Below are 56,831 nucleotides of genomic sequence, written 5' to 3'. Positions count from 1 at the left end.
GCGCCTCCGCGGCGGTGCCGGCGACCGGCTTGTCCACGACCACCGGCAGACCGGCCTCCAGCGCGGCGGTGGCGAGCGGGACATGGGTCTTGTTGGGGGACGCGATCACGACCAGGTCGAGTTCACCGGCGCGGGACCACAGCTCCTCGGGCGTGGCGGCGAAGCGGACCCCGGGGTACTCGCCGCGGACCTGCTCCCGCCGCTCGTCGCTCGACGTCACGACCGTGTCGAGGGCGAGGCCGTCGGTCGCCGCGATCAGCGGGGCGTGGAAGACGGAGCCCGCCAGGCCGTAGCCGACGAGTCCGACGCGAAGAGGGGCGGAGGCGCTACCAGTCACGCCCCCTACTTAAACAACGCTGTTGCCAAACTGCAAGCGGGGGGCACAATGGAAGCGTGAGGGTGAACTGGGCCAGGGCGATCGGAGCCTCCGCGGAGAGCGCGGGCGCCGCCGGGGCCGTCGGCTGGTCCGGCGGCCCCCCGGGCATCAATCTGCCGCTGCTGCGCAACCACAACGCGGCGCTCGTGCTCGATCTGCTGCGTACGGCGGGCGAGGACGGCATCAGCCGGGTGGAGCTCGCCGAGCGCACCGGGCTCACCCCGCAGGCCGTCAGCAAGATCACGGCCCGGCTCCGGGAGGAGGGGCTGATCACGGAGGCGGGGCGGCGAGCTTCGACCGGGGGCAAGCCGCGTACCGATCTGCGCCTGGTGCCGTCGGCGGCGTACGCGGTCGGGGTGCAGCTGGACCGCGACGAGATGACGGCGGTCCTGCTGGACCTGTCCTGCACCCAGGTCGCCACCCGCGCCGTCTCCGCCGACCTCGGCGCAGGGCCGGACGTCGTGACCGGGCAGGTGGTGGAGCAGGTGCGGGCGCTTCTGGCCGACGCCCTCGCCAAGAGCCGGGCCGAAGCCGGGAACCTGCTGGGCGGAGCTGCGGTGTCGGCGGAGGACACCGCCACGGGACAGGACGCGCACCCCGGAGCGGAAACGCAGGCGGGAGCGGAAGCGTTCGGGGAAACGGGAGCGGACGCCGGAGAGACCGCGGACGCGGCAGGGGAAGTGGACTCCGGAGAGGAAGCGCGGCCGGAACAGAAAGCCGGGGCGCGGGTGCTCGGAGTCGGGGTCGCCATGCCCGGGCCGCTCGACCATCGCGCCGGCATGCCCCACCGCGTCACCGGCTATCCGGAGTGGGACGGGTACCCGTTGCGGGACAGGCTGGCCGAAGTGCTGCGACTCCCGGTCGTGCTCGACAAGGACACCAATGCCGCCGCCCTCGGCCTGATGCTGCGCGGGGAGGGCGGCTCCTTCGCGTATCTGCACCTCGGCACCGGGATCGGTGCGGGGCTCGTGCTCGACGGGACGCTGTACCGGGGTGCTCGGACGGAGGCCGGGGAGTTCGGGCACCAGGTCGTCCAGCTCGACGGGGCCCTGTGCGCCTGCGGCAAACGCGGGTGCATCGAGGCGATGTGCCTGGCCGCCCTCGCCCGCGGCGACGTCACAGAGGCCGCACGGGTGCTCGGCGTCGGTGTCGCCAACCTGGCCGAGCTGCTCGACATCGACCAGGTGCTGCTCGGCGGCCGGTTCATGGCCGCGGCAGAGGGCGAGTTCATGAGAGGGGTGCGGTCCGCGATCGTCTCGCGAAGCCCGGTGCTGGTGGCGCCCGCGGGCGGTGGCGCCTACCGGGTCGCAGAAGGCGCGGCCCAGCTGGTGCTCGCGCCGGTCTTCGGGCGGGCCGAGGTGTCGTACGTGTCCCATCCCGCCTGAGGCGGTGCCGCGAGGCCCGGGAGGGGCTGCGCCGTCTCGCCGCTGGACCGGTCCGCTGAGCCGGTCGGGCGTAATTGTGTGACTTGTCCGACCTTTCATGCGTGGCGTTCCCAGGGCCGCTGCCCCGGGCATGGCAGCCTCTGGCCCGACGACGATCCCTGCAGCGAAGGGTTCCCCATGCGACTGCGCCGCCCCCTCGCCGCCGGAGCCGCCATCGCAGCGATCGCGCCCGCCGTCGTCGTGGGCCGGGCGTCCGCCGCCCCGGCCGCCCCCGCGCCTGCTCCGGCGGCCCCCGCACCGGCCCCGGCCGTCACCGCTCCCGCTCCCGCCCCCGGGCCCGCCGCCTCCGCGTCGGCCGCCGCCCCCGCCCCGGCGCCGGTCACCCCGGCATCGGCCCTCGCCGCGGGGCAGCCGTTCTGCGGGGACGTGCGCGCCGTCGTCTTTCCCGTCGCCACCAGCATCGAGGGCGGCCCGGCCTCGTACCGGGCCGGATCCGGCCCCGGGGAGTTCGCGGTCAAGCTGACCAACACCACGGCGAAGCCCTGCTTGAACATCCACCCGGTCGTCGTCCTCGCCGGCCGCGACCACGTGCTCACGCCCACCCGCATCCGGATGGAGTTCTTCGACGCGGGCAGCGGGATCTGGCGGTCCGTCGCCTTCGAGCGGACCGAGCAGGGTGAGGCGGTCGGCGTGTTCGGAGGGACGGGGAACGCGAAGGCGACGAAGAGCCCTCGGCCCGCCGGCGAATTCGGGGGTTTCGTGCTCCCCGGGCGCGCCAGTCTCACCGTCCCCGTGCGTCTGGCCTTCCCCGTGCAGGACACGCTCGCCGACTCCGTCGTCGCCAACGCCGCCGTCGTCCAGCGCCGCGGCGCCGACGGCGACTGGGTGGGCGAGTCGGCCGACTACCGCTTCAGCCTGCTCGCCTCCGAGGAGCAGCTGTACGAGGCCCCGGTCGAGTCCGACGAGCTCGCCAAGACCGGCGCCCGGTACGACATCGGCGTCCTCGCGGCCATCAGCGCGCTCGTCGCCGCCGGGCTCGTGCTCCTCGCGGGTGCCCACCGGCTCCGTTCCGGGCGCCACTGACCCGGCCGTTCACGCAGGTCTGGGAACATCCCCCGGTGGACCACCTGAACTACCCGAACGACCAGAATCCCGGTGCGCCCGTCCGCTCCGGCATCCCCGAGCACGGCCGCATCCCGAAGTACTACGCGGTGAAGGCTCAAGTGGCGGCCCTGATAGACGAACTGGGCGACGGCGGGCTGCTGCCCACCGAACGCGACCTCGCCGTGAGGTTCGAGGTGTCGCGCGAGACCGTGCGCCAGGCGCTGCGCGAGCTCCTCCTCGAAGGCCGGCTCCGCCGCCAGGGCAGGGGCACCGTCGTCGCCGGCCCCAAGCTGGAGCAGCCGCTGTCACTCGCCAGCTACACCGAGGGCGTGCGCCGCCAGGGCCGTACGCCCGGCCGTAACCTCATCTCTCTCGACCGTTTCCCCTGCCCGCCCCGGCTCGCAGAGGAGACCGGGCTGCGGCGGGGCGAGCCCGTCTGGCACATGGAGCGTGTGCTGCTCGCCGACGAGGAGCGGGTCGGCCTGGAGAGCACGTACGTGTCCGTCGCGCGCGTACCCCGGCTCGACGCCGACTTCGACCCCGACTCGTCCTTCTACGCCTACCTCCGGGACCGGCTCGGGATCGAGTTCGGGGACGCGGACGAGCGCATCGAGACAGTGCTGGCGACGCCCCGCGAGGCGCTCCTCATCGGCACTCCGCCCGCTCTGCCCATGCTGTTGATCCACCGGGTGTCGCGGGACACGGCGAAGCGGCCCCTGGAGCGTGTACGCACGCTCTACCGAGGTGACCGCTTCAGTTTCTCCGCCCACCTCGGTGGCTGATCGCCGCTGGTCACCTTCCTGGTCGCGCCCCCGGTCACCCCCTGGGTCGCCCGCTCGTCCGGCGCGCTCGGCGCCCCCTCTGTCGCCCCTGCCCCTCCCGGCAACCGGCCCGGATGGCACCGGCGAAAGATAACGAGAAGATAACGGGTCTAGGCCAAGCTTGATGGCCCGTTCACCGTCCCGTTGCCGACCGGCCCCCAACGGGCCACCAACCGCGAGGAGCGTTGCGGCCATGCGAGTCATCGTCGTAGGAGCCGGCGTGGTGGGAACCATGCACGCCTGGCACGCAATCGAACGCGGCCACGAGGTCGTACAGATCGAGCGGGAAGCAGAGGCCCGCGGGGCCAGCCTCCGCAACTTCGGCCAGATCTGGGTCAGCGGCCGTGCCGGAGGCGAGGAGTTGGAGACCGCGCTGCGGGCGCGCGAGCTGTGGGAGGGCATCGGCGCCCGCGTCCCCGAGCTCGGCTTCCGGGCCATCGGCTCGCTGACTCCGGTGCGGGGCGACCTCGAACTCGCCGTCGCCGAGGCGGCCGTGGCCCGGCCGGACGCCGCCGCCCGCGGCTACAAGCTGGTCACCGCCGAAGAGGCCCGCGTCATCAACCCGGCTCTGCGCGGCGAGTTCGTCGCGGCCCTGTACTGCGAGCGGGACGCCGCGGTGGAGCCCCGTACCGCGCAGCTCGCCCTGCGCAAGGCCCTGCTGGCGTCCGGCCGCTACACCTTCCTCCCCGGACGCGAGGTCCGCGAGGTCATCGACCGCGACGGCCGAGGGCGCAGCGCCGTGCGCGACGACCACGGCGATGTGCACAGTGGTGACGCCGTCGTCCTGTGCACCGGAGCCTGGCTCGGCGGACTCGTCCGCGAGCTCGCCCCCGATCTGCCCGTGCGCCGCGTCCGTCTCCAGATGGCGCAGACCGACCCGCTCGGCGAGCCGCTCACCACCTCCGTCGCCGACGCCGACTCCTTCCGCTACTACCCGGCGTACACGTCCGACGCTCTCGACGCCCTCAACGCGGGCCAGGCGCAGGAGCCGGCCGCCGCCGCGCACAAGATGCAGCTGCTGATGGTGCAGCGCAGCGACGGCGGACTGACCATCGGCGACACCCACGAGTACGAGCATCCCTTCGCGTTCGACACGCTCGAGGACCCGTACGAGCACCTCACGCGGGTCGTCGAGGGATTCCTCGGCCGTCCGCTGCCGAAGATCCGCCGCCGGTGGGCCGGGGTGTACGCGCAGTGCACCGACACCACGCGGGTCGTCCACCGCCAGCAGGTGCGCGACGGCGCCTGGCTGGTGACCGGGCCGGGCGGGCGCGGGATGACCTGCTCGCCCGCCATCGCAGAGACAACCGCCGACGAACTGGGCTGGTGAACCACATGAACACGCAGAACACCCCGCGCACGAACCTCGTCGTCCTCGACATGGCCGGCACCACCGTCGCCGACGGCGGCCTCGTCGAGCAGGCCTTCTCCGCCGCGGCCCAGCGCCTCGGCGTGGAGCCCGGCACCCCCGACCACGCCGCGAAGCTGGACTACGTACGCGCCACCATGGGCGAGTCCAAGATCTCCGTCTTCCGTCATCTCTTCGGTGACGAGGCGGGCGCCCAGGCGGCCAACAAGGCCTTCGAGGAGGCCTACGGCGAACTCGTCGAGGCCGGCCGCATCGCCGGGATCCCCGGCGCCCGCGACGCCATCGAGCGGCTCAAGGAGCAGGGCAGGACCGTCGTCCTCACGACCGGCTTCGCCCGCGTCACCCAGGACGCGATCCTCGGCGCGCTCGGCTGGCAGGACCTGGTCCCGCTCACCCTCTGCCCGGCCGACGCGGGGGGCCGAGGCCGCCCGTACCCGGACATGGTGCTCGCCGCGTTCCTGCGTACGGGAGCGGTGGACGACGTCCGGCAGATCGCCGTCGCCGGCGACACGTCGTACGACATGCTCAGCGGGGTGCGCTCCGGGGCGCGTGTGGTGGCGGGCGTCCTCACCGGCGCCCACGACAGGACGCAGCTGTCCGCCGCGGGCGCCACCCATGTCCTCGGCTCCGTGGCCGAACTGCCCGTCCTCCTCGAAGAGGAGGACATATGAGCCGCGGTGGTGTCCGCAGCGGCATCCGCTTCGACCGCGTCTGCGTCGCCTACGGAGGCAACACCGTTCTCGACTCGCTCGACCTGACCGTCGAGCCCGGCGAGGTCATGGCGCTCCTCGGTCCTTCCGGCTCGGGCAAGACGACCGCCCTGCGCGCGGTCGCCGGGTTCGTACGGCCGGTCTCCGGGCGGGTGTTCATCGGCGACCGGGACGTCACCGCTCTGCCTCCGCACCGGCGCGGCATCGGCATGGTCGTCCAGCAGTACGCCCTCTTCCCGCATCTGCGCGTCGAGGACAACGTGGCCTTCGGACTGAAGGCGCAGAAGGCACCGAAGAGCGAGATCCCGGGACGGGTCGCCGACGCGCTGGAGATGACCGGCATGGCGGCGTACGCCAGGCGCTATCCGCGGGAGCTCTCGGGCGGCCAGCAGCAGCGGGTCGCGATCGCCCGTGCGCTGGCGATCCGGCCGCACGTGCTGCTGCTCGACGAACCGCTGTCCGCGCTCGACGCCCAGCTGCGGTCCGGAATGCTCGCCGAACTCGCACGTCTGCACAGGGAACTGCCCGACGTCTCCATCCTGTACGTCACCCATGACCAGGTCGAGGCCCTCACGCTCGCCGACCGGATCGCCGTCATGGACAAGGCCAGGCTCCAGGACTGCGGCACGCCACAGGATCTGTACCGGCGCCCGCGTACGGAGTTCACGGCGTCCTTCGTCGGCAACGCGAACCTGCTGCCGGTGACCGTCGGCCCCGACACCGTGTCGTTCGCGGGCGCGGAGCTGAAGGTGCCCACCGGCGACGCCACACCGGGCGCGACGGCGACCCTGTGCGTCCGGCCGCACCTCGTGGGCCTCGGCGAAGGCCCCAACGCGCTGCGCGGCCGTATCGCGGAGGTCCAGTGGCGGGGTTCGACGCACCGGCTGTACGTGGACATCGACGGGCACCGGCTCAAGGCGGACCTGCGCGAGCTCAGGGAGACGCCGGCACTGGGGGACGAGGTGACGGTGCACTTCGCGCCGCAGGACGCGGTGCTGCTGGCCGCGGGGGTGACCGATGGCTAGTCCCGGCGGACGTCTCATGACAGCGGAACCGGCCACGGTGGCGGGGCCCTCGGACACCGCCCCGCGCGCCACCGGCCTGCCCGCGTGGGTCTGGTCCCTCCCGCCCGTCGCCGTGCTCGGCCTCGTGTTCCTCTACCCCCTCGCGCTCGTCGTCCAGGAATCCCTCGCCCCCGGCGCCTACGCCGACGTGTTCGCGTCCGAGGCGTTCCGTGAGGCGCTGACCACCACGGTGCTGCTGGCCGTGGGGTCGACCGCGGGGTGCCTCGTCCTCGGGTTCACGCTCGCGCTGATCATCGCGTTCGTGCCGTTCCCCGGCGGCAGGGCGGTCGCGAAGTTCATCGACGTCTTCCTCTCCTTCCCGTCCTTCCTGATCACGCTCGCGCTGCTGTTCGTCTACGGCAACGTCGGCATGGCCAACGGGCTGTGGACGGACGTCACGGGCGCCGCCGGCGGACCGTTCCACTTCCTGACGACACCCTGGGGCGTACTCCTCGCGGAGATCACCTACTTCACGCCCTTCGTGATGCGCCCGCTGCTCGCCGCGTTCTCGCAGCTCGACACCGCCCAGCTGGAGGTCGCCTCCTCACTGGGCGCGCGGCCCGCCCGCATCGTCCGCCAGGTGATCCTCCCGGAGGCGCTCCCCGCACTCGCGGCCGGCGGCAGCCTCGTGCTCGTGATGTGCCTCAACGAGTTCGGCATCGTGCTCTTCACCGGCGCCAAGGGCGTCACGACGCTCCCGATGCTCGTCTACAGCAAGGCGATACTCGAATCCGACTACGCGGCCGCCTGCGTCGTCGCCGTCGTCAACGTCGCGATCTCCGTGGGTCTTTACGGCCTCTACCGGGTGGTGAGCAAGCGTGCTGGTGCATAGCCGTACGGGCAAGTGGGCCACCTGGGCCCTGTTCTTCGCCCTCTTCCTGCCGCTCTTCGCGCTGCCGCTCCTCGTCATCGCCGTGGCGTCGCTCTCGACCAACTGGTCCGGCGCCTTCCCCTCGGGTCCGACGACCGGGCACTATGCCTCCGCAGTCCGCGGCGAGTCCCTCCAGGCGCTCACCACCAGCCTGGTGACGGCGGCCATTGCCAGTGCGCTCGCGCTCGCCGTCGGGACATGGGCCGCGCTCGCCGCGGCGTCGCTGAAGACGCGCGGTGGGGGTACCCGGGGGGCGGCCAGGCTGTGGGGGAGCGTCCTCGACACGCTGTTCATGCTGCCGGTCGCCGTACCGTCGGTGGTCGTCGGCCTCGCCGTGCTCGTCGCCTTCTCGCAGCCGCCGGTGCTCCTCAACGGCACGCCCTGGATCGTGATCCTCGCGCACACCGTTCTTGTCACGGCGTTTGCCTACCAGTCGGTTTCGGCGGCAATCCTGCGTCTCGACCCGATGTACGAGCAGGCGGCGGCCAGCCTCGGCGCCCGACCCTCGTACGTGCTGTGGCGAGTGAAGCTTCCGCTGCTGCTGCCGTCGCTGAACGCGGCAGCGGGGCTCTGCTTCGCCCTGTCCATGGGCGAGTTGAGCGCGACGATGATGCTCTACCCGCCGGACTGGATGCCGCTGCCGGTGCTGATCTTCACGGCGACCGACCGCGGCTCCCTCTTCACCGGTTCCGCCGTCGCCGTGGTCCTCATGGCCACGACGCTGCTCGTCCTGCTCGCCGTGTCCCGTCTGCGTACCCGAGCCTCGTACCGCTGAGACCCCGACCATCGGCCCCCTTCCGCCAAGTCCCCCACGGGCAGGCCCCGTTCTTCGCCCGGCCACCTGCCACCCCGCCAGAAAAGTCCCGTTCATTCCGCAAGGAGTTGTCCATCGTCATGCGTCGCAACCACCTCAAGCCGATCGCCGCCGTCACGGGCAGCATCGCCCTCGCCGCCACCCTCACCGCCTGCGGAGGCTCCTCCGCCGCCTCCGACGAGAAGGTCGTCACCGTCTACAGCGCCGACGGCCTCAAGGGCGAGAACGGCGACGGCTGGTACGACCAGGTCTTCAAGGACTTCGAGAAGGAAACCGGCATCAAGGTCAAGTACGTCGAGGGCGGCTCCGGCGAGATGGTGCAGCGCGCCGTCCGCGAGAAGAGCAACACCCAGGCCGACGTGCTCGTCACCCTCCCGCCGTTCATCCAGCAGGCCGACTCCAAGGGTCTGCTCCAGAAGTACGAGCCCGCCGGCTCCGACAAGGTCAACGGCGCCGACAAGTCCGGCGACGGCAAGTGGACCTCCGTCGTCAACAACTACTTCGGCTTCGTCTACAACAAGAAGGAGCTGAAGGACGCCCCGAAGACCTGGGAGGAGCTGCTCGACGGGAAGTTCAAGGACAAGCTCCAGTACTCGACCCCGGGTGTCGCGGGCGACGGAACCGCCGTCGTCATCAAGGCCATGCACGACTTCGGCGGCGAGGAGCCGGCGATGGCGTACCTGAAGAAGCTCCAGGCCAACAACGTGGGCCCGTCCTCCTCCACCTCCAAGCTCGCCCCCAAGGTCGACAAGGGCGAGATCCTCGTCGCCAACGGCGACGTCCAGATGAACTTCGCGCAGGCCCGGTCGATGCCGAACCTCGGCATCTGGTTCCCCGCGAAGGAGGGCGGCAGGTCCACCACGTTCGCGCTCCCGTACGCGGCCGGCCTGGTCGACGACGCCCCGCACACCGAGAACGGCAAGAAGCTCCTGGACTTCCTCCTGACCGAGAAGGCCCAGAAGCAGGTCAGCGAGATCGGCGGCGGCTTCTCCGCGCGCGCCGACGTCAAGGCCACCGACGCCAACGCCATCGAGCTGGCCAAGATCCTTGACGGTGTGCAGGTCTTCGAGCCGAACTGGAAGGACATCGACAAGAACCTCCAGAAGTACGTCGACTCGTGGAAGTCCGCCACCGGAAGCTGACCCGAACCCGACCCGAAGCCAAGAGTTCACCGCACGTCCCTGGCGGCCCGCGAATTGTCGCGGAAGGATAACGGGTACGGACCAACGCCCCCGCTACGGCGGGGGCGTTGGGCTGGGCGCGACTACCCCATAGGTCACCACTCCCCGACGGAGGACTCCAGATGCCGACTCCCGGCATTCCCCGCCGTACCGTGCTCGCCGCCGGCGCCGCGACCGCAGCGGTCGCCGCCGGCGCCGCCACCCTGGCGGCCGCTCCCGCCGCCCGTGCCGCGGCCCCGACGCTCCCGAACGGCACCAGCAAGGACAAGGTGCTCGTCGTCGGCATGGACGGCCTGCGCCACGACGGCATCGACGCGGCGAACGCCCCGCACCTGAAGTCGATGATGGCGAACGGCACCTACGGCACGTCCCTGCTCTACGCGAACCCGATGGCCCAGACCTCCTCTGGGCCCGGCTGGTCGACCATCTCCACCGGCGTCTGGCCCGACAAGCACGGCGTGCGGGACAACTCCTTCATCGGCAAGAACTACGGCAGGTACCCCGGCTTCCTCGCCCGTCTCGCCCAGGTGCGGCCCGAGCTGTCCACGTACGCGGCCGTCGACTGGAAGCCGCTGGACGCCCAGGGCACGGTGACCCCGGGCGCCGACGCCAAGCTGGTCCTCGACGGTGACGCCGGCGGCTACCCCGGACATGACGCCACCATCGCCGCCGACACCGAGTCGATCCTGCGGAACCAGAACCCGGACGTGCTCTTCGTCTACTTCGGCAACACCGATGTCGTCGCGCACAGCGTGGGCACCGGTCAGCAGTACCTCGACGCGATCGCCGTGCAGGACGGCTACCTCGGCCGCCTGCTCGCCGCCGTCAAGGCGCGCCCCTCGTACGCCACCGAGCGCTGGACCGTCATCGTCGCCACCGACCACGGCCATGTGAACGCGGGCGGCCACGGCGGCAGCTCCATCGAGGAGCGCAGGACCTTCGTCCTGGCCCAGGGCCCCGGCATCGCCGCGGGCGCCCGGCCCATCGACACCCGCCTCGTCGATGTCGCCGCCACCGTCTTCAAGCAGCTCGGCATCACCCCGGACCCCGCCTGGGGCCTGGACGGCAGGCCCATCCAGGAGCGCTCGGCCGACCCGTTCGACGCGCTGCAGACCTCACTGACCGCCCGGGTCGACGAGACCGGCATCCCGGCCTCCGTCCTCGGCTTCACCCACACCGCGCCCCCCGGCTGGTCGGTGATCAACAATGCGATGGGCACGGGCGGTGTCGCCGAGTGGCGCGGCTGGTCCTTCGCCACCGACGAGTTCTGGTCCCGGACCCAGCGCGACCAGTGGCGTGAGCTGAACGTCCGCTCACGGGGGGTCTTCGCGGTCGCCGACTCCGACGAGTGGGACGACAAGGCGAATTCGGGCGGCTACGACTCCACGCTGGTCAGTCCGGCGTACAACGTGAGCGGCAAGAGCTCGGTCAGGCTCGACTTCACCACCTTCTACCGTCAGGAGGGCAGCCAGAGCGCCCAGATCCTGGCCTCCTTCAACGGCGGCACCCCCACTGTCGTCAAGAGCTACACCTCGGACGTGGTCTCGCAGCCGCAGTCGGTGTCCGTCGCCGTCCCGGCCGGGGCGTCCAGCGTGAGCTTCCGCTTCCGGTACACCGGGGCCAACAACTGGTACTGGGTGCTCGACGGGGTCCAGGTCACGACTTCGTGACTAGGCTGGGTGATCCGGCCCGTGATTAGGCTGGGGGCGCCGGTACACCGTCGTGACGGCGCCCCATCAGCACACCGCACATCGCACTACGCGTACGGCAGGAGTCCGCTTCATGGCAGAGCGCAAGCCGATCGAGTCCTGGCTCACCGACATGGACGGAGTCCTCATTCATGAGGGCATCCCGATCCCTGGCGCCGACTCCTTCATCAAGAAGCTGCGCGAGACCGGGAAACCCTTCCTGGTCCTCACGAACAACTCCATCTACACCCCACGTGACCTGCACGCCCGACTCGCCCGCATGGGCCTGGACGTGCCCGTCGAGAACATCTGGACATCCGCGCTGGCCACCGCCCAGTTCCTGGACGACCAGCGTCCGGGCGGGACGGCCTATGCCATCGGTGAGGCGGGGCTGACCACGGCTCTGCACGACATCGGCTACATCCTCACCGACCAGGAGCCCGACTACGTCGTCCTGGGCGAGACCCGTACCTACAGCTTCGAGGCCCTCACCAAGGCCATCCGGCTGATCAAGGCCGGAGCCCGTTTCATCTGCACCAACCCGGACGTCACCGGTCCGAGCCCGGAGGGCCCGCTGCCCGCCACCGGCTCGGTCGCCGCGCTGATCACCAAGGCCACCGGCATCGACCCGTACTTCGCGGGCAAGCCGAACCCGCTGATGATGCGCACCGGTCTCAACACGATCGGGGCCCACTCGGAGACCAGCGCGATGATCGGCGACCGGATGGACACCGATGTGCTCGCCGGTCTCGAGGCGGGTATGCAGACGTTTCTGGTGCTCACGGGCGTGACGACCCCGCAGCACGTCGACCGGTTCCCGTTCCGTCCGTCCAAGATCGTCGACTCGATCGCCGACCTGGTCGACCGCATCTGACGGCCGGCCCTGACACGTCCGCGGTAACCCATCCGGGTCAGCCGGAGATGCGGAAACGGGCAAACCGCGTGAATCTTCTGTCACCAGGAGGTTCACAATGCGTTCTGTTCCCATCGCTCTCCGTGTGGTCGCCGCGGCCGCCGGTGTCCTGATGCTGGCGCCCGCGGCCGGTCCCGTGTTCGCAGAGGACGACGGGCAGACCAAGGCAGCGGTCAGTCCCGGGAAGGTCGGCCCCGGAGGTGAGGACGAGGGCCAGGATCTGCAGCTGGACCTCGACGAGCACTGGGTCCCGGACAAGAGCCAGGACCAGAAGAAGGACGAGGGCCAGGACGAGAAGAAGGATCCGAAGAAGGACTGGGACCAGAAGAAGGACGAGGGCCAGGACGAGAAGAAGGATCCGAAGAAGGACTGGGGCCAGGAAAAGGACCAGAAGAAGGACGCGAACCGGGACCAGAAGAAGGACGAGGACCGGGACAAGGACCAGAACCGCGACCAGGGCCCGGACCGGAAGAAGGACGAGCGCGAGGACCGGAGCCCTGCGCCGGAGCCGGAGGGGACTCCCTACGCGCCGGTCCGGGCCGGCGGCGGCGGAGCCTCCGCGGCCCTCGCCGACGAGGACGGCACGCGGGTGAACCGGCAGGGCCCCGGCACTCCCCACACCGTGATCGGCCTCCTCCTGGCCGCCGTGGCGGCGGTCGCCGTCGCGTTCCGCAGCGCACGGCGCCGTCGTGTGGACACCGCGGACAGGGACTGACCCGCCGTGTCCCGCGATAACGGCGGATCCGGTCACCGCTCCTCGGGAAGCGGCCGGCTGCTCACGGGCATGACGTGGGCGGTCCTGCTGCTCGGCCTGTGGCTCTGGGGGCGTGACGCCGCCGAGGGCTTCGGCGGCAGCTCGGCCCCCACGACGGGCGATGTCGCCGCGGTCGGCCGGCCCCTCGGCGTACCGCTGCCGCCCGCACACGCCCCACTGAAGCCCGCAGGACCCAGCAAGGTGGAGATCCCCTCCATCGGGGTCAGGGCCCCGATCGTGATCCGTGGCCTCGACGAGACGGGCGCGGTCGCACCGCCGCCGTTCGCCATGGCGGGGAAGGTCGGCTGGTTCGGGACCGGACCCCAGCCCGGGACCGCGGGCGCGGCGCTCTTCGTGGGCCACGTCGACACCGACACCGAGCCTGCGGTCTTCTACGGGCTCAGCGCGGCCCGCCCCGGCGAGAAGATCCGGGTGACCCGGACGGACGGCACGGTCGCCGAGTTCACCATCGACGACGTCCAGGTCGTCAGCCGTGCCCGGTTCGACGCCCGGAAGGTGTACGGGGCCCGGCAGCCGGGCAGGGCGGAACTGAGGCTGATCACCTGTGGTGGAACCTTCGACCGGGAATCCCGGTCGTACACGGCCAACGTGGTGGTGTCGGCGTATCTCACGGGCGCCCGCGGGATCTGAGACGATGGATTCAGCCGGTCCTGTCCGGAAGTGGGGCGCGCCTGGGGGGTGGCCCTGACACGATGCAGAACAGTGCACCAAGGGGGAGTGGATGTACGGCAGTTACGCCGGGCGTGCCCGCTGGGGAGCGGCCGCCGCGGCGGCCGCGCTGCTGCTGGCGGGGTGCTCGTCCTCCGACGACGACGGTGACAAGCACCCGCCGATGGCCCAGCAGCCCAAGGGGACGGACCCGTTCTGGGTCAATCCCGACGGAAAGGCCGCCCAGCAGGTCGCCTCTTATCTCGACGGCGACGACGACAAGAACGCCGAGCTGATCAAGAAGATCGCCGAACAGCCGGTGGGCGAGTGGATCGGCCCGGACAATCCGGAGGCCGAGGCGAAGGGATTCACGGAAGCCGCGCAGAAGGCCGACCGGGACGCCCTGCTCGTCCTCTACAACATCCCGCACCGCGACTGCGGACAGTTCTCCAAGGGCGGCGCAGCCGACGGAAACGCCTACCGGGAGTGGGTCGAGAAGGTCGCCAAGGGTATCGGCGACCGTCGTGCCACGGTCGTCCTGGAGCCGGACGCGGTGCTGCACGTCGTGGACGGCTGTACGCCGGAGGAGTTCCACGAGGAGCGCTTCGACCTGCTCAAGGGCGCCGTCGCGCGGCTCAGGCAGCTCCCGGCCACCACGGTCTATCTGGACGCCGGCAATGCCGGCTGGTCCCACCCGGACGCCCTTTTCGAGCCGCTCCAGCGGGCCGGGATCGCCCAGGCCGACGGCTTCGCGGTGAATGTGTCCAACTTCCAGACCACCGCGGCCAGCAGGGAGTTCGGCAAGAGGCTGTCCGCGAAGGTCGGGAACAAGCACTTCGTGATCGACACCAGCCGCAACGGCAGCGGCCCCTACACGGGGGGCGACCCCAAGGAGAACTGGTGCAACCCGCCCGGCCGCTCGCTCGGTGAGCGGCCCACGACGAAGACGGGCGATCCGCTCGTCGACGCCTATCTGTGGGTCAAGCGGCCGGGGGAGTCGGACGGGGACTGCAAGGGCGGCCCGAAGGCCGGAGACTGGTATCCGAAGTACGCGCTCGAACTGGCCCGCAACACCAAGTAGAAGCGCGAAACGGGAAGAAGGGGTGCCCCTGCCATGGGGGCACCCCTTCTTCGCGTCGCCGCGGATCACCGGACGGGGATCACGCGACCCGGTCTACTGAACCTCGACCCAGACACCCTCGGACGGGGTGCCCTTGGCGTCGGTCACGAACAGCATGTACCAGCCGGACGGGACCAGCGCACGGTTCTTGGGCACCGTGACCTGGATGCCGTCCGCCGTCGTCTTCACATCCAGCGCGATGGAGCGCTGGTCGACATCGGTGACATGCGTGACGGCACTCGGCCGCATCAGTTTCGCCGTCTTGATCTCCGCCGCCCGCGGGCTGCTGAAGGTGCCCGTGCCACCGCGGTCGATCTTCTTCGGCCCGGCGGTGATCTGCGGCCGGGAGTTCCGGAAGAGATACGGCGGCGTGTAGATCTCGATCCGCTGCTCGAAGACGCCGGGCTTGGTGTTGGCGTCGTCGGCGAAGAGCGAGTCGGAGCCGAAGATCATCACCCGGCCGTCGGGCAGCAGCACCGACCCCGAGTGGTAGTTCCGTCCCACGCGCGGGTCGGCCACCTGCTTGTACGTGCCGGACTTCGGGTCGTAGGCCCGCGCCTCCAGGATGTTGGAGCCGCCGCGTCCCCGGTAGTCGGCCGAGCCGCCGGTGACGAGCACGCTGTCGTCCGGCAGCAGCGAGGCGCTCGGGTAGCGCGTGCCCTTGGCGAGCGAAGCGCCGTCCTTGAAGCGGGGGTTCGGGTCCTTGAGGTCGACCAGCCGGGACTTCTCGCTGGCCTTCTCGGACTCGCCGACGCCGCCACCGCCGATGACCATGAACTTCTGGTCCTGGGCGGGCGGCAGCATCACCGTCGCGGAGGTCTCCAGCTTGTCCGGGTCGCTCATCCCCGGGATCTTCTCGAAGTCGTTGTTCTTCAGATCCCAGATTCCCGGGTCACGGCCGACGTCTGCGGGCCCGTACCCGGCGTTCGAACCGGAGTAGAAGAGCTTCCCGTTGTCCATCAGGAAGATCGCGGGGTAGGTCGGGAAGCGCCGCTCGAACCCGGTGTACTTCCACGCCTTGGTCTCCGGGTCGTAGATCTCGTCCTTGCCGGGCACGATCTGCCCGATCTCGTCGAGACCGGAGAGGGAGAGGACCTTGCCGTCCTTGAGCGTGGTCAGCGTCGGATACCAGCGAGCCTCGTTCATCGGGTCGACCGTGATGTACTTCTCGGCGACCGGGTCGAACTCATAGGCTTCCCTGATGCCCTGGAAGTCCTTCTTGTCGAGGGCGAGCTTCTGCGCGATGCCGTAGACATTGCGGTTGTCGGAGCCCTTGAGGCCGTGCACACGGTAGTTGTCCTCGGTGCCGGTCTCGTACTTCTTGCCGGACTCCTCGGCCTCGACATAGATACGGCCGAGGCCCGCCTCGGTGCGCAGGAACTTGCCGGTCGCCGGGTCGAAGACCTTCTTCGCACGCTTGACCAGCACCGGGTCCTTGGTGACGAACGTCTTGCCGTTCTTCTTGCCGGTGAACTTGGTGCCCGCGGGCAGCGTGATCGGCTTGTCCGGGTCCTCGTTGTGGACGATCATCAGGCCGCCGGCCTTGGTGACGTCACCCTTGAGCTTCTCGTACTGCTTGGTGCCGCCCGCGACCAGCAGCTTCCCGTCGGGCAGCTGGGTGTGCCCGGCGCAGAACATGTCCTTGGGCGTCGGGATCTTCTTGAAGTCGTTCGTCTTCGGGTCCCACAGCACCGACTCGAACTTCTTCGCGTCGAAGTTCTTCTGGTTGTTGCCGGACCCCGCGATCAGCAGGACCTTGCCGGTGTGCAGCAGCGCGGCATGGATCGAGTTGATCCGGTACTCGGACGGGACGTCGAGGAAGTCCCAGTGGCCGTTCGCGGCCTTGTACTCAGGCTTGTTGATCTTGTACTCGTGGTACTGCTCCGAGCCGTACCGGTACATCGCCGGTCCGTTGAACCCGGCGATCGCCGCCACGACCGCCACGCCTATCAGGATCCGCCGGGCCCGGTTCTTGCGGTAGTTCGGCCGGACGGGAAGGTTGCTCATTTCTTACGTCCCCCAAGGGCGATCTGCATGGTCTGGTCGGGGGCCCAATCGGGCTTCTGCTGTTCATGGGCAGCAGTCGGCGCGGACTCGGACGCCCCTGGGCCGGACGAGTTCTTCCGCCTCTTCCTGCTCTTCTTCTTCTTTTCCTCGCGGATGGCGTACCGCCAGGCGAAGATGGGTGCCGCCGTGATCAGCAGGGCCAGTGAGGCCCAGGTGATCATCGCCGGGTGGTCGTGCCCGAAGTAGAAGGAGGAGGCGAGCGAACCGCCGAAGACCAGGATGAAGAAGAGGTGGATCCGGAAGGTGCCGAAGAGGGTGTCCGGGCTGGACGAGTCGCCCTTGGGGGTCACCACGAACTTGCTCTTGCGGCGCAGTACGGCGTCCATCAGGGAACGGGCGTAGATCGGCGCGGAGAGCGCGGACATCACCATGCCGGCCAGTCCGCCGGAGCCCTCTGGCTCGTGCGGCGAGACATTGTGGCGGCGGTTCCAGATGTAGAGACCGATCTGGAGCGCCGAGGCATTGCCGTACAGCATCATCCAGATCGCCGGGTCGATCTGGACACCCGAGGCGCCCATGCCCAGGAACAGGGCGCAGCTGAGTGCGGCCAGGATCCAGTTGAGGGCGGACATCGGGTAGAAGATGATCATCATCGTGTAGTTGAAGAGCTTGCCGGGAGGCAGAGTCCCGAAGCCCCTCCAGTACTGCTTGAGGATCGTCTCGTACGTGCCCCGCGACCAGCGGAGCTGCTGGGTGAAGAAGTCGGTCCAGGCGGTGGGGCCCTCGCCGACGGCGAGCACGTCCGGGGTGTAGACCGAGCGCCACTTGTTGCCGCTCTCGGGGTTGCGGGCACGGTGCATCTCGAAGCCCGTCGCCATGTCCTCGGTGATCGAGTCGTACAGACCGCCGATCTGCTTGATCGCCTTGATCCGGACGGCGTTCGACGTACCGACGAACATGGGGGCGCCGTAGCGGTTGCCCGCGCGCTGGATCAGCGCGTGGAAGAGGAACTGCTGGGACTCGGCGGCCTTGGTGACGAAGGTGTCGTAGTTGCCGTAGACCTGCGGGCCGATGACGAAGCCGACGTCCGGGTCACGGAAGTAGCCGAGCATCCGCTCCAGGTAGTTCGCCATGGGTACGTGATCGGTGTCGACGGACGCGAAGAAGTCGTAGTTCCCGCCGTGCGCCTCGAGCCAGGCGTTGTAGTTGCCGTGCTTGGTCTTGGCCCGGTGGGCGCCCTTGGCCTGGTTCCACTTGGCGATGCCCTTGCGGGAGAAGTGGTGAACGCCGAGCCGCGCGCAGACCTCCTTCACGTCCGGGTCGTCGCCCTCGTCGAGCAGCCAGACGTGCATCAGCCCGCGGTGCCGGATCTTCACCGCCGCTTCGAGGGTCTTCGTCACCATCTCCAGGGGCTCTTTGCCCGGCACGAAGGAGGTGAGGAAGGCGACCCGGGTGCCGGACTCCGGCACGACGGGGACGGGGTCACGGGCGACGAGCGTCGCGTGCGCGTTGGACAGGACGTTCATCGTGCGGAAGAGCTCGATCAGTCCGATCGAGACCAGCATGACGATGTCGAGCCACAGGAGCAGGTCGTTCTTGAGGTTCGGATCGCGCTCGGTCCAGTGCTGAGGCTGCATCAGCCAGGCGAAGAGGCCGAGCGAGACGAGCGGCGCGGCGCCCAGGAGCAGCGCGGCCCGAATGCGGTGCGGCTCCTGCGAGATCAGCGAGCGGTACTGCAACTTGTACGGTTTCGACCGGTCGGGCTGGGTGAGGGGGCCGGCGAGCCGGCTGTAGTGCTCGTAGTCGTACCGCGGGAGCGCCTTCTTCTGGCGCAACCGGGACCCGCCTGCTCGGAGCTGCGGGGGAACCCGAAGCTGAGTGGTCCGGGAAGGGTCGTTGTCCTGCTGCCGGGCGCCGTTCGGCGTCGACGTCATGAGTCATCCCCCCGCACGCCTGCTGGCTGCGTGATCGTTCGTTTCTTTTCGCCGGACCTCGGTCCCCCTCGACCAGCCGTCCCGGACGTGTCAATGGCGGGCCACCGTCCCCGTAGACATGAGATAGCGGCCTTCCGGTTGCATGATGCCCGGCACGGACATCTGTTCGCGACCGGGGTCCCCTACCCGCGATCGGCACAACCGGAGCATCCCCCTCGAAATGCTCTCAACTACTCGAACCCGTCGCTCCATTGGAGCCACGGGCTCCAGGATAGGTTCTACGACCCAAGCCTTGATCGCAAGGGCGGTCCCATATCCGACCATAAGGTCGATCTGGGTGAGGCGCGCCGATGCGATGTGGTGACAGGAGTGACCGAAGCCCCCTCACGGTGAGTGAGGGGGCTTCGGTGTGCGTGCGCCGCCAGGGACTCGAACCCCGGACCCGCTGATTAAGAGTCAGCTGCTCTAACCAACTGAGCTAGCGGCGCCTGCTGACCTGGAGAACTCTACCCGACCCCGGGGAGTGCTCCGAGCCATTTCCTTCCCGGTTTCGGCCTGTCGGATGGTCGTTTTTTATCTTTGGTCCGTCAAAATGCGACTTGTTAGGACAGTTAAGACAGTGTGGAGGGGCACCGTATGACGGTTCCGGCCTTCGATGAGTACGAGCCCGCTGCCGACTGCCCGTGTGCGGGGTGTGTCCGGGAGCGGCGCGCCCGGGCCCGCCCGTACGCCCGGCAGCTGCGCGCGGGGGCGCACCCGGCGGCGCACTGCGCCCGGCGCGCGCTGGTGGTGGCCACCGCGGCGGGCGTGGTGCTGAGTGGTGGCGGTGCGGGAGCGGGGGCGGCAGCCGCGACCTTGGGACACGTGCCCGGTGGTGCCCCCGTGCCGGTCCGCGTGCAGGACCCGGTACCGGTCGCGCCGCCGGTGCCGGGTGACGCCTCCGTGCCGGTCGGCGCACCGGACCCGCAGGCGCCAGCCCGGCCGGTACAGGGAGAGGCCCCCGCCCCGGTCGGGGCGCAGGACCCGCAGCCGGTCGTGCGACCACTGCCGGGAGGCGTCGCCCCCGATCCTGACCCCGTCCCCGTCCCCGTCCCCGGCATCGTTCCCGACCCCGACCCCGAGCCTGAGACGCCCCAGGGCGGGCAGGCGCCGCTGCACGGCGGCCCCGCGCCCGGCCCGGCCGGGGCGCCGGGGCCGGCGCTGCGCAGGACGACCCGCGCGGACATCATCAACCGCGCCAAGCTGTGGGTGAACGCCAAGGTTCCGTACTCCATGAGCAAGTACTGGTCGGACGGCTACCGGCAGGACTGTTCGGGTTTCGTCTCGATGGCGTGGAACCTCCCGGGCAATGAATGGACCGGAAGCCTGGCGAAGTTCGGGATCGTGAAGGCCCGCAAGGATCTGCAGCCCGGCGACATCCTGCTGTTCCACAACACGGCAAATCCGACCAGGGGCTCACACGTCACGATCTTCGGCGGCTGGACCGACTACACGCACACCCACTACATCGCCTACGAACAGGCGAAGCCGCACGCCCGTATGCAGGCCACACCGATGGCGTACTGGAGCAACTCCAGCAGCTATGTGGCATACCGCTACAAAGGGATCATCGGCGCGACAGCGACCGCCGGGCCGGGCGAAGCGGCCTCGGCGTACCCCGGCCCGGAGCACTTCGGGCCGGGAGCGACCAGTCAGTACATCACCCAGCTCGGGAGACTGCTCATGGAGTGGGGAGCGAAGGGCTACGGCGGACGGACACCGGGGCCCCGCTGGACCGAGGCGGACCGGCGGGCGACCCAGGCGTTCCAGCGCGCCCAGGGCTGGACGGGCAAGGAAGCGGACGGACTGCCGGGCCCGCTGACCTGGCGCCGCCTGGTGAGCGGCACGGGCAAGGCCGTCCCGGGCGTCGCGCAGGTCTCCGTTCCGGGCTACCCGGGGCGAGGGAACTTCCGCCCCGGCCGGTCGAACGCGCATGTGGAGAAGCTCGGCCGCCAGCTGGTGAAGCGGGGCTTCGGCAAGCACTACACCTCAGACCCCGGTCCGCAGTGGACCGAGGCGGACCGCCGCAACGTCGAGGCCTTCCAGCGCGCCCAGGGATGGCGCGGCGGCGCGGCCGACGGCTACCCCGGCCCCGAGACCTGGCGACGGCTCTTCTCGTGAACCGCCGCCCCACAGACAACGCCAGCCCCGAGGAGACGGCCCGGTGACCACCATGACTCCCAACCCCGAGGACCCTTCGGCTCCCCAGCAGCCAGGGTTCCATCGTCCGCCCGAGGCGCCGGCACCGGCCGCGGAGGCCGCAGCACCCGGCCACCCGGCAGGTGACCACATGCCCCCGGTGCCCGGCTACCTGCCTCGTGAGCAGATGCCCCCGATGCCCGGCCACCCGCCCGGTGGACACGTGCCCGCAGTGCCGACCACGGGCGACCCCGACGTGTTCGCGGCCTTCGCCCGTGCCGCGGGGGTTACCTTGGGCTCGCCACCGCACTCCGCGCAGGAAACCGACGGCGCGTGCGTCGATCCGCTCGCCGCGGCCGGGACCGAGGACACGCCCGGCTCCGCCGTCGGGAGTTCGCTGCCCGCCGCAGGCCTGTCCAAGCGCCAGCACGACGCCGTACCGGCTGCTCCCGGCGAGGCCGCCGAGCCGGCCGGAGCAGCGGGCTCGGCAGCCGTGGACACGCTGCCGCCCCATGACACCGCGTCCCGGTACGGCGAGGGACTCGGCGCTGCCGGAGCCCTCGGCCACTCCGAGGGTGCGCTGCCGGCCCATGCGGCGGCAGCTGGCCCTCACGACGACGCGACGGGCGGGTCCGGCTCCGTCGGACTGCTGCCTCCTGCCGCGTTGCATGCCCCAGGGACTCCGGAGGACGAGGCCGAATCCGCGGCAGGCGGCGCATCCGGATCCGAGGAGGCCGGGGCACAGGGTCTGGTGGCGGCCGGCGTCGGTGCGGGAGCACGGCGCGGGGGCAGGATCGGGACCGAGACGACCGGACCCATCCCGGTGCACCTGCTGTTCCGTGACGACTCCGACGGCGGTACCGGGGACGCTCACGGGGGAACCGGCGCCGGGGCCGACGGCGGCGACGACGACGGAGGGCCCGACACCGTCGCGATGGCGCCGGTCGTCGTGCCTCCCGGGCGCAAGCCCCTCCCGCAGCCGCCCGTTCTCGCGCTGAGCAAACGGCCCGTGCCCCCGGTCGATCCGAGGCTGCACGAGCGGCCCGGGCCGGTGCTTCCCGGCTGGACCGGCCTGCTCATCGGGGCCGCCATGCTCACCGGGTGTGCGGGGGTGCTGTACCGGACGGGGGCCTACCCGGCCCGGGTGACGGATCTGCTCGGGCTGGGCGCACGCCCGTACGTCGGCATCGGCTTCGGCCAGTGGGTCATGCTCGCGCTCGGTATGAGCGTCGCGCTGTTCGCGCTCGCGGGCCTCGGCCGTGGGCGTGCCGGACACGGCTGGGTCCTCACGCTGTTCGGCGAGTACCGCGGGAGCGTCCGCCGCTGCGGCCTCATGTGGGTGAGCCCGCTGCTGCTGCGCCGCCGCGTCGATGTGCGCCTGCGTCACTGGCGCAGCGAGCCGATGCCCGCCGTCGACGCGAACGGCACCGCACTGCAGGCGATCGTGCTCGTCGTATGGCGGGTCCAGGACACCGCGCGCGCCGTGCTGGCGGTGGCCGATCACGAGGCGTATCTGCGGGAGCAGGTGGAGGCGGCGATGGCCCGGGTGTTCTCCCAGCTCCCCGCCGACGCCCTCCCCGACTTCGGCAAAGGAGCCCCCGGCCGCGAGGACGTGCCGACCCTCCGCAACGTCGAGGCCGTCGGCGACGTGCTCACGAAGACCTTGTCGGCGGAGTGCGCTCCGGTCGGCATCGAGATCTTCTCCGCGCAGCCGACCCGTGTCGAGTACGCCCCGGAGGTCGCGGCGGCGATGCGCCGTCGCCGTATCTCGGCGATCGATGCCGAGCACCGGGACGCGGTGCTGACCTCGGTGGTGGACGCCGTCGACGACACGGTGCAACGACTCACCGTGCGGGGCCTCGTGGAGCTCGACGACTACGAGCGCAAGGCCCTGGTACGGGACCTGACCGTCGCCTTCTGCACCGGGCGGCCGGGCGGCACGGAGGGGCCGTGATTGGTCTGGACATGTTCAACGTTCGTCAATAATCTGGGACTTGGTCTAGACCTGAATGTGCACGACCGCACAAGCGCGGCACGGCACGGCAAAGCGCGCAGCAAGGCTCACGGAACACCCCCACGTTCTCCAGGAGCGACAGCATGCGAAAGCGAATAGGCGCGGCCCTCGCGGGCCTCGCCGTGGCGGGCACCTCCTTCCTCGCCACCGGCAGCGCCGCCGGTCACGGCTACACCGATTCCCCGATCAGCCGTCAGAAGCTCTGCGCCAACGGCACGGTGACCAACTGCGGTGAGATCCAGTGGGAGCCCCAGAGCGTCGAGGGCCCCAAGGGATTTCCCGCGGCCGGCCCGGCCGACGGAAGGATCTGCGCCGGCGGGAACAGCCGCTTCGCGCAGCTCGACGACCCGCGCGGCGGCGCATGGCCCACAACCAAGGTCTCGTCGGGGCAGAACTACACCTTCACATGGCGGTTCACGGCCGCCCATGCCACGACCGACTTCAAGTACTACATCACCAGGAACGGCTGGAACCCGGGTCAGCCGCTCACCCGCGCGGCCCTCGACCCGCAGCCGTTCCTGACGATCCCCTACAACGGCCAGCGGCCGCCGGCCGCACTCAGTCACTCCGGCAGCCTTCCGGCGAAGTCCGGCCGCCACATGATCCTCGCGGTGTGGACCATCAACGACACCCCGAACGCGTTCTACGCCTGCTCGGACGTTCAGTTCTGACGAGCAGTCAGCTACCGTACGGGGCCATGTCCAGGGCCGGCGGCAGCATGAGCGTTACCACCGTCGCGGAGCTCGTGGCGCGCCAGTGGGGCGACCACCGGGTGGGGCTGCGATACGAGGACCAGGTCCTCAGCCACCATCAGGTCGCCTCCGGCGCCGCCGCGCGGGCCGCGCTGCTTGCGGAGCTGCTGCCCCGGGGTGCAGAGCCGCACCTCGGGCTACTGCTCGACAACATCCCCGAGTTCCCGCTCTGGATCGGGGCGGCGGCCCTTGCCGGGGCCGCCGTCGCGGGCATCAACCCCACCCGCCGGGGCGCCGAACTGGCCCGCGACATCCTGCACACCGACTGCCGGGTGCTGATCACCGAACGCGCGCACCTTCCCCTGCTCGACGGACTCCGACTGCCGGGCGTGCGGGTGCTGGTGACCGGCACGGACGTCTACGCCGGCCTTCTCGCACCGTACGAGGACGCGCGGCCCGACGAGAGCGTCGTCCTGCCGGGCCGCGCGGTGCGGCCCGGCAGCCGGCTGCTGCTCTGCTTCACCTCCGGCTCGACCGGTGCGCCCAAGGCCGCGATCTGCAGCCAGGGGCGGCTGGCCCATGCCGGGGCGTCACTCGTCGGTCACTTCGGCGTGCGCCGGGACGACGTCCACTACATCTGCATGCCGATGTTCCACGGGAACGCCGTGATCGCGGACTGGGCGCCCGCGCTGGCGGCGGGCGCGTCCGTCGCGCTGCGGCGCCGTTTCTCGGCCTCGGGTTTCCTTTCCGACGTGCGTACGTTCGGCGCGACGTACTTCACCTATGTCGGGCGAGCCGTCCAGTACCTGCTCGCCACCCCCGAGCGGGAGGACGACAGGGAGCACCGGCTGCGGATCGGTTTCGGCACGGAGGCCGGGGCGGTGGACGCCGCCCGCTTCGAGGCGCGCTTCGGCGTGCGCCTCGTCGAGGGGTACGGCTCTTCGGAGGGCGGCGCGGCCGTCCAGCGCACTCCCGGCACGCCGCGCGACGCGATCGGGCGGGCCGCGCCGGGGGACGACCTGGCGGTGGTGGACCCGGCGACCGGAAGGGAGTGCGAGGCGGCGCGCTTCTCCGGGGAGGGCCGCCTGCTCAACGGTGACCGGGCGATAGGCGAACTGGTCAACCGCGGCCGCAGTCCCTTCGAGGGCTACTGGCGCAATCCGGAGGCGGCAGCGGCGCGGCTGCGGGGAGGCTGGTACTGGACCGGCGACCTCTTCTTCCGCGACACCGACGGCTTTCTCTACTTCGCAGGCCGGACCGACGACCGGCTCCGTGTCGACAGCGAGAACCTCGCGGCGGCGATGATCGAGAACATCCTTTCGCGCTGGGACCGTGCGGCCGCCGCCGCGGTCTACGCCGCCCCGGACCCGGTCTCCGGCGACCAGGTGATGGCCGCCCTCGCGCTGCGCCCGGGCACCTGTTTCGACCCGGCGGCCTTCGCCGCCTTCCTCGGCGCCCAGCGCGACCTCGGTACGAAGATGGCGCCGCGCTTCGTCCGGCTCGTACCCGGGATTCCGGTCACCGCGACCAACAAGATCCACCGGGTGGCGCTGCGGCGCGAGTCGTTCCGCTGCGCCGACCCGGTCTGGTGGCGCCGGGACGGCGAGCCGGACTACCGCCGGCTGACGGAGGAGGACGTGGAGGGCCTGCTGCGTGAGTACGCGGACCACGGCCGGACCGCGCTGCTCGACCGCTGACGGAGCAGGGGGCGCCGCGCGACCGCACCCGACGCCGGGTGTCGTCGCCGGGTGCCGTCGCCGCGCGACCGCTGCCATGTCCGGATGCCGAGCCGCTCGGTGAACCGGAAGAGGCCCCCTCGCATCGCTGCGAGGGGGCCTCTTCGAGAAGTGCGCCGCCAGGGACTCGAACCCCGGACCCGCTGATTAAGAGTCAGCTGCTCTAACCAACTGAGCTAGCGGCGCGGGTTGCCGATCACGCCGCTCTCGGCGGCTGACGACGGAATTAATACTACCTGGTCCGGAGGGGTGCTCCTGACCACCCGCGCGCGATCATGGTCCGGTGGCTCCGCGATCACCTCAGAGCGCCAGTGACAGCACCACCGGGGCCGCCCTGCGGTTCAGCGTGTCCGCCGCCGCGCGCAGCCGGTGGGCGTGCTCGATCGGCAGCGAGAGGGCCAGGCAGCCCACGGAGGAACCGGCCGTCAGCGGCACCGCCGCGCAGACCGTGCCCACCGCGTATTCCTGCAGGTCGAGCACCGGCACCGTCGGTGGCTGGGCGTCCAGCTTCGAGAAGAGGACCTTCTCGTTGGTGATCGTCCGCGAGGTGAGCCGCGCGATCTTGTGGCGCGAGAGATGATCCCGGCGGCCGTTCTGGTCGAGCTGCGTGAGCAGGCACTTGCCGACGGCGCTGGCGTGCGCCGCGGAGCGGAAGTCCACGTACTCGTTGACCTTGGGAGTGCGTGGGCCGTCGGCGTACTGCGTGATCCTGACCTCTCCGTCGATGTACCGGCTGATGTAGACCGCGGCACCCACGGAGTCGCGCAGCTCGGTGAGGGTGTCCTGCAGCTTGCGCTCCAGGGCCTCCCGCCGCGTGGCGCCGGATCCCAGCAGTACGAGGGAGTCCCCGATCACATACGCGCCGTCCGCGACCTGCTCCACATAGCCCTCGCGTCGCAGCATCAGCAGCATGGAGGCCAGATGCCCGGTGGGCAGCCCGGTCTCACGCGCGATCTGGACGTCGGTGACTCCACCGCTGTGCCTGGAGATCGTCTCCAGTACACGCAGGGCGTATTGCACGGAGTGGAACGGCGCGGTCGGCTCCGGCTTCAGCGCCACGGTTTCCCCCTACCAGGTTGTGACCGCAAGCTTCCGTACCACGATAGCCGCCAAGAACCCTTGGTGGGGCGGCTGTTGGCGAGAAATATCGGGTGCATCGAGGCCATGTCCTGGGGCGAACGACGGTGGCATATGCCAAAGTCAAACTTGAACCGGGGAGTAACAGGTCAGAGCACCGCACCGAGAAACTCGCGAGTACGGTCGTGCTCCGGTTCCGAGAAGATTTTCTCCGGCGGGCCGGACTCGATGACCTTTCCCGCGTCGAACATCAGCACCTCGTCCGAGATGTCGCGGGCGAAGTTCATCTCGTGGGTCACACAGAGCATGGTGATGTCGGTGCTGCGGGCGATGTCTCTGAGCACGTCCAGCACTCCGGCGACCAGCTCGGGATCCAGCGCCGACGTCACCTCGTCCAGCAACAGCACCTGCGGACGCATCGCCAGCGCCCTGGCTATCGCCACCCGCTGCTGCTGACCACCGGACAGCTGCGTCGGCCGGGCGTCGAGCTTGTCGGCCAGACCGACGAGATCCAGCAGCTCCCGGGCGCGCTGCTCGGCCTCGTCCTTGGAAAGGCCGAGCACCCGCACCGGCGCCTCCGTGATGTTGCGCAGCACGCTCATGTTGGGGAACAGGTTGAAGTGCTGGAAGACCATGCCGATCTTCTTGCGCACCTCGCGCCGGTGCTTCTCGTCGGCCGGGAACAGCCGGCCGCCGTTGACGTCGATCGTGCCCTCGTCGGGCCGTTCCAGGGTCATCAGCAGCCGCAGGATGGTCGTCTTGCCGGAGCCGGACGGCCCGATCAGCGTGACGTGCTTGCCCGGGCGCACCGAGAAGCAGAGGTCGTCCAGGACGGTGTTCTCCCCGAAGCGCTTGGTGACGTTCGTGAAGCGGATGAGTTCTTCGGTCTGCGTGTCAGCGGGCAAGGCGGCGCTCCAGGGTCCGTACGAGAAGAGAAGCCGGGTAGGCGATGAGGATGAACGCGATGCCGACGATCGTCAGCGGCTCCGTGTACTGGAAGGTCGCGGCGCTCTCCAGGCGCGACTGCTGGAGCATCTCCAGCACGCTGATCCCGGCGAGCAGCGGTGTGTCCTTGAGCATCGCGATGACGTAGTTGCCCAGCGCGGGCGCGATCCGGCGGACCGCCTGCGGCAGGATCACCGCGTACCAGGTCCGGTGGGCGGGCAGGCTCAGCGCTGTCGCGGCCTCCCACTGCCCGGGCGGTACGGCGTCGATGCCGGCCCGGTAGACCTGCGCGGTGTACGTCGAGTAGTGCAGCCCGATCGCGAGCGTGCCGGTCGTGAGGGCGGAGAACTGCACACCCCACTCGGGCAGCACGAAGAACAGGAAGAAGAGCTGCACCAGCAGCGGGGTGTTCCGGATGAACTCGGTCACGAGCCCTACCGGCCAGCGCAGCGCGCGCACGCCGGAGCGCAGTCCGAACGCCCACACCAGACCGAGCGTGAAGGACAGCAGCGAGCCCAGCACCAGGATCTGAAGCGTGACCAGCACGCCGTCCCAGAAACGCGGCATGAAGTCCGCCACCGCGGACCAGTCCCAGGTCACTTGGCCACCACCCCTATGTTCGCCTTGGTACGGCGCTCCAGCGCCTTCATCGAGCGGGTGATCGCGAAGGCGAGCACGAAGTAGATCACCAGGGTGACGGTGTAGATCTGCGCGGTGTCCTGGGTCGCCAGTCGCACCAGGTACGCGGCGAACGACACATCGCCCACACCGAGGAGCGACACCAGCGCCGTCCCCTTGAGCAGCTCCACCAGCAGATTGCAGAAGGACGGGATCATCTCCGGCACGGCCTGCGGCAGCACGATCAGCCGCATCCGCTGCCAGGGCGTGAAGCTGAGCGCGACGCCCGCTTCGCGCTGCGCCGGGGCCACCGCGTTCAGCGCGCCCCGTACGATCTCGGCTCCGTACGCCCCGTACGAGAGGCCCAGCGCCAGCACCGCGGCCCACATCGGCACCAACTGCCAGCCCAGCAGCGGCGGAAGCACGAAGAACAGCCAGAACATCAGCACCAGCGCCGATGTTCCGCGGAACACCTCGGTGTAGAAGGCCGCGAGGAAGCGGACGACGGGTGAGCGGCGAGTTCTGGCCATGCCTACACCGAACGCGACGGCGGTGGCCAGTACCGCGCTGTAGAGGGTGAGCTGGACGGTGATCCAGATCCCCGGGATCACCCAGTTCTGCCAGAGTCCGGCTGTCATCGGCACAGCTCCTTCGCCGTGAGCTTCGTCATCTCGCTCTCGGTGAAGCCGAACCGGCGCATGATGCGGAAGAGTTCACCGCTCTTCTTCATCTTGTGGATCTCGGTGTTGAAGGCGTCCCGCAGCGTGGTGTCGGTCGGGCGGAAGGCGAAGCCCCCGCCGTCGATCTTCCTCTTGCCGTCCACGACCGCGGCGAACGGCTCGGTCGCCTCGGCCTTGCGGCTCTTGCGCACCACCTCGCGGGCGGTGAGAGCGGTACCCGCGAAGACGTCGACGCGCCCGGACTCGACGGCGTTCAGTCCGGCCACCTGGTCCTGCAGGATGACGATGTCCTTTTCCGGATAGCCGGCGGCCACCGCGTACTCGATCTCCGCATAGCCGGTACCGGTCGCGAACTTCGCTTCGGTCCGTACGACATCCTCGTAATTGCGCAGATTCTTCGGATTGCCTTTGCGCACGATGAAGGCGTCCAGCATCTGGTATTCGGGGTCGGAGAAAATGACCTGTGCGCAGCGCTCCTTGTTGATGTACATCCCGGCCGAGACGACGTCGAACTGCTGTGAATTTAGGCCGGGTATGAGCGACGCGAAATCGGTGGCGACGGGCTGGACCTGCGCGACGCCGAGCCGGTTGAAGACCGCTTTGGCGAGTTCGGGGGCCTCGCCCGTGAACTCGCCCTCGTCGTCGACATAGCCGTACGGCACCTCGCCCGCGATGCCGAGGCGCACGGTGCCCTGGGATCTCAGCCGGGCGAGCGGGTCGCCGGAGGGCACACGGGAGCAGCCCGCCGCCCCGGCGGCGCCGAGCGCGCCCGCGGTGCCGAGCAGCAGGGTGCGCCGTCGTATCGCATGTCTGGTGTGTGGAGCCGTGTGCGGAGCCATGGGCGCGCGGCTACCCGGGCTCAGTCGGGGTATGCGTATCCAATGGCTGATCGCTTCATCGACGTTTCGCTCGCAAAGCGCGGGGTGCACTGCACCGCGCGCCTCCTCGACGACCGTGCGCCCCTGACCTGCCAGGCGGTGTGGGACGCCCTGCCGTTGGGGGGTGACGTGTATCACGCGAAGTACGCCCGCAACGAGATCTACGCACTCTTCCCCGCCTTCGCCGACCGGGAGCCACCGCTGGAGAACCCGACGGTGACTCCCATTCCGGGCGATCTGTGCTACTTCACCTTCAGTGGTACGGAGCTGGGGACGGCGGCGTACGGCTACGACCGTGATCTGTCGCGGCCGGTGACGGTGGATCTCGCTCTCTTCTACGAGCGCAACAACCTGCTGCTCAACGGCGACACGGGATGGGTCCCGGGAATCGTCTGGGGCACCGTGGTGGACGGCCTCGACCGGATGGCAGAGGCCTGCCAGGACCTGTGGCGGGCGGGCGCGTTGGGAGAGACGCTGACGTTCCGCCGCGCGTGAGGCCGGCTGCCCCTCAAGCTGTCCGGCGTTCGAGAGCGGACACCCGGGATGCCGATCCGGTACCGGCAGTGCCCCCGTTCCGGCCGGTGGCCCGCATCGTCCCGCTTACGGGGCCGATGGCCCCGGGATCGTCGCCGCGCCCGACTCGTACAGCGCGTGCGCGGCCCGCAGCACCAGCGCGTCCTGGTGACGGGCGCCGACCAGCTGCACACCGATGGGCAGCCCGTCCTCGTCCACGCCGCACGGCACGGTCGCGGCGGGCTGCTGGGTGAGGTTGAAGGGGTAGGTGAACGGGGTCCATCCCGTCCAGCGGCGGTGCCCGGAGCCGCGCGGCACCTCGGTGCCCGCCTCGAACGCGGTGATCGGCAGGGTCGGCGTGACCAGCAGGTCGTAGGAGCTGTGGAACCGGCCCATCCGCCTGCCCAGCGCCATCCGTACGTCCACGGCCGCCAGATAGTCCAGTGCCGACGCCCGTGCGCCCGCCGCACAGACCTCCCGCAGTCCCGGGTCGAGCAGCTCCCGCTGCTCCGTGCCGAGATGCTGCACCAGCCGCGCCGCACCGCTGAACCACAGGGTGTGGAAGGCCTCCACCGGATCCGCGACGTCCGGGTCGGCCTCCTCGATGTAGGCACCCAGCTCCGCGAGCCGCTCCACGGCCCCGCGGACGGCCGACGAGACGGCGGCCCCGACCGCCACCTGCCCGCCGAGGGACGGCGAGTACGCGATCCGCAGGCCCTTCACACCGTCGGCGCCGTCGGCGAGGGCGGCACTCGTGGCGGGCGCCGGTGGCAGCTGGGACCAGTCCCGCGGGTCGGGACCGCTCAGGACGTCCAGCAGCAGGGCCGCGTCGGCGGCGTCCCGGGCCATCGGCCCGGCGTGCGACAGCGTTCCGAACGGGCTCGCCGGATAGAGCGGAATCCGGCCGTACGTCGGCTTCAGCCCGAAGATCCCGCAGAACGACGCCGGGATACGGACCGAGCCGCCGCCGTCGGTCCCGACCGACAGCGGGGCCGCCCCGAGCGCGACGGCCGCCGCGCTGCCGCCGCTGGACCCGCCCGCCGTCCGCGAGGGGTCGTACGGATTGCGCGTCACCCCGGTGAGCGGGGAGTCCGTGACGCCTTTCCACCCGAACTCGGGCGTCGTGGTCTTCCCGACGAGCACCGCGCCGTGCTCCTTCAGCCGGGCGACGGCCGGGGCGTCCTCGTCCCAGGGGCCGGCGTCGGGACGTACGGTGCGAGAGCCGCGCAGGGTCGGCGCCCCGGCCTGCAGCAGCAGGTCCTTGACCGTCACGGGAACACCGTCGAGCAGACCGAGCGGCTCCCTCCTGCGGCGGCGCTCTGCGGCCGCCTCGGCCCGGGCGACGGCCTGCTCGGCATCGACCCGGACGAACGCGTTCACCGCGGGCTCCACCGCCTCGATCCGCTCCAGGACGGCGCGGGTCGCGTCCACGGGGGAGAAGTCGCCCCGCTCGTAGCCGGCGATGAGTTGACGTGCGGTCAGGGCAGTCAGGTCGTTCGGCTCAGGAGTCATGAGAGGGGACGTACCCACGTTTCTTGTCGACCACGTTCGGCATCGGCTTTCCGGCCGCCCACAGCGCGAACAGTTCGACGAACTGCGCCCCGAGCCGGTCCCGCCAGCCGACCGTGTCGCCGCTCATGTGCGGCGACACGATCAGGCCGGGAACGTCCCACAGCCGGGACCCGGGCTCCAGCGGTTCGTGCGCGAACACATCGAGAGCCGCGCCCGCGATCCGCCGCTCCGTGAGCGCGGTGACCAGTTCGTCCTCGACCACCAGAGCGCCCCGCCCCACATTGACGAAGCGGGCCGACGGCCGCATCAGCCCGAGGCGCCGCGCGTCGAACATGCCGCGCGTCGCGTCCGTCAGCGGTGCCGCGCAGACGACCCAGTCGGCGCGGGGGAGCAACCCGTCCAGCTCCCCGGCGCCGTGCACCCCCTGACGGGCGGTGCGGCCGGTGACGGCGACGACCACCCCGAGCGCCCGCAGTGTGCGCGCGATCGCCAGGCCGATGGGGCCCGCGCCGACGACGACCGCCCGGCTGCCGGCCACCGGCAGCCCCTCGCGGTGCCTCCAGCGCCGCTGCCGCTGGAGCTCCAGCGTGCCCGGGAGGTCCTTCGCCATGGCGAGCACCAGAGCCGCCGTGTACTCGGCGATGGGCTCCTCGAAGATCCCGCGGGCATTGGTCAGCACGGTGTCCGATGCGGCGAACTCGGGGGTGAGCAGCCGGTCGACACCCGCGCTCGGCGTGTGCACCCAGCGTGGCCGCGGACCAGGACCCGGCCAGGCGCGGCGCACCGCGTCGGAGGTGAAGTCCCACACCAGCAGGGCGTCGGCGTGCGGCAGTTCCTCGGCGAGTGAGCGGTCGTCGGTGTAGCGGATGTGTGCCTGACCGGTGAGCGGGCCGAGCCGCGGCGGAGGGTCTGCTTCCAGGACGAGAAGAATCGGGACGGACATCGCGGGGAAACCGTTTCTGAACGTCTGACATGTACGGATTGACCCACGCTCGCACCCGAACCTACCGTCGTCAACAGGACGTCAAAAGGGGGCCTGTGGTGGATGTGTCCCTCGAAGTTTCCTTCCTCGGCGGACCCGCTCCCCAGCGCGGTATCGGCGTGGTCGCACCGTTCGACTTCGCTCTCGACCGCGAGCTGTGGCGGTGGGTGCCCGACGACGTCTCGCTGCGTCTGACGCGGACGCCGTTCGTGCCCGTCGAGGTCTCCCTCGATCTGGCCCGGCTGGTCAGCGAGCACGAGACGCTCGGTGATGCGGTCCGGGCGCTGTCCGTGTCCGAGCCCGAGGTCATCGCGTACGCCTGTACCTCGGGCAGTTTCGTCGGCGGGCTGGCGGGGGAGCGGGCCATGTGCGAGGCCATGACGCGTGCCGGGGAAGTCGCCTCCCTGACGACCTCGGGCGCACTGCTCGAAGCGCTCGAGGAACTCGGCGCCCGGCGGATCGCGCTGGTCACCCCCTACACGGAGTCCGTGACGGGAGCACTGGAGGAGTATCTGGGCGAAGCGGGGGTAGCGGTCACGGGCCGCGCCTTCCTCGGGCTGACCCGGCACATCTGGAAGGTGCCGTACCGGTCCGTGGTGGACATGGCGCGGCAGGCCGTGGTGGGCGCGGCGGACGCGCTCTTCATCAGCTGCACGAATCTGCCGACGTACGACGCGATACCCCAGCTGGAGGCGGAACTGCGCATGCCGGTGATCTCGGCGAACCAGGTCACGATGTGGGCCGCGCTGCGCCGGATCGGGGTCTACGCCGTCGGTCCGTACCAGGCACTGCTGATGGACACCGCAGGGCAGCACGAGGAGCCGCCGCCGGCCCCGGCACCGCCTCCGCCCGCGGCGCCGTCCGCACAGCCCGAGGAACAGGAAGGATGGACATGACGACCGTCGGACTCCTCTATCCGGGGCACTCCGCAGAGGACGACTATCCACGCATCGCGGTCCTGCTGGACAGCGATGTCCGGCTGCCCCTCTTCCACACCGACATAGGGGAGGACGCCCACCGGGAGGACGCGCTGATCGAGATGGGGTCGGCCGCACGGCTGGCGGCCGGGGTCGAGGAGCTGCGGCTGGCGGGCGCCGAGTCGGTGATGTGGGCCTGCACGAGCGGGAGCTTCATCCGCGGCTGGGACGGCGCGCACGAGCAGATCAGGGCGCTGGCGCAGGCGGCCGGGCTCCCGGCGTCGAGCACGTCGTTCGGTTTCGTGCACGCGGCGCGGGCGCTGGGTGTGGAACGGGTCGCGGTCGCGGCCACGTACCCGGACGACGTCACCGCGTGCTTCGGGGAGTTCCTCGAGGCGTCCGGGCTGGAGGTGACCTCGACACGGGCGAGCGGGATCGTCACCGCCGCCGAGGTCGGTACCTGGGAGCGCGAACAGGTTCTGGAACTGGCCAAGGCGGGGGACGACCCGCGGGCGCAGGCGCTGCTGCTGCCGGACACCGCGCTGCACACGGTGGCGCATCTGGCGGAGCTCGAGGCCGTGCTGGGCAAGCCCGTGCTCACGGCGAACCAGGTGACGGTGTGGGAAGGGCTGCGGCTGGCCGATCGCAGGGCCTGGGCGGACGGGCTGGGCAGGCTGTTCGTCCGCCCCGACTGGGACCGGCCCGAGTGGAAGCCCGACGGGGAACGAGACCCGGCCGGGAACGAGGCCCGGGAATAAAGCGGAGACCGCCTCCTGTTAGTGCGCTGGACACGAACGACAGCGCAGGAAGCGCGGGACGACGCAGGAGGGCCACCCCGTGGGGACATCGGACGCGACATCGGACGCAGGGGACCGGATCAGGGGCACGGCGCGCGGAAGCGCCCCCGTACCCCTGTCCGTACTGGACCTGGTGACCGTCGGCAGCGGCCGCACCGCCACCGAGGCCCTCCGCACGAGCGTGGACATCGCCCGGCTCGCGGAACGCCGCGGCTACCACCGCCACTGGGTCGCGGAGCACCACTCCATGCCCGGAGTCGCCTCCTCGTCCCCCGCGGTGATCCTCGCCCATCTCGCCGCCCACACCGAGCGCATCCGGCTCGGCTCGGGCGGTGTGATGCTGCCCAACCACGCCCCGCTGGTGATCGCCGAGCAGTTCGGCACCCTGGAGGCGCTCGCCCCCGGCCGTATCGATCTCGGCCTCGGCCGCGCGCCGGGCACGGACGGCGCCACGGCGGCCGCACTGCGGCGCACCGAGCGGCTCGCCGAGGGCGCCGACGACTTCCCGCAGCAGCTCGCCGAGCTGACCCGCTTCCTGGACGACGACTTCCCGGACGGCCACCCCTACGCCCGCATCCACGCGGTGCCGGGCCCGGTCCAGGCCACCTCGCCCGGTGGTGTCCAGTCCCCGGCGCGTCCGCCCGTCTGGCTCCTCGGTTCATCCGGCTTCAGCGCGCGGCTGGCCGGCATGCTCGGCCTGCCGTTCGCCTTCGCCCACCACTTCTCGGCGCAGAACACGCTCCCTGCGCTCGATCTCTACCGCGACACCTTCCGTCCCTCGGAGGTCCTGGACGCGCCCTACGCCCTGATCGGCGTCTCCGCCCTCGCCTCCGACGAGGCCCGCGAGGCCCGCCGCCAGGTCATGACGGGCGCGCTGTCGATGCTGCGGCTGCGCACCGGCCGTCCGGGTCTGATCCCTACGCCGGAAGAGGCCGAGGCGTACGACTTCAGCCCGCTGGAGCGGGAGTTCGTGGACAACTGGCTCGGCAACGTCGTCCACGGCACGGCGGACGAGGTGCGGACCGGCCTGGACGACCTCCGCAAGCGCACGGGAGCGGACGAGTTGATGATCACGGCCAATGCGCACGGCGGGGAGGCGCGGCTTCGTTCGTACGAGCTGATCGCGGACGCGTACGGTCTGACGGAGTAAAACCTGGATTTCGCCGAGGGAGTGGTTCACCCGTGAACCACCCTCCGGCAACTTCCTCAAGGCAGCCTTAAACCGCTCGTCACCGATGGTGGCGAGCGGTTCTGCTTGTGGGTGCGATGCCTCTGACAAGGCCCTTCTTGCCGAAAATGGTCTAGTCCTCAGTTTGGTTCAGACCATTGACCCGGTGTTCGTGCGGCGGCTATCACTTCTCCAACTCCCCTACCGCGCACCCCTTTCGGAGGCCGTCCGTGCACCCCCGCAGACCCCTGACCGCCGCGCTGACCACCGCGGCACTCGCCGCCGGCGCACTGTTCGCCTTCGCCGGCCTCGGCACGGCCCGTGCGGCCGACACGGCCGCACCCTCGACGGGCGGCGTGAAGATCGCGTACTACGACCAGTGGAGCGTGTACGGCAACGCCTTCTACCCCAAGCACCTCGACACCCGGGGCATCGCGGGCAAGCTGGACATCCTCAACTACTCGTTCGGCAACATCCATCCCACCGACCTGACCTGCTTCGAGGCGAACAAGGCGGCGGGCGACGACAGCAATCCCGACGCGGGTGACGGCGCGGGCGATTCGTACGCCGACTACCAGAGGTCCTTCGGCGCGGCGGACAGCGTGGACGGTGTCGCCGACACCTGGAACCAGCCGATCGTGGGGGTCTTCAACCAGTTCAGGGAACTGAAGGCGAAGTACCCGAAGCTGAAGATCAATATCTCGCTGGGCGGCTGGACGTACTCCAAGTACTTCCACGACGCCGCGAAGACGGACGCGAGCCGGAAGAAGTTCGTGGCGTCGTGCATCAAGCAGTACATCGCCGGCGACCTGCCGGTCGAGGGCGGTTACGGCGGCCCCGGCACCGCGGCCGGGATCTTCGACGGCATCGACATCGACTGGGAGTACCCGGGCTCGTCCGGCGGCCATCTCGGCAACCACTACGGCCCCGAGGACAAGGCCGACTTCACGCTTCTGCTGGGCGAGTTCCGCAAGCAGCTCGACGAGTACGGAGCCGCGCGCGGCGGCAGGAAGTATCTGCTGACCGCGGCCCTCCCGGCCGGCCAGGACAAGATCAAGCACATCGAGACCGACAAGATCGGCACGTACCTCGACTACGCGAACATCATGACCTACGACATGCACGGCGCCTGGGACGGCGACGGGCCGACGTACCACCAGTCCCCGCTCCACTCCGGCGCGGGCGACCCGACCGACCCGATCGCGCCCGGCACCGAGAAGTACTCGATCGACAACGCCATCGACGCATGGATCGACGGCAAGCCGGCGTACGGAATCGCGGGCGGCTTCCCGGCCGGCAAGCTGACGCTCGGCTACGAGTTCTACTACCGCGGCTGGAAGGGTGTCCCGGCGGGCGCGAAGAACGGCCTCGCCCAGTCCGCGACCGGCGCCTCCACCGCGCGCCCGGTCAGCCGGCAGGAGGGGATCGCCCACTACAAGGAGCTCGGCGGCATCGTCGACAACCCGGCCACGACGTTCTGGGACGACGAGGCGAAGGCGGCCTACTTCTACAAGGACGGCGAGTTCTTCACCGGCCTGGACACGCGCGCGATCCGGGCCCGCGCGGACTACGCGCACAGCAGGGGCCTGGCGGGCGCGATGATGTACTCGCTGCTCGGTCTGGACGCCGGCACCACGCTCTTCGACGAGATCGTGAGCGCGGTGGGCGGCTCTCCGACGACCCCGCCGACCACTCCGCCGACGACCCCTCCCACCACGCCTCCGACAACTCCGCCCACCACGCCTCCGACGACGCCCCCGGTGGGCTGCTCCACCGCCGCCTGGGACCGTGCCGCCACCTACACCGGCGGGAACGAGGTCTCCCACAAGGGCCACAAGTGGAAGGCCAAGTGGTGGACCCAGGGCGAAGAGCCCGGCACGACGGGTGAGTGGGGCGTCTGGCAGGACCTCGGCACCTGCTGACCCTCGCCGCCTGGAGCTCCGCCCCCTGATCAGTTCCCCCTGATCACTGCCCCCGCCCGGGATGTCCCGCCCGGCCGGGGGCAGTTCCATGCGAGTGCCGCCACACCGTGGGAGATCGCGATCAAGCAGTCCCTGGGCAGGCTCAGCGGTCCGGACGATCTCGCCGAGCGGGTCAGGGACAGTCAGTTCACGGCACTCCCGATCACTGCGGGGCACGGCGTCCGCGCGGGACGTCTGCCCGCACACCATCGGGACCCTTTCGACCGGCTGCTGGTCGCGCAGGCGCAGATCGAAGGGCTGACGCCGGCGACCCGGGACAAGGGGATCCAGGCCTACGACGTGCAGGTGCTCCCCGTCTGACCCGCCCCCTCGCGACGCGTCACACCGAGAGCGGGCTGACCCCGATCATCCCGTCGATCCGCTCCGGCGCCACCGCGCGCGAGTACAGCCAGCCCTGGCCGGTGTCGCAGCCGATGCGGCGGAGGCGTTCCGCCTGGCCGGCCGTCTCGACGCATTCGGCCGTGACCGTCAGGCCCAGCCGGTGGGCGAGCTGGACCATCGCCTCGACGATCGTCTCGTCGGCCGGGTTCGGGTGGGCGCCGTCGTCGTACCGGAAGCCGCGAACAAACGATCCGTCGAGTTTCAGTACGGATACCGGAAGCCGGCTCAGGTACGCGAGGTTGGAGTATCCCGTTCCGAAATCGTCGATCGCGATCCGCACACCCATGTCGCTCAGCGCCTGAAGCGCCTGGAGCGGGCGGCCCGCCGAGCCCATCACCGCGGACTCGGTGAGCTCGAGCTGTAGCAGATGCGGCGCGAGGTCCGTCTCGGCCAGGATTCCCCCGACGTCCGCGACCAGGTCGGAGTCCCAGACCTGGCGTACGGCGACATTGACGCTGACGAAGATCGGTGCCTCGCCCGGGTGGTCGGTCTGCCACTGCTTGGCCTGCCGGCAGGCGGTCCGCAGGATCCAGCGGCCCAGCTGGACGATCGACCCGTCTTCTTCAGCAATTCCGATGAACCGATTCGGCGCCAGTGTGCCGAACTGAGGATGGTTCCATCGGACCAGCGCCTCGACCCCGCGGACCGCCCCGTCCGACATCCCCACCAGGGGCTGGTACTCGAGTGCGAATTCCCCGCGTTCGACCGCCGGCCGGAGGGTGGACGACAGTGCCTGACGGGTCATCCGGTGCGCGTTGCGCTCCGGGTCGAAGAAGGTCCACCGGGCCTTGCCGTCCGCCTTCGCCCAGTACAGCGTGGTGTCCGCGTCCTGCATCAGACCCGTCGCCGTCGTTCCCTCTGCGGCCCGCTCCACGACTCCGATGGACGCCGAGACCGACAGCCGCTGCCCGGCCAGGTCGAACGGCGCCTGGAGCGCGACGAGCACGGACCGCGCGAGATCGGCGAGTTGCTCCGTGCCGGTGGAGTCCTCGACGAGGACCGCGAACTCGTCACCGCCGAGCCGGGCCACGAGATGCCCGCCGCCGCGCGTGTGGCCGTCGCTGTCCGCGCACTCGGCGAGCCGGGCCGCCACGGCCGCCAGCAGTCGGTCGCCGACGCGATGGCCGAGTGTGTCGTTGACGGCCTTGAAACCGTCGAGGTCGAGGTAGCAGAGCCCGATCCGGCCGGTGCCGCCGTGCTCGTACGACGATGTCTCGAGTGCGTTCGAGAGCCGCTCGAAGAACAGGGTGCGGTTGGGCAGCCGGGTCACGGGGTCGTGCATCTGGAGATGCCGCAGCCGCGCCTGCAGTTCGCGCCGGTCGCTGACGTCCGCGAGGCAGAGGAGGACGCGGCGGCTGTCGGGTACGGGTGCGACCGTGACCTCCGCCCAGAGCGAGCGTCCGTCGGGATGCTTGAGCCGGCGGGTGCAGCGGAAGCGGGAGCGGCTGCCGCGCAGCACCTCGCGGTACGCGTGCCATGTGCGGTCGTCCGACGCCAGGTCGACGAGGTCGGCGGCGGACTGTTCGTGCAGCGCGGCGGGTTCGGTGCCGAGGAAGTGCGCGAGCGCGTCGTTCGCGGAGACGACAAGGCCCTCGTGGTCGACGAGGGCCATGGCGAGCTGGGCGGTGTTGAAGGCGGCGCGGTAGTCGCTGAGTTCGGCGGAGGCGGGGGCGGTGCGCGCGGCCGACGATTCATGACGTTCCGTAACCGGCGCAAGAGTACTCCCGGGCGCCGCGACCGCCGCGGGACTCGGTCCTTCGGTGTTTGCGCTCACCGCTCGCTCCCGCTGTGCGTCGTGTCGTTCAGGTCCGGTCGAGGCCGGAAAGCCGGGAAAGTAGGCCGATCATAGAGGCTGGCCGGGTGGCCGTTCCAGCTTCTCCCTCGTGAGCAAGCGCACTCAAAGGTCCGGACCGATCGTTTCTGCGCGGCTGTGGCCTCGGTCGACCCCCTCCTGATCGGTTGTGACTTTCTGTGAGACGCCGGGGTGTCGGCCCCCGCTCACCCAGCCGGGCCAGCGGAAAGGTGCGAATCACTGAAAATCATCACAAGGTGGGTGAGGCGTTCCGTATTCCGCACCCGGAGGTCGACGTGGAGGGTCAGCACACGCACGAGGGGCCACCCGGGGGAGTGGAACGTCCCAACCTGCGTGCCGCGGCCGCGGCTCTCACGTCCCTCGTGGCCCTCGCCGCCACCTCGCTCGTGGCGGGGCCGGCCGTGGCCGACACCTCCGCCGGGGCCTGTGCCCTGCCCCGCACCACCGCTCACCACTCCCTCGGCCTCGACACCTGGAACACCTCGTACCCTCGTCCGTCCCGGCGCCTGGACGCGGTCATGGTCTTCCTCTCTTTCCCGGACGCGGTCCCGCTGACCAGCCCGGGGGAACTGGCGACCGATCACTTCCCCGCGACCGGTGACTTCTTCCGGCGGGCGTCGTACGGGCGGTTCACGCTGCGCGCGCATCCACTGCCGCACTGGATCCAGATGCCGCAGGCCTCGACGGCCTACCGGATAAAGCGGGACTGGGACGCGCGGCGGCGCGCCGCGTATCTGAGGGACGCGATCTCCGTGGCCGACCCGGTGGTCGACTTCTCGCGCTTCGACATCGTCTACCTGGTCGCCGACCCGAACGCGCCGGGTGTCGACTCCGACGCGACGAAGGTGGTCAACTTCGATCAGCCGCTCTCCGCCGACGGCACGGACATCGGGCGTGTCGTCACGGTCTTCGAGCGGCATCCACCCGACCGCAATGTGCTCGCACACGAGACAGGACACGTCTTCGACCTGCCGGATCTCTATCACCGGCCGTCGGACGGCAAGGGCGACTGGGACACCCATGTCGGGGACTGGGATGTGATGGGCAGCCAGTTCGGGCTGGCACCCGACTTCTTCGGGTGGCACAAGTGGAAGCTGGGCTGGCTCAGGCAGAGCGAGGTGCGGTGTGTCACGGGCAGACGACCGGCGGACCGGATGCTCACCCTGGAGTCGCTCGCGGGGGAGCCGTTGCGGGGCGGGTCGGTCGGTACCCGGCTCGCGGTCGTAAGGACGGGCGAGAACACGGCCATCGCGATCGAGGCCCGCGGCGCCGCGGGCAACGACCAGGACACCTGTACCGAGGGCGTGCTGATCTACCGCGTACGGAACGAGGCCGCGTCCGGCGGCGGACCGATCGAGGTCATCGACACACATCCGGACACGGAGGCGTGCTGGGGCCAGTCGGTGTACCCGGCGCTGGCGGACGCGCCGCTCGGGGTGGGGGAGACGTTCACCGTGCCGGGGGAGCGGGTGCGGGTGGAGGTGGTGGACCGCACGCGCGCGGGGTCGTGGATGGTCAAGATCACCCCTGTGGCGTGAGAGCGCGACGCGCGAGCCCCTGCGGGGAGCGGTCTTCCGGATCGCGGTTCCGGGCGCCGATGTGGGTCGGCGCGGGTGGGCGCCGCTGCGGCCGGAATGCCGAAGGGCGTCCTCGGAAACCGAGAACGCCCAGGTCAGCGATGTATCTAGCTGGTGCGCCGCCAGGGACTCGAACCCCGGACCCGCTGATTAAGAGTCAGCTGCTCTAACCAACTGAGCTAGCGGCGCCTGCTGACGTCGTAGACCTTAGCACCCTGATCGGCGGGAGGAAAAATCGATATACGGACCGTCGCGGCGGACGTCGCACGGGCGGCGCGGACGCAGGCCCAGAGCAGAACCTCGGGTCCGGGAAGCCAGGGACGGCGGGTGTCGGGGGCGACCAGCCAGCGCGGTCCCGGGGGCTGGGCGCCGGCGGCCGGGGCGCCGCCGGGCGGGCCGAGCGGCGGGACGGTGACGGCGTCCCCGGAGCCGTGGCAGAGCAGCGGGGGCACGGACGCGCCGCACTCCTCCCAGTCGAGCAGGGACGGTAACCGCTGGGCCGCGCCCGGCGCGGCGAACAGCAGCATGCGCCCGCGGTGGAACGCGACGGGCCCCGAGCCGGGTCCCTCCGACCACAGTTGGTCCAGCATCCGGCGTCCGAAGATCCCCGGCACGTTGACCACGTCGAACGCCACTCCGCACGGGACCACGGCGGGTGCCGTGGGCTCGGCCTCCCACATCGCCAGGGTGGACCGCGGGTACGCACTCGCCGACGCGAGCCATTGCGCTCCGGGCGCGGTCACCCGCCCCGTCTGATGGCGCCCTTCGTCGTCCCGCAACAGCGCGAAGATCTCGCGCCGCCGGGTGTCGTCGTCCCCGGCGGGGCTGAGGGGCGTCTCGTCTCGAAGCCAAGCGGTCATGACGTCTAGATTTACCGGGAGTGAGATTTCCGTTTCTTTGTGTTGCCGGAAATCGGGACAGGGTGGGACGCGAGGGAGTATCTTTCCGCGCGGCATATGCGCGGGGGATCTTCGCCTGTGCTCTGCCAGGGGCTGTGCGGGGTGGCACGAGCCACGGCGACGGTCCCTGCGGGGCGGTCCCGCCGCCCGGACCGGCGAACCGTCCGCACCGCGAACCGGGCGCGCACCGCGAAACGGGCTTCGGTGACAGGAGCCGGTGGCCGCCTTGCCGCAGCCGCCCGACATCCGCCCACATACGCGGCCGGCTGCGCGCGCCTGGCCCGCGCTTCGCAGGGGGAGGTCTGCGTCTTCCCTGTGCGGGGCCTGTCCGTGGGCGGTTCCGGCGGGTGCTGCTGTGGTGCGGCCGGGTCGGTGTTGCGTGCATGGGGGTGCGTTCCCCGCGTCTGTCCGTTGCTGTCCGAGCGGGGATCGTGCCGCTGGGTGTGCGGTGTGTAGGGGTAAGGCTGGGCTTTCCCTGTGGGGGCCTGTCCGTGGGCGGTTCCGGCGGGTGCTGCTGTGGTGCGGCCGGGTCGGTGTTGCGTGCATGGGGGGCGTTCCCCGCGCCTGTCTGTTGGTGTCCGAGCGGGGATCGTGCCGCTGGGTGTGCGGTGTGTAGGGGTAAGGCTGGGCTTTCCCTGTGGGGGCCTGTCCGTGGGCGGTTCCGGTGGGCGTTGCCTGTGGTGCGGCCGGGTCGGTGCTGCGTGCATGGGGGTGCGTTCCCCGCGTCTGTCCGTTGCTGTCCGAGCGGGGGCGGTTCCGGCAGGGGCCCGTCGGCGTCGTGGTCGTCGGGCCCGCGTGCGGCACGGAGAGCGCTGCCCGGCGGCGGGGCCCGCCCGGGCCCGTGCCGCAGTCGTGCGCGCCGTGCCCGCTGGGGGTACGGCCCGGGCTCTGCCCGTAGGCGAGCAGGGCACGGGCGGCTACTCGGCGCCCGGCTCCGCCGCGCGCAGCAGGTCGCGGCCGAATTCGACCATCTTCTTCGCGTAGTCCTCGCTCCACTCGGCCCGCTGCGCGATGTCCGTCGCGGTCAGCCGGTCGAAGCGGCGCGGGTCGGCGAGCTGGGCCGCGGCGACGGCCTGGTACTCCAGCGCGCGGTCCGCCGCGGCCTGGAACGCCAGCGTCAGCTCCGTCGCACGTGTCAGCAGCTCCCGGGGATCCTCGATCGACTCCAGGTCGAAGAAGTGCTCCGGGTCGGACGCGGCCTCCGAAGGCTCGAAGAGCAGCGGCGCAGGCCGCATCCGCCGCTCGCTCCGCTCCGACGACTCCGCCATGCCTGTCTCCTCTTCGCTCTCCGGACCACCCACCATTGTCCCGCTTCGCACAAGAGGGCCCCCGGCCCCGTCCCTCGGCCCCGTCCTGCGGCCCGCCTAAGGGCCCCGTCCCTAGGGTGACCACGCCACCCGGTGCTCGGCCAGATGCGAGAGGACCGCGTGGTTCGCCTCCCAGCCGTCCGGGAACTTCACCGTCACGCCCAGCTGCACCGGCTCCGTCGACGGGTGCTCGTCCAGCAGCTCCGCCACGCCCTCCCGGCACACCACGATGCAGGCGTGCCGGTGCCGGGACGCCAGCACACACAGACGGCCCGTCTCCAGGTGGAACGCGGTGGCGTCGGGGCGGCCCGACAGCGGGTGGAGCACGACCGTGACGTCGAACTCCCTTCCCTGCAGCCGGTTCGCCGTGTCCACGGCCACCCCGCCCACGCCCAGCTCGGCGAGCGCCGCCCGAACCGCCGCCGCCTGGTCACGGTGGGCGGTGCCGACGGCGACCCGGTCCGGGGTCAGCGGCACCGGCTCCTCCGACCGCTCCGACACCGACGCGCCGCCGCGGTCCAGCAGCCGCCGGACCACCAGCGCGACGGCCCGTACCGCCTCCGGATCGGTGCGCGGGGTGTGCCGGGCGGGCAGCTCCAGCAGACCCCAGCCCGACTCCGCCGCCTCGTCCAGCACCCGGTCGGGCCCAGATCCGTCCGACGGCACGCCGAAGGAGAGCCGCCGGTCGCCCGGCCCCGTGCCGCTGCGGAACTGCGTGAACGGGTAGAACGCGCCGGACACCAGCGGCGCCGCCGATGCCGGCAGCCGCCACGACACGGGCAGCCGGTGCTGCGGGAGCTCCGGATTGTGCGCCAGCAGCGTGGAGACCGCGCTCGCCGACGGGTCGTAGGACAGACCCGCCCACTGCTCGGCGCCGACCACCGAGAACGGGTCCAGCTGCCCCGGATCGCCGACGAACAGCGCCCGCTCGAACAGCCCGGCCACGGTCAGCAGCGCGTCCGAGCGCATCTGGTACGCCTCGTCCACGATCGCGTGTCCCCAGGGCTCGACACCCTTCACATGCGCCCATTTCGCGGCCGTCGAAATGACGACGTCGAGTCCCGCGAGGTCACCGGCCTTCGCCGACTTGCGTACGTTCCCCAGCTCGTCGAGCGCCTTGTCGTAGGGGTCGGGGTCGTTGCTGTGCAGCCGCCCGACCGGTAGCCCGGGCTCCTTCTCCGCGAGCCGCAGCACCAGATCGTCGACCTGGGCGTTGGTCTGCGCGACCACCATCAACGGCCGCCCTGCCGCTGCCAGTTCGAGCGCGGCCCGCACCACCAGCGTCGACTTGCCCGCGCCCGGTGGCGAGTCCACGACCACGCCCCGCGCATCGCCGTGCAGGGTGTCCGCCAGGATCGCCTCGGTGGCGCGGGCCGCTTCGGCGCCCGGGTCGAACAGGTGCGTCACCGTGCCCGTCACAGCAGGTCCTCCGCGGTCGTCGTGTCCGGGCTCTCCGTCGCGTCGGAGTGCGGCGGACCGCCGTGCGTCCACGGGGTCTCCTCCGGCTCCGGCAGCTTGGGCCCGCTCCGCTGGTCGTGCTCGAACAGCGTCCAGGCGATCCGGTCGCCCTTCTCCGGTACGGAGCCCGCGGCCGGGTCCCTGGAACGTCCCATCCGGTCCAGCAGCCGCAGCACCAGTGAGCCGTCCTGCTCGTACCGTACGAACTCGGCGCTCTGCGGCTTGCCCTCCAGCGAGCGGTACACCTTCACGCCCTCGCCCAGATGCGGCCGGTCGTCGGTCAGCACCGTGAGCAACGGCCGCGGTGACGGCCGCTTCGACTCCGACCAGGCCATCGTCACCTCGGTGATCTCGGTGAGGAACGCCTCGCCCGCGAGCCGCCGCCCGGCGAGCACCAGCGGATCGTCCAGCGCTTCCTGCGCCTCCAGCTGGGCCTGTGCCGTCTCCCGTGCCGCGAGCTTCTGTGCCGCGCCCACCGCGTCGTCGCGCCGCGGCTGCGGTGGCTCACCCGCCCGCACCCGGTCGCGATGCCCCGTGAACGACCATCGGTCGCGGGTCCAGCGATCGGCGGCACGGGCACCCTCCGGCAGCTCCCGCAGCAGGTCCAGGCCGTCCCACACCCCCTCCCAGGTGGGCCGGAGGATCCCCGCCAGCAGATTGCGGATCTCCTGCTCGGCGGCCGTCAGCCGGGCGAGCTGCTCGTCCGCGGAACCCCCGTCCTCGGCCGCGGCGAGCGCCTGGCGTGCCCGGTCGTACCGCTCCATCGCGGGAGCGAGCAGCCTGTTGTCGAACGCCGGGTCCGTGGCAGGACCGGCCGGCGGGCACACCAACTGGCCCTCCGCGTCACGCGCCGACTCCGCCCGCTGCGCCGCCTGTGCGCCCGTCTCCCCCTCGGGAGGGGCGATCCAGGCGAGCAGTGCGCCCAGATGCTGGTGCTCCAGATGGGACTGACCGGTCGCCCAGTGCCGTCCCAGCAGATCGGTCATCGCCTGCAGCAGCGACGACCCGGGTACGCGCGCCCGCTCCCCGTAGTGCGTCAGCCAGCGGCCGAGCAGCGGGACGCGCGGCGGCGCGGGATACGGCGTGTCCGGGTCCTGCTCGGCCGTCCGGCGGAAGCGCATGGACCGGCCCAGCAGCCGTACGAACTCCATGCCGGGCCGATTCGGCACGATCAACTGCGGGGCGTCCGCGCACAGTTCGACCTCGACCTTGACCCGCTTCCCCGTCTCCGGGTCCGTCTCGTTCCGCTCGGCGGCCTCGACGTCGTCCGCGTAACCGTCCAGGTGCGGCAGCACGCACTCGGCCAGCTCGGCGAGGAACGCGGCCCGCAGATCCCGGTCCCGGGGCTGCGCCACGGTCAGCAGCCGCGGGGCGTCCCGGTCCGTCCCCACCAGGGCTCCGAGCGGCGCCCCGGCCTCACCGGCGGTCGTGAGCGGCACGAACACGAGCGGCCGGTCCGACAGATGCCGGTGCCGCACCGTGGCGAGCGGCTGCGCCCGGCCGCTTTCGACGGCCTCCAGCCGGGCGAGGGTGGAGATCAGCGACATCCGGCCGCCTCCAGCGCCTCTGCCCGCAGCGCCGCCGCCCTCCGCAGGGCCGCGACCGCCGGATCCGCCGGGTCGCCCGACTCCCCACGGGCCGCGGCCAGGACGTCGTCCACGGACGTCAGCCCGCCCAGCTCGCCGCGCACCCCACGCCCCAGGGACTCCACCGCGCCCGTCGCGCGTGCCCGCTCCCGGCAGTGGAAGGCCAGCTCGCACGCGGCCAGGCACTCGGGCGCGTACGCCGAAGGGACCGCCTCGACCGAGGTCGTCAGTTCGCCGGCGGAGCAGGTCTCCACGTCGAAGCTGACACCCTCGGGCAGGGCCGCCGCGATGTCGTCGATCCGGGTCAGTCGGTCCAACTGCCGCCTGGTCACCGAGAGCTGCTTGCGCACGTCGACCACGGACCACGCCGGGAGGTTGGAGAAGTCCTTCGGGCAGACCAGCAGCACCGTATGCCCCACCGCCGCGCCTTCGGTCAGTTTCGCGACCCGCTCCAGGGCCAGTACGTACACCGCGGCCTGGCGTGCGGCCGCGCCCACCTTCGCCGCGTCGGCCGAGTTGTCGATCATGGGGAAGGACTTGATCTCGATGACCGTCCACCGGCCGTCGGGATGCACCACCACCGCGTCCGGCTCCAGATACGCCGGCGACCCCGCCACCTCCAGCGCCAGCATCGGGTGGTCGAGAAGCGTCCAGACCCCCGCCCCGGTGGCCTCCCGCAGGGCCAGCGACGTACGCGCCGCACGCCCCTCGGGGCCCGCCGCCGCGAGATCCGGCACCCGCGCCTCCTGCGGCTCGGCTGCGCCGAGCATCCTCAACAGCTCCGTGCCCCCGTCGGCCTTGACGCGGGCCTCGAAGGCGTTGCCCCGCATGAACGCGAACTGGGACTGGCCGAAGGCCGCGGGAGAACCCAGCGCCCGCGCGAGCGCCGCCTTGTCCACCCCGGCGCCGTCCAGCAACGCGCGCCGCTTGCACCCGGGGTTGGCGGCGAGGGCCGCCAGCGCGCGGGCGTCGAGCGGCTGTGGCGCGGAGGAAGGGCCGCGCAGCTCAGCGAGTCGCTGCCGGAGTGCTGTCACCGGCGCCTGCGGAGGATGTCCGCTGTCCAGGGATGTGCTCACCCGCGGAAGTCTCGCATCCGCCACCGACAATCGGGGCCCTCGTGCCCGTGACGGCCCCCGCGGAACCCCGTCCGAGCCCGGCCCTCACCCGGTCCGTGAGCCGTGTCACGGGCCGGGTGAGCAGCAGTCCCGCCCCCATCACGGCGACGCCCGCGGCTGCGTCCAGGAAGTAGTGGTTCGCCGTACCCATGACCACCAGGGTGATGACCACGGGATAGGCGACCGCCGTCGTCCTCGCCAGCGGACCCCGGGCGTGGAGCCACAGCATCACTCCGCACCACAGCGCCCAGCCGACGTGCAGACTCGGCATCGCCGCGAACTGGTTCGTCATTCCCCCGAGGCCGCGCGGCGCACTCGCCTCCCCGCCCCACCAGCCGTACGAGCTGAACTGCGCCATCGTGTCGGTGAAGCCGTGCCCCGCGGAGAGCAGCCGCGGCGGGCAGGTGGGCAGGAGCGTGAACCCGATCAGGCCGAGCAGCGTGGAGACCATCAGCCACGTCCGTGCCGCCCGGTAGCCGGCGGGGCGTCTGCGGAACAGCCACACGAGGATCGCCGGCGTGACCAGATAATGCAGGGAGGCATAGATGAAGTCGGCGGGTACGCCGATCGCCGGGGTGCCGCTGAAGAGCCGGTTGAGGGGCCGCTCGAAGTCGATGCGGAAACCTTCCTCCAGGCGCAGGATCCCCAGACCGTGGCCGACCGCGTCCGCCTCGTTCCCGCGCGCCAGCAGCCGGCCTGCCGAGTACGCGGCGTAGACCACGACGACGAGCGGCAGTTCGGTCCACCAGCGAAGTCGGTGCCGATTCGTTTGCGCGGTCCCCGGTATCGGCATCCGAACGCTCTCCATCTTCTGTTCGCGCGGCCATCGGCCGACGTTCAACCGTACGGTGTACGGGACGCGTGGAGAGGAGCGGGGGTTGCCCGGCGGGCACCGGGCGTTCGGGCGGCGCGGCGGTGATCGTCCGGCCAGGCCGTGATCGTCCGGTCGGGCGGTGGCCGTCCGGTTGGGCGATGATGGACCCATGGCACCGCGCATACTTCTCGCCCGTCACGGGCAGACGGAATGGTCATTGCTCGGCAGGCACACGGGGCGGACGGACATCCCCCTCATCGACGAGGGCCGCCGCGGCGCGAAGCTGCTTGGCGAACGGCTGCACAAGGAGCCGTGGTCCGGGCTTCCGGACGCCGAGATCCGCACCAGCCCGCTCTCCCGCGCCTCCGAGACGTGCGAACTCGCCGGATTCGCGGACCGCGCCCAGCCCTGGGACGCACTGATGGAGTGGGACTACGGCGCGTACGAGGGCATGACGCAGGCCGAGATCCACGCGGTCGACCCCGACTGGTTCATCTGGCGCGACGGCGTGCCCGTGGGGTCGCCCCTGGCGAAGACGCGGGGAGAGACCATGGAGGAGCTCTCCGACCGCGCCGACGGGATCGTCGAGTACGTGCGCTCCGCCGACCGCGACGTCCTGGTCTTCGCGCACGGGCACATCCTGCGGGTGCTGGGCGCCCGGTGGATCGGTGAGCACGTCTCCTTCGCCGCCCGCATCAAACTCGACCCGACCAGCCTGTCCGCCCTGGGCTGGGCCTACGGCGCCCCGGCGATCGAGCGCTGGAACGACACGGGCCACCTGAGCACCTGAGCGTGGCGCGGTGGCGAAGGGCCCACCCGGGCAGGCCGGGCCCGTGACCGTGGTTCACCGCGGACACCGTTCACGGCGTGACACATTCACGGCGGCCACCGTTCACGGCGGAAACCGCTCACGGCGTAACGCGGTTCACCGCGCGACCGCAGCCGCCGCCCTCGCCGTCTCCGCGTGACGGTCCAGGAAGTCGGCCACCCCCGCGGTGTGACGCCGCGGCACGAGCACCCGCGCGGTCTCCGCGAGTATCGCGCGGATACGGGACGACTGGACTTCGTCGAGCAGATCGAGCACCCGTTCGCCGGCCGCGGCCGCCTCCGCGGCGGCGCCCCCGCGGGCCAGGTCGCCGGACAGCTGGGCCCCGTAGAGCGCGAGGTTGCGGGCGAAGTGGGGATCCTGGAGGGCCGTCGCCCGGTGGGAGAGCCGTGCGGCCCTCGACCAGTCGCCCAGCGCGGACCAGCACTGGGCCTCGAGCGCCTGCAACTCGGGCTCGCCGAAGAAGGACATCCACTCCGGGTCCGCGTCCGACGGGCCCCGCCCGAAGTGCGTATGGGCCCGGGACAGCGCCTGTTCGCAGCCGGGACGGTCGCCGAGCCCCGCCCAGCCGCCCGCCTCGCGCAGGCTCAGCAGCGCCAGCAGGCGGGCCGACCCCAGGGGCCCCGCCGCGCGGTGCCCCGCCTGTGCGGCGCGGACCGCCTCGCGATACCGGCCGGCGTCCCTGGCCAGGAACGACGTGTTGCAGAAGGCGTGCGCCTCCAGGGCCGGGTCGGCGGCGACCCGCGACGTCGCCAGGGCCTCCGCGTAGTGCGAGCGGGCGTCGTCGAGGCGGCCCGAGTCGTGGGCCAGCCAGCCGACGGAGATGGCGAGTTCGCCCGCGCCGGAAGCCAGTCGTCCCGCGGTCGAACCACGTGTGGTGGCGCCCGCGTCGAGCAGCGCGTACGCGGTGCGCAGGGGCTGGGCCGCCCGCTGGTAGAGCCCGTCCGCACCGTGCCGGTCGTCGAGCAGCCGGATCTGGCGCACCGCCTCCTCGACGGCACTCACCTCGGACTCGCCGATCCGCTGCCGGGGCACGTCGGTACGGTGCCCCTCGGTTCCCGGCAGTGGGCCGAGACCCAGGGATGCGGCCGCCACCGTGACGGTGCCGCTGGTCATGAATGCGCGACGCAGCACGTCGCTCTCCTCGTTGCTGTAGGTGCTGTTGGTGCAGTTGGTGCTGTTGTACGTGTCCGGAGGCGGCGTTCGGCCCCGCGCTCCCCGTCCCCTCACCGCCTCGCGGGCCGAGAACCCCAGATCGGTCAGGGTCGAACCGGGGAACATGTGCAGAAAGACCCGTTCGTAGGCGTAGTTGGGACAGCGGATCTCGCCGGCCTCCACGCGCCCGATGTAGCGGGCGTCGCAGGCGACCTGCTCGCCGATCTCCCTGGCCGCCCTGCGTACGAGCGCAGCGAACTCTCCCGGCGAGCGCTGTCCGCGCAGCCGCCGGAACATGAGGTTGGGAACTGCCCGTGACGACGCCATGGCCGAGCCCTCTCCTGGTACTGCCGGCGCCTTCTCCGGTTCTTCGGCTACAGAGATTCTCTTGCTCCGGCGGAGCAAGAACGTACCTGGCGTGACGGACCGAGTACGCAGGGTTTGGCTACAAACCGGATATCTCACCCACGATCCGCCATGAACTGCCATCCTTTGCGGCGGCGTGCCACCGTAGCCGTTGACGCGTGCAGGCGTTTAACCCCTCGGGGACGCAGTACGCATCCCCACTCGGCGAGGAGGGGTTCCCTTGTTGGAGACCGGCATGGAGACCAGCAGTGGCTCGCGGACGAGCGTGACGAGTGCCCAGCACCTGCCCACCGAGGAGTGCAGCGCGGTACCCGGCCCGGCCGTGCCGGGCCACGAGGGACGCCCCGCACCCGGCGAGCGCGGGGCGTCCGCAGAACAGTCCGCGCCCTGCGACCTGGTGACCGTGCCGGCCCGGCAGGGTCTCGAAGCGGTCGACATCCTGCGACGCGGCGGATTCCCGGCCGTCGGCCCCGTACTCCACGACGGGGGCTGCGACACCCTGGGCTTCCTGGTGCCACCGGGCACCGCGGCCGGGTGGGACATGCCCGGCAGCGCCTGTACGCAGACGTCGGGCCGCGGGCTGCGCATCCCCGTCGAGCCCGGTGCCCCGGCCGTCCCCGCGGAACCGCCGCTGTCCGGCAGTGGCTGGCTCCTCCCTCCCGGGGACGCCGGGCACGTCACCGACCCCGTCGTGCTCCGTGAAGCCCTCGGCGAGGCCGCGCGCACGATCGAGGCGGCGGACAGCATCTAGGGTCTCTCGTCCGGGTCTTGCCGGGCTCGCTTGCCCTGACGCCGCACCTCGCTGCGTTGTCGTCGGTCACCGGCGTCCCCCGGCCTCCGGCCGGGCGGGACCCCACCGCCTTGCGATTCCCCGTGGCCCTTCGGGCACGGGTGGGGGTACCCCCGGCGAAGTCAGGGGGAGTGCCCCCAGCACCAGACGCCGCAGGCCCTGCCCTTCGGCCGGACGGCGCGGCTGTGCGGACACGACCAGGCGCCGGCTCTTCCGGACACCGGGCCCTGGTCCCCGCAGGTCGGGTACGCCCCGGCCACCGCCGATAATGGGCAGGTGGCAAGGAAGAAGCAACAGCGTGGTCGCACGGCGGCTCCGGAGACCGTCGTCGAGACCGTGGACGGCGGGCTCGCGGAGCTCATACCGGACCGTGACCGGCCCCGCGGCTGGACCCTGGTGATCGACGGCGCCCCCCAGTCCCACGTCGACCTCGACGACCCCGCCCTGCTCACCTTCGAGTACCAGCGCCGCCTCGGTCATGTCGTCGACCTCGTGGCGCCCGGGGGCCGGCCGCTGAACGCCGTCCACCTCGGCGGCGGTGCCTTCACCCTCGCGCGGTACATCGCCACCACCCGTCCGCGTTCCACCCAGCAGGTCGTCGAAGTTGACGGACCGCTCGTCCAGCTCGTCCGCGCCCGCCTTCCGCTCGACCCGAACGCCCGGATACGGGTCAGACCGGCCGATGCCCGCGCCGGGCTCGGCAAGCTCCCCGACGACTGGGCGGACCTCGTCATCGCGGACGTCTTCAGCGGAGCCCGTACCCCCGCCCACCTCACCAGCACGGAATTCCTCGCAGAAGTGCGCCGGGTGCTCAGGCCCGGCGGGCACTACGCCGCGAACCTCGCCGACGGCCCGCCGCTGGCCCATCTACGCGGCCAGATAGCGACTGCCGCCGCCGTCTTTCCCGAGCTCGCGCTCGCCGCCGACCCGACGGTGCTGCGCGGACGCCGCTTCGGCAACGCGGTGCTGCTGGCGTCCGACCTGCCGCTGCCGGTGGCCGAACTGACCCGCCGGGTCGCGGGCGACCCGCACGCCGGACGGGTGGAACACGGCAGGACGCTGGCCGACTTCACGGGCGGCGCGGCCGTGGTGACCGACGCGAGCGCCAGGCCGTCACCCCTGCCGCCGCCGTCGGTGTTCCGGTAGCGGCCGGATGCCGGAAGCCGACGGTCAGCGCTCTTCGATCACCACCCGCGGTGCGCTGTCGTGCCAGGTGCAGAAGACATCGGTCTCCCGGCCGTTCTGAGAGAACGTCACCCGGATGTAGGTCGGCTGCTTCCAGACCTGCATCGTCCAGCTGCCGGAAGGGGTCGCAGAGACCAGCTCCGCGGACGCGGTCCCGATGTCGAAGGCGACCCGGCCGCCCTCGACCGTATAGCTCTTCACGTTCCCCGCGGGCGGGGGCGAGTACGGGGGCTTGCTCCGGGTCGGGCCGCTGCTCGGCCCGCCGTCGCCGGTGGCAGAAGCGGACGGGGAGGGCTTGCCGGTGTCGTCCGGCTTCGCGCCCGACGAGACGGCGGGCGACGGGGGTTCGGGCTGCCGCGTCGAGGAGGACTGCGGCGGCCGTGCGCCCTGTGTCGTCCGGCCGTCCGTCGTGATCGGCAGCGCGCGGGGCCGGTCGTACGCCGTCCCCGCCATGACCGTGTGCACACCCCACCACGAGAGCGTGACCGCCGCGCCCGTGGCGAGCGACCACGCGACGGCGTGTATGAGTCCTCTCCGCATCGGGGCCATACTGCACCACGTGCGTCACCCCTGTCCCAAGGGGACCGCGAAGTGACATCATCTGCTACCGCAGCGGCCGGATGGCGTACGGTGCCGCCCATGGCAAGTGTGCTCGTGGTCGAGGACGACCAGTTCGTGCGCTCCGCCCTCATCAGGCACTTGACCGAGGCCTCCCACACCGTACGGAGCGTCGGCACGGCCCTCGAGGCGCTGCGCGAGGTGGCCCATTTCCGGTTCGACGTGGTGATTCTCGACCTGGGACTGCCCGATCTGGACGGGGCGGAGGCGCTGAAGATGCTGCGTGGGATCACCGACGTACCCGTGATCATCGCGACCGCGCGGGACGACGAGACGGAGATCGTACGGCTGCTCAACGACGGTGCGGACGACTACCTCACCAAGCCCTTCTCGGTGGAGCATCTGTCCGCGCGGATGTCCGCCGTGCTCAGACGCTCACGGGCCGCGGCTGGCGAGGCCCCGCCCAGCAGGGTCATCCAGGTCGGCGGTCTGTCGATCGACCCGCTGCGCCGGCAGGCCGAACTGGACGGGGACCGGCTCGATCTGACCCGCCGCGAGTTCGACCTCCTCGCCTTTCTCGCCGGACGGCCGGGTGTCGTCATACCGCGCAGGGAGCTGCTCGCCGAGGTCTGGCAGCAGGCGTACGGCGACGACCAGACCATTGATGTGCATCTGTCCTGGCTGAGAAGGAAGTTGGGGGAGACCGCCGCTCGCCCCCGCTATCTGCACACCCTGCGGGGTGTGGGAGTGAAACTGGAGCCGCCGCAGTGAGAGCCGCAGTCGGAGCCGCAGCGGGAGCAGCCTTTAACGAAGCGAGCCGACCGATATGAGATGGGCCCTGGTCAAGGTCTCCCTCGCGGTCACGGCGATGGTCGTGATCGCCTTCGCGATACCGCTCGGAGTCGTCATCCAGGAGATGGCCAGGGACCGCGCCTTCTCCAATGCCGAGCGGCAGGCCGCCGCCATCGGCCCCACCCTCTCCATCACCACCGACCGCGGGCAGCTGGAACGCGCCGTCGCCTCCACCCAGGCCGGTGCGGCCGGGCGGATGGCACTGCACATCCCCGCGTCGGACGAGACCGGCGGCCAGGAGCTGGAGATCGGGACCCGGCGGGCCGCCATGCGGGACCTCGCCGCCACCCAGGAGATGGGCCGCGCCTCGATCACCGAGGTCACCGACGGTTCTGCGCTGCTCCAGCCGACCGCGCTCAGCTCCGGGAAGATCGCGGTCGTCGAGGTGTTCGTACCGGAGGACGAGGTCAGCAACGGTGTGACCACCGCCTGGCTGGTCCTGACCGGGGTCGGCACGGCGCTGATCGTCGGGTCGGTCGCGGTCGCCGACCGGCTCGGGGTACGCATGGTGCAACCGGCCCAGCGGCTCGCGGGCGCCGCGCAGGACCTGGGCGAGGGCAGGCTCGGGGCGCGGGTGCCCGAGGAAGGGCCCACCGAGCTGCGGTCCGCCGCCGTCGCGTTCAACTCGATGGCCGACCAGGTCGTCCAGCTGCTCGCCAACGAGCGGGAGCTGGCCGCGGATCTGTCGCACCGGCTCCGTACGCCGCTGACGGTGCTCAGGCTCAACGCCGCCTCGCTCGGCGAAGGCCCCGCCGCGGACCAGACCCGGGCGGCCGTCGCACAGCTGGAGCGGGAGGTCGACACGATCATCCGCACCGCGCGGGACGCCAAGCCGCAGACCCAGGCCACGGGGCCGGGGGCGGGGTGCGACGTCTCCGAAGTCGTGCGTGAGCGCATGGAGTTCTGGTCGGCGCTCGCGGAGGACGAGGGGCGCAAGGTGCGTCTTGCGGGCGTGGACCGCCCGGTTCGCATCCCCGTGGCCCGCCCCGAACTGGCCGCCGCCCTCGACGCGCTGCTCGGCAATGTCTTCCGCCACACCCCCGAGGGCACGGCCTTCTCGGTGGACGTCCACAACGGGGACGACGCCGTGATCGTGCTGGTGTCGGACGCGGGGCACGGGATCGCGGACCCGGAGGCGGCGATGGCGCGGGGCAACAGCGGGGGCAGGGACGGCTCGACGGGCCTCGGACTCGACATCGTGCGGAGGGTCGCGGAATCGACGGGCGGCGACGTACGCATCGGGCACTCGGTGCTCGGGGGTACGGAGGTCCGGATCTGGATCGGTCTCGGCGGTACCCGCGGCCCTTCGCAGAAGCGCCTGGGCAGCAGGACGGGCCGGCGCAAGCGGCGAGGTCCGGTCCACCATTAATCGCCGCCGATGGCGTCCTTAAGCCCACCCTAAGAATCTCGGCCCACGTCCGGATCGGCTGAATTGCCCGTTCCGGACTCGCTAGCGTGCTGCCGCATCCCCCCACCCCCGTTTCCGCGACAGAGGCAGGCACGCGATGGGCAGCAGCAGCACGCACCGGCGCAGGGCGAGCGGCTGGTCGAAGGCGATAGGCGCCTTCGTGGCCGCCGCGGCCACCGCCGGCGCGGCGTTCTCCCTCACCGGTACGGCGCAGGCGGCCGCGGTAGGCGCCGCGTACACCAGGACCAGCTCCTGGGACGGCGGCTACACCGGCCAGTACGTCATCAGGAACGAGACCGGCGAGGCCCGGTCCGGGTGGACCCTCGAATTCGACCTGCCCGCAGGGACGAGGATCGGTTCCCTCTGGAACGGGGAGCACACCATCCAGGGGCAGCACGTCACCGTGAAGCCCGCGAACTGGAACAAGGAGCTGGCGCCCGGAGCGTCCGTCACCGTCGGCTTCGTGACCTCGGCGAGCGGCAGTGCGGGCGACCCGTCCGGCTGCCTCATCGACGAGGCCACCTGCTCCATCGACGAGGGCGCGACGCCACAGCCCGGCGGCCGCCCCACCGAACGGCCCGAGCCCGCCCCGACGGCGACCACCCCCACGACACCGCCCGGCCCGACCGGGACGCCGACACGGACGGTCACGCCGACACCCGTGCCGACCGCCACCGCCACCGCTCCGACGGGCGGGGCGGCGAAGTTCGAGCCGTACATCGACACGTCGCTCCACCCGGCGTACGACATGCTCGACACCGCGGCCAGGACCGGAGTGAAGGACTTCACCCTCGCCTTCATCACCTCGGGAGGCAGCTGCGCACCGCTCTGGGGCGGTGTCACCGACCTCGAGAACGACAAGGTCGCGGGACAGGTGTCCGCGCTTCGCGCCAAGGGCGGCGACGTCCGGGTCTCGTTCGGCGGTGCGGCCGGCCACGAGCTCGCGCTCAACTGCTCGTCGTCCGGCGACCTGGCGAAGGCGTACGGCAAGGTCGTCGACCGGTACAAGCTGACGAAGGTCGACTTCGACATCGAGGGCGCGGCGCTTCCGGACACCGCGGCCAACACCCGCCGCTCGCAGGCCATCGCCCAGCTCCAGAAGGAACACCCGGGCCTGGACGTGTCGTTCACCCTGCCCGTGATGCCGGAGGGTCTCACCCAGGCCGGCGTCGACCTGCTCGCCGACGCGAAGAAGAACGGGGTGAGGGCCGACGCCGTCAACATCATGGCGATGGACTACGGACCCGCGTACAGCGGCGACATGGGCACGTA

50 protein-coding genes and 3 tRNA genes (2 of these 53 running past the window's edge) are annotated in these 56,831 nt (G+C 71.1%); 31 read left to right on the top strand and 22 right to left on the bottom strand.

Annotated elements, in window-relative coordinates; all coding sequences use genetic code 11:
* Positions 1 to 337 carry the 5' end (the start) of a Gfo/Idh/MocA family oxidoreductase gene (locus tag ACFU5O_RS04235; protein ID WP_384236055.1) on the bottom strand. Its footprint begins 752 nt before the window's first position, so the window shows 337 of its 1,089 coding nt (coding positions 1–337); it begins with the start codon at positions 335 to 337; its stop codon lies beyond the left edge, outside the window.
* A 62-nt stretch (positions 338 to 399) separates the two neighbouring features.
* On the opposite strand from ACFU5O_RS04235, the gene ACFU5O_RS04230 reads away from it, so the two are divergent.
* The 14 genes from ACFU5O_RS04230 (at position 400) to ACFU5O_RS04165 (ending at position 14,800) form a co-directional block, all read left to right on the top strand.
* Entirely contained in the window at positions 400 to 1,761 is a 1,362-nt protein-coding gene (locus ACFU5O_RS04230; RefSeq protein ID WP_384236431.1) for an ROK family transcriptional regulator, read from the top strand.
* Positions 1,762 to 1,938: 177 nt separating this feature from the next.
* Positions 1,939 to 2,844 carry a hypothetical protein gene (locus ACFU5O_RS04225; protein ID WP_384236053.1) on the top strand — a complete coding sequence of 302 codons (906 nt, stop codon included), beginning with the start codon at positions 1,939 to 1,941 and terminating at the stop codon, positions 2,842 to 2,844.
* Between the two features lie 44 nt (positions 2,845 to 2,888).
* Positions 2,889 to 3,647 (top strand): GntR family transcriptional regulator, encoded by a 759-nt coding sequence (locus ACFU5O_RS04220; protein WP_384236429.1) that lies wholly within the window; start codon positions 2,889 to 2,891, stop codon positions 3,645 to 3,647.
* A 232-nt stretch (positions 3,648 to 3,879) separates the two neighbouring features.
* Positions 3,880 to 5,016: a TIGR03364 family FAD-dependent oxidoreductase gene (locus ACFU5O_RS04215; protein WP_384236051.1), complete on the top strand. Its 1,137-nt coding sequence runs from the start codon at positions 3,880 to 3,882 to the stop codon at positions 5,014 to 5,016.
* Between the two features lie 5 nt (positions 5,017 to 5,021).
* On the top strand, positions 5,022 to 5,726 hold the full coding sequence (locus tag ACFU5O_RS04210; protein ID WP_384236049.1) for a phosphonatase-like hydrolase: 705 nt from the start codon (positions 5,022 to 5,024) through the stop codon (positions 5,724 to 5,726).
* Positions 5,723 to 6,790 carry an ABC transporter ATP-binding protein gene (locus tag ACFU5O_RS04205; RefSeq protein WP_384236048.1) on the top strand — a complete coding sequence of 356 codons (1,068 nt, stop codon included), beginning with the start codon at positions 5,723 to 5,725 and terminating at the stop codon, positions 6,788 to 6,790. Before ACFU5O_RS04210 ends, ACFU5O_RS04205 begins: the two co-directional genes overlap by 4 nt.
* Before the next feature lie 16 nt (positions 6,791 to 6,806).
* A complete protein-coding gene (locus ACFU5O_RS04200) occupies positions 6,807 to 7,661 on the top strand; it encodes a 2-aminoethylphosphonate ABC transporter permease subunit (RefSeq protein ID WP_384236045.1) in 855 nt (284 codons plus the stop codon).
* Complete coding sequence (locus ACFU5O_RS04195) at positions 7,648 to 8,475, top strand: ABC transporter permease (protein ID WP_384236043.1); 828 nt, start codon at positions 7,648 to 7,650, stop codon at positions 8,473 to 8,475. Before ACFU5O_RS04200 ends, ACFU5O_RS04195 begins: the two co-directional genes overlap by 14 nt.
* A 119-nt stretch (positions 8,476 to 8,594) precedes the next feature.
* The gene (locus ACFU5O_RS04190; protein ID WP_384236040.1) at positions 8,595 to 9,656 is read left to right on the top strand and encodes a 2-aminoethylphosphonate ABC transporter substrate-binding protein; all 1,062 of its coding nucleotides are present in this window, start codon (positions 8,595 to 8,597) and stop codon (positions 9,654 to 9,656) included.
* Positions 9,657 to 9,817: 161 nt separating this feature from the next.
* Positions 9,818 to 11,365, top strand: a complete 1,548-nt coding sequence (locus ACFU5O_RS04185; RefSeq protein WP_384236039.1) for an alkaline phosphatase family protein — start codon at positions 9,818 to 9,820, stop codon at positions 11,363 to 11,365.
* A gap of 112 nt (positions 11,366 to 11,477) precedes the next feature.
* The gene (locus ACFU5O_RS04180; RefSeq protein WP_384236037.1) at positions 11,478 to 12,257 is read left to right on the top strand and encodes an HAD-IIA family hydrolase; all 780 of its coding nucleotides are present in this window, start codon (positions 11,478 to 11,480) and stop codon (positions 12,255 to 12,257) included.
* Between the two features lie 97 nt (positions 12,258 to 12,354).
* The gene (locus tag ACFU5O_RS04175; protein ID WP_384236035.1) at positions 12,355 to 13,011 is read left to right on the top strand and encodes a hypothetical protein; all 657 of its coding nucleotides are present in this window, start codon (positions 12,355 to 12,357) and stop codon (positions 13,009 to 13,011) included.
* Between the two features lie 69 nt (positions 13,012 to 13,080).
* Positions 13,081 to 13,701 carry a class F sortase gene (locus tag ACFU5O_RS04170; protein ID WP_384236427.1) on the top strand — a complete coding sequence of 207 codons (621 nt, stop codon included), beginning with the start codon at positions 13,081 to 13,083 and terminating at the stop codon, positions 13,699 to 13,701.
* Between the two features lie 91 nt (positions 13,702 to 13,792).
* Complete coding sequence (locus tag ACFU5O_RS04165) at positions 13,793 to 14,800, top strand: glycoside hydrolase family 6 protein (RefSeq protein ID WP_384236032.1); 1,008 nt, start codon at positions 13,793 to 13,795, stop codon at positions 14,798 to 14,800.
* Positions 14,801 to 14,893: 93 nt separating this feature from the next.
* Here ACFU5O_RS04165 and ACFU5O_RS04160 read toward each other — a convergent pair whose 3' ends face one another.
* The 3 genes from ACFU5O_RS04160 to ACFU5O_RS04150 all read right to left on the bottom strand — a co-directional run bounded on the left by ACFU5O_RS04160 (position 14,894) and on the right by ACFU5O_RS04150 (position 19,268).
* Complete coding sequence (locus ACFU5O_RS04160; protein ID WP_384236030.1) at positions 14,894 to 16,846, bottom strand: galactose oxidase-like domain-containing protein; 1,953 nt, start codon at positions 16,844 to 16,846, stop codon at positions 14,894 to 14,896.
* Entirely contained in the window at positions 16,843 to 18,780 is a 1,938-nt protein-coding gene (locus ACFU5O_RS04155; protein WP_384236028.1) for a glycosyltransferase family 2 protein, read from the bottom strand. The genes ACFU5O_RS04160 and ACFU5O_RS04155 overlap by 4 nt, the downstream gene beginning before the upstream one ends.
* A gap of 414 nt (positions 18,781 to 19,194) precedes the next feature.
* Positions 19,195 to 19,268, bottom strand: a tRNA-Lys gene (locus ACFU5O_RS04150).
* Positions 19,269 to 19,416: 148 nt separating this feature from the next.
* Between ACFU5O_RS04150 and ACFU5O_RS04145 the strand changes: the two genes are divergently transcribed.
* The 4 genes from ACFU5O_RS04145 (at position 19,417) to ACFU5O_RS04130 (ending at position 25,361) form a co-directional block, all read left to right on the top strand.
* A complete protein-coding gene (locus tag ACFU5O_RS04145) occupies positions 19,417 to 20,940 on the top strand; it encodes a peptidoglycan-binding protein (protein WP_384236026.1) in 1,524 nt (507 codons plus the stop codon).
* Positions 20,941 to 20,992: 52 nt separating this feature from the next.
* Positions 20,993 to 22,912: an SPFH domain-containing protein gene (locus ACFU5O_RS04140; protein ID WP_384236424.1), complete on the top strand. Its 1,920-nt coding sequence runs from the start codon at positions 20,993 to 20,995 to the stop codon at positions 22,910 to 22,912.
* A 143-nt stretch (positions 22,913 to 23,055) separates the two neighbouring features.
* Complete coding sequence (locus ACFU5O_RS04135) at positions 23,056 to 23,643, top strand: lytic polysaccharide monooxygenase (protein ID WP_384236024.1); 588 nt, start codon at positions 23,056 to 23,058, stop codon at positions 23,641 to 23,643.
* Positions 23,644 to 23,690: 47 nt separating this feature from the next.
* Positions 23,691 to 25,361, top strand: a complete 1,671-nt coding sequence (locus tag ACFU5O_RS04130; RefSeq protein WP_384236023.1) for an AMP-binding protein — start codon at positions 23,691 to 23,693, stop codon at positions 25,359 to 25,361.
* 151 nt (positions 25,362 to 25,512) lie between these two features.
* On the opposite strand, the gene ACFU5O_RS04125 is transcribed toward ACFU5O_RS04130, so the two are convergent.
* The 6 genes from ACFU5O_RS04125 to ehuB all read right to left on the bottom strand — a co-directional run bounded on the left by ACFU5O_RS04125 (position 25,513) and on the right by ehuB (position 29,559).
* Positions 25,513 to 25,586: transfer RNA gene (locus tag ACFU5O_RS04125), tRNA-Lys, on the bottom strand.
* A 114-nt stretch (positions 25,587 to 25,700) separates the two neighbouring features.
* A complete protein-coding gene (locus ACFU5O_RS04120) occupies positions 25,701 to 26,459 on the bottom strand; it encodes an IclR family transcriptional regulator (protein WP_384236020.1) in 759 nt (252 codons plus the stop codon).
* Between the two features lie 167 nt (positions 26,460 to 26,626).
* A complete protein-coding gene (gene ehuA, locus ACFU5O_RS04115; RefSeq protein ID WP_384236018.1) occupies positions 26,627 to 27,382 on the bottom strand; it encodes an ectoine/hydroxyectoine ABC transporter ATP-binding protein EhuA in 756 nt (251 codons plus the stop codon).
* Complete coding sequence (gene ehuD / locus ACFU5O_RS04110; protein ID WP_384236017.1) at positions 27,372 to 28,022, bottom strand: ectoine/hydroxyectoine ABC transporter permease subunit EhuD; 651 nt, start codon at positions 28,020 to 28,022, stop codon at positions 27,372 to 27,374. Before ehuD ends, ehuA begins: the two co-directional genes overlap by 11 nt.
* Positions 28,019 to 28,678: an ectoine/hydroxyectoine ABC transporter permease subunit EhuC gene (ehuC, locus tag ACFU5O_RS04105; protein ID WP_384236015.1), complete on the bottom strand. Its 660-nt coding sequence runs from the start codon at positions 28,676 to 28,678 to the stop codon at positions 28,019 to 28,021. The genes ehuD and ehuC overlap by 4 nt, the downstream gene beginning before the upstream one ends.
* Complete coding sequence (gene ehuB, locus ACFU5O_RS04100; RefSeq protein WP_384236013.1) at positions 28,675 to 29,559, bottom strand: ectoine/hydroxyectoine ABC transporter substrate-binding protein EhuB; 885 nt, start codon at positions 29,557 to 29,559, stop codon at positions 28,675 to 28,677. Before ehuB ends, ehuC begins: the two co-directional genes overlap by 4 nt.
* Positions 29,560 to 29,601: 42 nt before the next feature.
* Between ehuB and ACFU5O_RS04095 the strand changes: the two genes are divergently transcribed.
* A complete protein-coding gene (locus tag ACFU5O_RS04095) occupies positions 29,602 to 30,093 on the top strand; it encodes a DUF3830 family protein (RefSeq protein ID WP_384236011.1) in 492 nt (163 codons plus the stop codon).
* Between the two features lie 105 nt (positions 30,094 to 30,198).
* On the opposite strand, the gene ACFU5O_RS04090 is transcribed toward ACFU5O_RS04095, so the two are convergent.
* On the bottom strand, positions 30,199 to 31,623 hold the full coding sequence (locus tag ACFU5O_RS04090; protein ID WP_384236009.1) for an amidase: 1,425 nt from the start codon (positions 31,621 to 31,623) through the stop codon (positions 30,199 to 30,201).
* Positions 31,613 to 32,566, bottom strand: a complete 954-nt coding sequence (locus tag ACFU5O_RS04085; RefSeq protein WP_384236007.1) for a D-2-hydroxyacid dehydrogenase — start codon at positions 32,564 to 32,566, stop codon at positions 31,613 to 31,615. Before ACFU5O_RS04085 ends, ACFU5O_RS04090 begins: the two co-directional genes overlap by 11 nt.
* Before the next feature lie 98 nt (positions 32,567 to 32,664).
* On the opposite strand from ACFU5O_RS04085, the gene ACFU5O_RS04080 reads away from it, so the two are divergent.
* The 5 genes from ACFU5O_RS04080 to ACFU5O_RS04060 all read left to right on the top strand — a co-directional run bounded on the left by ACFU5O_RS04080 (position 32,665) and on the right by ACFU5O_RS04060 (position 37,769).
* Complete coding sequence (locus ACFU5O_RS04080) at positions 32,665 to 33,501, top strand: decarboxylase (protein ID WP_384236006.1); 837 nt, start codon at positions 32,665 to 32,667, stop codon at positions 33,499 to 33,501.
* Positions 33,498 to 34,280: a decarboxylase gene (locus ACFU5O_RS04075; protein ID WP_384236422.1), complete on the top strand. Its 783-nt coding sequence runs from the start codon at positions 33,498 to 33,500 to the stop codon at positions 34,278 to 34,280. The genes ACFU5O_RS04080 and ACFU5O_RS04075 overlap by 4 nt, the downstream gene beginning before the upstream one ends.
* A 79-nt stretch (positions 34,281 to 34,359) precedes the next feature.
* Positions 34,360 to 35,469, top strand: a complete 1,110-nt coding sequence (locus ACFU5O_RS04070; protein ID WP_384236004.1) for an LLM class flavin-dependent oxidoreductase — start codon at positions 34,360 to 34,362, stop codon at positions 35,467 to 35,469.
* A 248-nt stretch (positions 35,470 to 35,717) separates the two neighbouring features.
* Entirely contained in the window at positions 35,718 to 37,409 is a 1,692-nt protein-coding gene (locus ACFU5O_RS04065; protein ID WP_384236002.1) for a glycosyl hydrolase family 18 protein, read from the top strand.
* Positions 37,410 to 37,448: 39 nt separating this feature from the next.
* The gene (locus tag ACFU5O_RS04060; protein WP_384236419.1) at positions 37,449 to 37,769 is read left to right on the top strand and encodes a type II toxin-antitoxin system VapC family toxin; all 321 of its coding nucleotides are present in this window, start codon (positions 37,449 to 37,451) and stop codon (positions 37,767 to 37,769) included.
* Positions 37,770 to 37,788: 19 nt separating this feature from the next.
* Here the strand turns inward: ACFU5O_RS04060 and ACFU5O_RS04055 are convergent, their stop codons facing one another.
* Positions 37,789 to 39,624 (bottom strand): putative bifunctional diguanylate cyclase/phosphodiesterase, encoded by a 1,836-nt coding sequence (locus ACFU5O_RS04055; protein WP_384236000.1) that lies wholly within the window; start codon positions 39,622 to 39,624, stop codon positions 37,789 to 37,791.
* A 314-nt stretch (positions 39,625 to 39,938) separates the two neighbouring features.
* Between ACFU5O_RS04055 and ACFU5O_RS04050 the strand changes: the two genes are divergently transcribed.
* Positions 39,939 to 41,201, top strand: a complete 1,263-nt coding sequence (locus ACFU5O_RS04050; protein ID WP_384236417.1) for a M6 family metalloprotease domain-containing protein — start codon at positions 39,939 to 39,941, stop codon at positions 41,199 to 41,201.
* 151 nt (positions 41,202 to 41,352) lie between these two features.
* Here the strand turns inward: ACFU5O_RS04050 and ACFU5O_RS04045 are convergent.
* The 7 genes from ACFU5O_RS04045 to ACFU5O_RS04015 form a co-directional block, all read right to left on the bottom strand.
* A tRNA-Lys gene (locus ACFU5O_RS04045) sits at positions 41,353 to 41,429 on the bottom strand.
* Positions 41,420 to 42,100: a bifunctional DNA primase/polymerase gene (locus ACFU5O_RS04040; RefSeq protein ID WP_384235999.1), complete on the bottom strand. Its 681-nt coding sequence runs from the start codon at positions 42,098 to 42,100 to the stop codon at positions 41,420 to 41,422. The genes ACFU5O_RS04045 and ACFU5O_RS04040 overlap by 10 nt, the downstream gene beginning before the upstream one ends.
* Positions 42,101 to 43,056: 956 nt before the next feature.
* Positions 43,057 to 43,407: a hypothetical protein gene (locus tag ACFU5O_RS04035; RefSeq protein ID WP_384235997.1), complete on the bottom strand. Its 351-nt coding sequence runs from the start codon at positions 43,405 to 43,407 to the stop codon at positions 43,057 to 43,059.
* A gap of 111 nt (positions 43,408 to 43,518) precedes the next feature.
* Positions 43,519 to 44,853, bottom strand: a complete 1,335-nt coding sequence (locus tag ACFU5O_RS04030; RefSeq protein WP_384236414.1) for an AAA domain-containing protein — start codon at positions 44,851 to 44,853, stop codon at positions 43,519 to 43,521.
* A gap of 8 nt (positions 44,854 to 44,861) precedes the next feature.
* Positions 44,862 to 46,451 carry a hypothetical protein gene (locus tag ACFU5O_RS04025; protein WP_384235996.1) on the bottom strand — a complete coding sequence of 530 codons (1,590 nt, stop codon included), beginning with the start codon at positions 46,449 to 46,451 and terminating at the stop codon, positions 44,862 to 44,864.
* Positions 46,442 to 47,566, bottom strand: coding sequence for a hypothetical protein (locus ACFU5O_RS04020; RefSeq protein WP_384235995.1), 1,125 nt, complete (start codon positions 47,564 to 47,566; stop codon positions 46,442 to 46,444). The genes ACFU5O_RS04025 and ACFU5O_RS04020 overlap by 10 nt, the downstream gene beginning before the upstream one ends.
* Entirely contained in the window at positions 47,496 to 48,398 is a 903-nt protein-coding gene (locus ACFU5O_RS04015) for a phosphatase PAP2 family protein (protein ID WP_384235993.1), read from the bottom strand. The genes ACFU5O_RS04020 and ACFU5O_RS04015 overlap by 71 nt, the downstream gene beginning before the upstream one ends.
* 190 nt (positions 48,399 to 48,588) lie before the next feature.
* Between ACFU5O_RS04015 and ACFU5O_RS04010 the strand changes: the two genes are divergently transcribed.
* Complete coding sequence (locus ACFU5O_RS04010) at positions 48,589 to 49,209, top strand: histidine phosphatase family protein (RefSeq protein ID WP_384235991.1); 621 nt, start codon at positions 48,589 to 48,591, stop codon at positions 49,207 to 49,209.
* A gap of 135 nt (positions 49,210 to 49,344) precedes the next feature.
* Here ACFU5O_RS04010 and ACFU5O_RS04005 read toward each other — a convergent pair whose 3' ends face one another.
* Positions 49,345 to 50,727: a tetratricopeptide repeat protein gene (locus ACFU5O_RS04005; RefSeq protein WP_384235989.1), complete on the bottom strand. Its 1,383-nt coding sequence runs from the start codon at positions 50,725 to 50,727 to the stop codon at positions 49,345 to 49,347.
* Positions 50,728 to 51,001: 274 nt separating this feature from the next.
* Here ACFU5O_RS04005 and ACFU5O_RS04000 point away from each other — a divergent pair, with 274 nt between their 5' ends.
* Positions 51,002 to 51,517, top strand: a complete 516-nt coding sequence (locus ACFU5O_RS04000) for a hypothetical protein (protein ID WP_384235986.1) — start codon at positions 51,002 to 51,004, stop codon at positions 51,515 to 51,517.
* A 315-nt stretch (positions 51,518 to 51,832) separates the two neighbouring features.
* On the top strand, positions 51,833 to 52,702 hold the full coding sequence (locus ACFU5O_RS03995) for a spermidine synthase (RefSeq protein ID WP_384235984.1): 870 nt from the start codon (positions 51,833 to 51,835) through the stop codon (positions 52,700 to 52,702).
* Between the two features lie 24 nt (positions 52,703 to 52,726).
* Here ACFU5O_RS03995 and ACFU5O_RS03990 read toward each other — a convergent pair whose 3' ends face one another.
* On the bottom strand, positions 52,727 to 53,290 hold the full coding sequence (locus tag ACFU5O_RS03990; RefSeq protein WP_384235982.1) for a hypothetical protein: 564 nt from the start codon (positions 53,288 to 53,290) through the stop codon (positions 52,727 to 52,729).
* Positions 53,291 to 53,380: 90 nt separating this feature from the next.
* Between ACFU5O_RS03990 and ACFU5O_RS03985 the strand changes: the two genes are divergently transcribed.
* The 3 genes from ACFU5O_RS03985 to ACFU5O_RS03975 form a co-directional block, all read left to right on the top strand.
* The gene (locus ACFU5O_RS03985) at positions 53,381 to 54,070 is read left to right on the top strand and encodes a response regulator transcription factor (RefSeq protein WP_384235980.1); all 690 of its coding nucleotides are present in this window, start codon (positions 53,381 to 53,383) and stop codon (positions 54,068 to 54,070) included.
* Between the two features lie 55 nt (positions 54,071 to 54,125).
* Positions 54,126 to 55,520 (top strand): sensor histidine kinase, encoded by a 1,395-nt coding sequence (locus ACFU5O_RS03980; protein WP_384235977.1) that lies wholly within the window; start codon positions 54,126 to 54,128, stop codon positions 55,518 to 55,520.
* A 136-nt stretch (positions 55,521 to 55,656) separates the two neighbouring features.
* Positions 55,657 to 56,831, top strand: partial view of a cellulose binding domain-containing protein gene (locus ACFU5O_RS03975; protein ID WP_384235975.1) — the 5' portion only. It continues 316 nt past the right edge of the window; the window shows 1,175 of its 1,491 coding nt (coding positions 1–1,175); it begins with the start codon at positions 55,657 to 55,659; its stop codon lies beyond the right edge, outside the window.

It is taken from the genome of Streptomyces sp. NPDC057445 (genome assembly GCF_042802855.1).
Taxonomy (GTDB): Bacteria; Actinomycetota; Actinomycetes; order Streptomycetales; family Streptomycetaceae; genus Streptomyces.
Note: the sequence above shows the minus strand (reverse complement) of the source record. Positions and strands in the feature narration are given on the sequence as shown.

Coding starts and splice junctions, on each gene's coding strand:
- ACFU5O_RS04225 (WP_384236053.1), top strand. CDS start 1,939: ATGCGACTGCGCCGCCCCCTCGCCGCCGGAGCCGCCATCGCAGCGATC.
- ACFU5O_RS04215 (WP_384236051.1), top strand. CDS start 3,880: ATGCGAGTCATCGTCGTAGGAGCCGGCGTGGTGGGAACCATGCACGCC.
- ACFU5O_RS04210 (WP_384236049.1), top strand. CDS start 5,022: ATGAACACGCAGAACACCCCGCGCACGAACCTCGTCGTCCTCGACATG.
- ACFU5O_RS04205 (WP_384236048.1), top strand. CDS start 5,723: ATGAGCCGCGGTGGTGTCCGCAGCGGCATCCGCTTCGACCGCGTCTGC.
- ACFU5O_RS04200 (WP_384236045.1), top strand. CDS start 6,807: ATGACAGCGGAACCGGCCACGGTGGCGGGGCCCTCGGACACCGCCCCG.
- ACFU5O_RS04190 (WP_384236040.1), top strand. CDS start 8,595: ATGCGTCGCAACCACCTCAAGCCGATCGCCGCCGTCACGGGCAGCATC.
- ACFU5O_RS04185 (WP_384236039.1), top strand. CDS start 9,818: ATGCCGACTCCCGGCATTCCCCGCCGTACCGTGCTCGCCGCCGGCGCC.
- ACFU5O_RS04180 (WP_384236037.1), top strand. CDS start 11,478: ATGGCAGAGCGCAAGCCGATCGAGTCCTGGCTCACCGACATGGACGGA.
- ACFU5O_RS04175 (WP_384236035.1), top strand. CDS start 12,355: ATGCGTTCTGTTCCCATCGCTCTCCGTGTGGTCGCCGCGGCCGCCGGT.
- ACFU5O_RS04170 (WP_384236427.1), top strand. CDS start 13,081: ATGACGTGGGCGGTCCTGCTGCTCGGCCTGTGGCTCTGGGGGCGTGAC.
- ACFU5O_RS04165 (WP_384236032.1), top strand. CDS start 13,793: ATGTACGGCAGTTACGCCGGGCGTGCCCGCTGGGGAGCGGCCGCCGCG.
- ACFU5O_RS04160 (WP_384236030.1), bottom strand. CDS start 16,846: ATGAGCAACCTTCCCGTCCGGCCGAACTACCGCAAGAACCGGGCCCGG.
- ACFU5O_RS04155 (WP_384236028.1), bottom strand. CDS start 18,780: ATGACGTCGACGCCGAACGGCGCCCGGCAGCAGGACAACGACCCTTCC.
- ACFU5O_RS04145 (WP_384236026.1), top strand. CDS start 19,417: ATGACGGTTCCGGCCTTCGATGAGTACGAGCCCGCTGCCGACTGCCCG.
- ACFU5O_RS04140 (WP_384236424.1), top strand. CDS start 20,993: ATGACTCCCAACCCCGAGGACCCTTCGGCTCCCCAGCAGCCAGGGTTC.
- ACFU5O_RS04135 (WP_384236024.1), top strand. CDS start 23,056: ATGCGAAAGCGAATAGGCGCGGCCCTCGCGGGCCTCGCCGTGGCGGGC.
- ACFU5O_RS04130 (WP_384236023.1), top strand. CDS start 23,691: ATGAGCGTTACCACCGTCGCGGAGCTCGTGGCGCGCCAGTGGGGCGAC.
- ehuC (WP_384236015.1), bottom strand. CDS start 28,678: ATGACAGCCGGACTCTGGCAGAACTGGGTGATCCCGGGGATCTGGATC.
- ehuB (WP_384236013.1), bottom strand. CDS start 29,559: ATGGCTCCGCACACGGCTCCACACACCAGACATGCGATACGACGGCGC.
- ACFU5O_RS04095 (WP_384236011.1), top strand. CDS start 29,602: ATGGCTGATCGCTTCATCGACGTTTCGCTCGCAAAGCGCGGGGTGCAC.
- ACFU5O_RS04090 (WP_384236009.1), bottom strand. CDS start 31,623: ATGACTCCTGAGCCGAACGACCTGACTGCCCTGACCGCACGTCAACTC.
- ACFU5O_RS04085 (WP_384236007.1), bottom strand. CDS start 32,566: ATGTCCGTCCCGATTCTTCTCGTCCTGGAAGCAGACCCTCCGCCGCGG.
- ACFU5O_RS04075 (WP_384236422.1), top strand. CDS start 33,498: ATGACGACCGTCGGACTCCTCTATCCGGGGCACTCCGCAGAGGACGAC.
- ACFU5O_RS04040 (WP_384235999.1), bottom strand. CDS start 42,100: ATGACCGCTTGGCTTCGAGACGAGACGCCCCTCAGCCCCGCCGGGGAC.
- ACFU5O_RS04035 (WP_384235997.1), bottom strand. CDS start 43,407: ATGGCGGAGTCGTCGGAGCGGAGCGAGCGGCGGATGCGGCCTGCGCCG.
- ACFU5O_RS04025 (WP_384235996.1), bottom strand. CDS start 46,451: ATGTCGCTGATCTCCACCCTCGCCCGGCTGGAGGCCGTCGAAAGCGGC.
- ACFU5O_RS04015 (WP_384235993.1), bottom strand. CDS start 48,398: ATGCCGATACCGGGGACCGCGCAAACGAATCGGCACCGACTTCGCTGG.
- ACFU5O_RS04010 (WP_384235991.1), top strand. CDS start 48,589: ATGGCACCGCGCATACTTCTCGCCCGTCACGGGCAGACGGAATGGTCA.
- ACFU5O_RS04005 (WP_384235989.1), bottom strand. CDS start 50,727: ATGGCGTCGTCACGGGCAGTTCCCAACCTCATGTTCCGGCGGCTGCGC.
- ACFU5O_RS04000 (WP_384235986.1), top strand. CDS start 51,002: ATGGAGACCAGCAGTGGCTCGCGGACGAGCGTGACGAGTGCCCAGCAC.
- ACFU5O_RS03990 (WP_384235982.1), bottom strand. CDS start 53,290: ATGGCCCCGATGCGGAGAGGACTCATACACGCCGTCGCGTGGTCGCTC.
- ACFU5O_RS03985 (WP_384235980.1), top strand. CDS start 53,381: ATGGCAAGTGTGCTCGTGGTCGAGGACGACCAGTTCGTGCGCTCCGCC.
- ACFU5O_RS03980 (WP_384235977.1), top strand. CDS start 54,126: ATGAGATGGGCCCTGGTCAAGGTCTCCCTCGCGGTCACGGCGATGGTC.